This is a genomic window from Herbaspirillum sp. 1130, from assembly GCF_017833835.1.
Lineage (GTDB): Bacteria > Pseudomonadota > Gammaproteobacteria > Burkholderiales > Burkholderiaceae_D > Herbaspirillum > Herbaspirillum huttiense.
On record NZ_JAFICQ010000001.1, the window covers coordinates 286927 to 344597 of the forward strand.

Annotated in this window: 48 protein-coding genes (2 of these 48 only partly in view); 31 read left to right on the forward strand and 17 right to left on the reverse strand. The window is 63.0% G+C overall.

All coding sequences use genetic code 11. The annotated features are described in order from the left end of the window. On the forward strand, positions 1-79 hold the final stretch of the coding sequence (radA, locus tag JOD78_RS01380) for a DNA repair protein RadA (protein WP_034329257.1). 1307 nt of this gene lie to the left of the window's left edge; only the last 79 of its 1386 coding nucleotides appear in the window; the start codon falls outside the window, past its left edge; its stop codon occupies positions 77-79. A 14-nt stretch (positions 80-93) separates the two neighbouring features. Here the strand turns inward: radA and JOD78_RS01385 are convergent, their stop codons facing one another. From JOD78_RS01385 to ompR, 3 genes are read right to left on the reverse strand one after another with little or no spacing between them, the layout of a single operon-like run. Then, positions 94-663: a flagellar protein FlhE gene (locus JOD78_RS01385; RefSeq protein ID WP_209569077.1), complete on the reverse strand. Its 570-nt coding sequence runs from the start codon at positions 661-663 to the stop codon at positions 94-96. Continuing rightward, the gene (locus JOD78_RS01390; protein WP_204725417.1) at positions 656-2017 is read right to left on the reverse strand and encodes a sensor histidine kinase; all 1362 of its coding nucleotides are present in this window, start codon (positions 2015-2017) and stop codon (positions 656-658) included. The genes JOD78_RS01385 and JOD78_RS01390 overlap by 8 nt, the downstream gene beginning before the upstream one ends. Positions 2018-2054: 37 nt before the next feature. Next, the gene (ompR, locus tag JOD78_RS01395; protein ID WP_039788315.1) at positions 2055-2813 is read right to left on the reverse strand and encodes a two-component system response regulator OmpR; all 759 of its coding nucleotides are present in this window, start codon (positions 2811-2813) and stop codon (positions 2055-2057) included. 189 nt (positions 2814-3002) lie between these two features. On the opposite strand from ompR, the gene JOD78_RS01400 reads away from it, so the two are divergent. After that, positions 3003-3284, forward strand: a complete 282-nt coding sequence (locus JOD78_RS01400; RefSeq protein ID WP_039788314.1) for a hypothetical protein — start codon at positions 3003-3005, stop codon at positions 3282-3284. Positions 3285-3399: 115 nt separating this feature from the next. On the opposite strand, the gene JOD78_RS01405 is transcribed toward JOD78_RS01400, so the two are convergent. From JOD78_RS01405 to dapC, 8 genes are all read right to left on the reverse strand, one after another. After that, entirely contained in the window at positions 3400-4059 is a 660-nt protein-coding gene (locus tag JOD78_RS01405; protein ID WP_209569075.1) for an amino acid ABC transporter permease, read from the reverse strand. Between the two features lie 95 nt (positions 4060-4154). Then, positions 4155-4958, reverse strand: coding sequence for a cystine ABC transporter substrate-binding protein (locus tag JOD78_RS01410; RefSeq protein WP_121039936.1), 804 nt, complete (start codon positions 4956-4958; stop codon positions 4155-4157). Between the two features lie 134 nt (positions 4959-5092). Beyond that, positions 5093-7075 (reverse strand): ATP-binding cassette domain-containing protein, encoded by a 1983-nt coding sequence (locus tag JOD78_RS01415; RefSeq protein WP_121039939.1) that lies wholly within the window; start codon positions 7073-7075, stop codon positions 5093-5095. Positions 7076-7126: 51 nt separating this feature from the next. Then, positions 7127-8017 carry a 50S ribosomal protein L3 N(5)-glutamine methyltransferase gene (prmB, locus tag JOD78_RS01420; protein WP_134135288.1) on the reverse strand — a complete coding sequence of 297 codons (891 nt, stop codon included), beginning with the start codon at positions 8015-8017 and terminating at the stop codon, positions 7127-7129. 23 nt (positions 8018-8040) lie between these two features. Further along, complete coding sequence (gene dapE / locus JOD78_RS01425) at positions 8041-9168, reverse strand: succinyl-diaminopimelate desuccinylase (RefSeq protein WP_209569072.1); 1128 nt, start codon at positions 9166-9168, stop codon at positions 8041-8043. A gap of 2 nt (positions 9169-9170) precedes the next feature. After that, the gene (locus tag JOD78_RS01430; RefSeq protein ID WP_121039948.1) at positions 9171-9530 is read right to left on the reverse strand and encodes an ArsC family reductase; all 360 of its coding nucleotides are present in this window, start codon (positions 9528-9530) and stop codon (positions 9171-9173) included. Between the two features lie 118 nt (positions 9531-9648). After that, positions 9649-10482 carry a 2,3,4,5-tetrahydropyridine-2,6-dicarboxylate N-succinyltransferase gene (gene dapD, locus JOD78_RS01435; RefSeq protein WP_039788307.1) on the reverse strand — a complete coding sequence of 278 codons (834 nt, stop codon included), beginning with the start codon at positions 10480-10482 and terminating at the stop codon, positions 9649-9651. A gap of 65 nt (positions 10483-10547) precedes the next feature. Then, positions 10548-11759 (reverse strand): succinyldiaminopimelate transaminase, encoded by a 1212-nt coding sequence (gene dapC, locus JOD78_RS01440; RefSeq protein ID WP_209569070.1) that lies wholly within the window; start codon positions 11757-11759, stop codon positions 10548-10550. Between the two features lie 356 nt (positions 11760-12115). On the opposite strand from dapC, the gene JOD78_RS01445 reads away from it, so the two are divergent. The 6 genes from JOD78_RS01445 (at position 12116) to def (ending at position 23108) form a co-directional block, all read left to right on the forward strand. Further along, positions 12116-13888, forward strand: coding sequence for a methyl-accepting chemotaxis protein (locus JOD78_RS01445; protein ID WP_209569068.1), 1773 nt, complete (start codon positions 12116-12118; stop codon positions 13886-13888). Between the two features lie 207 nt (positions 13889-14095). Continuing rightward, positions 14096-17626: a chromosome segregation protein SMC gene (gene smc / locus JOD78_RS01450; protein ID WP_084320190.1), complete on the forward strand. Its 3531-nt coding sequence runs from the start codon at positions 14096-14098 to the stop codon at positions 17624-17626. Between the two features lie 400 nt (positions 17627-18026). Continuing rightward, entirely contained in the window at positions 18027-19364 is a 1338-nt protein-coding gene (locus tag JOD78_RS01455; protein WP_204725425.1) for a cell division protein ZipA C-terminal FtsZ-binding domain-containing protein, read from the forward strand. 24 nt (positions 19365-19388) lie between these two features. Beyond that, entirely contained in the window at positions 19389-21461 is a 2073-nt protein-coding gene (gene ligA, locus JOD78_RS01460; protein ID WP_209569055.1) for an NAD-dependent DNA ligase LigA, read from the forward strand. A gap of 126 nt (positions 21462-21587) precedes the next feature. Then, the gene (gene galU, locus JOD78_RS01465) at positions 21588-22478 is read left to right on the forward strand and encodes a UTP--glucose-1-phosphate uridylyltransferase GalU (protein ID WP_039789660.1); all 891 of its coding nucleotides are present in this window, start codon (positions 21588-21590) and stop codon (positions 22476-22478) included. Between the two features lie 93 nt (positions 22479-22571). Further along, complete coding sequence (gene def / locus JOD78_RS01470) at positions 22572-23108, forward strand: peptide deformylase (RefSeq protein ID WP_121039964.1); 537 nt, start codon at positions 22572-22574, stop codon at positions 23106-23108. Between the two features lie 95 nt (positions 23109-23203). Here def and cphA (JOD78_RS01475) read toward each other — a convergent pair whose 3' ends face one another. Continuing rightward, positions 23204-25777: a cyanophycin synthetase gene (gene cphA, locus JOD78_RS01475; RefSeq protein ID WP_134135294.1), complete on the reverse strand. Its 2574-nt coding sequence runs from the start codon at positions 25775-25777 to the stop codon at positions 23204-23206. A gap of 61 nt (positions 25778-25838) precedes the next feature. Continuing rightward, positions 25839-28037 carry a cyanophycin synthetase gene (gene cphA / locus JOD78_RS01480; RefSeq protein WP_134135295.1) on the reverse strand — a complete coding sequence of 733 codons (2199 nt, stop codon included), beginning with the start codon at positions 28035-28037 and terminating at the stop codon, positions 25839-25841. A 647-nt stretch (positions 28038-28684) separates the two neighbouring features. On the opposite strand from cphA (JOD78_RS01480), the gene JOD78_RS01485 reads away from it, so the two are divergent. Together JOD78_RS01485 and JOD78_RS01490 are read left to right on the forward strand one after the other, a co-directional pair. Next, positions 28685-30961 carry an ABC transporter ATP-binding protein gene (locus JOD78_RS01485; protein ID WP_121039973.1) on the forward strand — a complete coding sequence of 759 codons (2277 nt, stop codon included), beginning with the start codon at positions 28685-28687 and terminating at the stop codon, positions 30959-30961. 3 nt (positions 30962-30964) lie between these two features. Further along, complete coding sequence (locus JOD78_RS01490; RefSeq protein WP_121039976.1) at positions 30965-31450, forward strand: DUF1854 domain-containing protein; 486 nt, start codon at positions 30965-30967, stop codon at positions 31448-31450. Between the two features lie 74 nt (positions 31451-31524). Here the strand turns inward: JOD78_RS01490 and JOD78_RS01495 are convergent, their stop codons facing one another. The 3 genes from JOD78_RS01495 to map all read right to left on the reverse strand — a co-directional run bounded on the left by JOD78_RS01495 (position 31525) and on the right by map (position 35904). After that, a complete protein-coding gene (locus JOD78_RS01495) occupies positions 31525-32271 on the reverse strand; it encodes a pseudouridine synthase (protein ID WP_034332946.1) in 747 nt (248 codons plus the stop codon). Positions 32272-32381: 110 nt separating this feature from the next. Then, positions 32382-34934 (reverse strand): [protein-PII] uridylyltransferase, encoded by a 2553-nt coding sequence (locus JOD78_RS01500; protein WP_209569053.1) that lies wholly within the window; start codon positions 34932-34934, stop codon positions 32382-32384. Positions 34935-35079: 145 nt separating this feature from the next. Next, complete coding sequence (map, locus tag JOD78_RS01505) at positions 35080-35904, reverse strand: type I methionyl aminopeptidase (RefSeq protein WP_121039982.1); 825 nt, start codon at positions 35902-35904, stop codon at positions 35080-35082. Positions 35905-36245: 341 nt separating this feature from the next. Here map and rpsB point away from each other — a divergent pair, with 341 nt between their 5' ends. The 17 genes from rpsB (at position 36246) to JOD78_RS01590 (ending at position 52959) form a co-directional block, all read left to right on the forward strand. After that, on the forward strand, positions 36246-36986 hold the full coding sequence (gene rpsB, locus JOD78_RS01510) for a 30S ribosomal protein S2 (RefSeq protein ID WP_039788284.1): 741 nt from the start codon (positions 36246-36248) through the stop codon (positions 36984-36986). Positions 36987-37122: 136 nt separating this feature from the next. Next, positions 37123-38010: a translation elongation factor Ts gene (gene tsf, locus JOD78_RS01515; RefSeq protein WP_034332958.1), complete on the forward strand. Its 888-nt coding sequence runs from the start codon at positions 37123-37125 to the stop codon at positions 38008-38010. Positions 38011-38326: 316 nt separating this feature from the next. Then, positions 38327-39043: a UMP kinase gene (gene pyrH / locus JOD78_RS01520; RefSeq protein ID WP_006462540.1), complete on the forward strand. Its 717-nt coding sequence runs from the start codon at positions 38327-38329 to the stop codon at positions 39041-39043. A 116-nt stretch (positions 39044-39159) separates the two neighbouring features. Continuing rightward, entirely contained in the window at positions 39160-39720 is a 561-nt protein-coding gene (gene frr / locus JOD78_RS01525; RefSeq protein ID WP_034332968.1) for a ribosome recycling factor, read from the forward strand. Positions 39721-39913: 193 nt separating this feature from the next. Then, a complete protein-coding gene (uppS, locus tag JOD78_RS01530; protein ID WP_083859609.1) occupies positions 39914-40672 on the forward strand; it encodes a polyprenyl diphosphate synthase in 759 nt (252 codons plus the stop codon). Continuing rightward, complete coding sequence (locus JOD78_RS01535; RefSeq protein ID WP_039788277.1) at positions 40672-41499, forward strand: phosphatidate cytidylyltransferase; 828 nt, start codon at positions 40672-40674, stop codon at positions 41497-41499. The genes uppS and JOD78_RS01535 overlap by 1 nt, the downstream gene beginning before the upstream one ends. A 26-nt stretch (positions 41500-41525) precedes the next feature. Continuing rightward, a complete protein-coding gene (gene ispC / locus JOD78_RS01540; RefSeq protein ID WP_209569051.1) occupies positions 41526-42698 on the forward strand; it encodes a 1-deoxy-D-xylulose-5-phosphate reductoisomerase in 1173 nt (390 codons plus the stop codon). After that, on the forward strand, positions 42695-44068 hold the full coding sequence (rseP, locus tag JOD78_RS01545) for an RIP metalloprotease RseP (RefSeq protein WP_134135297.1): 1374 nt from the start codon (positions 42695-42697) through the stop codon (positions 44066-44068). Before ispC ends, rseP begins: the two co-directional genes overlap by 4 nt. Positions 44069-44261: 193 nt before the next feature. After that, positions 44262-46643 (forward strand): outer membrane protein assembly factor BamA, encoded by a 2382-nt coding sequence (bamA, locus tag JOD78_RS01550; protein WP_134135298.1) that lies wholly within the window; start codon positions 44262-44264, stop codon positions 46641-46643. 45 nt (positions 46644-46688) lie between these two features. Next, on the forward strand, positions 46689-47198 hold the full coding sequence (locus tag JOD78_RS01555) for an OmpH family outer membrane protein (RefSeq protein ID WP_227022628.1): 510 nt from the start codon (positions 46689-46691) through the stop codon (positions 47196-47198). A gap of 128 nt (positions 47199-47326) precedes the next feature. After that, the gene (gene lpxD, locus JOD78_RS01560) at positions 47327-48415 is read left to right on the forward strand and encodes a UDP-3-O-(3-hydroxymyristoyl)glucosamine N-acyltransferase (RefSeq protein WP_209569049.1); all 1089 of its coding nucleotides are present in this window, start codon (positions 47327-47329) and stop codon (positions 48413-48415) included. Next, positions 48408-48872, forward strand: coding sequence for a 3-hydroxyacyl-ACP dehydratase FabZ (gene fabZ / locus JOD78_RS01565; RefSeq protein ID WP_006462531.1), 465 nt, complete (start codon positions 48408-48410; stop codon positions 48870-48872). Before lpxD ends, fabZ begins: the two co-directional genes overlap by 8 nt. Positions 48873-49007: 135 nt before the next feature. Continuing rightward, the gene (gene lpxA / locus JOD78_RS01570) at positions 49008-49796 is read left to right on the forward strand and encodes an acyl-ACP--UDP-N-acetylglucosamine O-acyltransferase (protein ID WP_034332590.1); all 789 of its coding nucleotides are present in this window, start codon (positions 49008-49010) and stop codon (positions 49794-49796) included. After that, positions 49780-50955: a lipid-A-disaccharide synthase gene (gene lpxB, locus JOD78_RS01575; RefSeq protein WP_134135302.1), complete on the forward strand. Its 1176-nt coding sequence runs from the start codon at positions 49780-49782 to the stop codon at positions 50953-50955. The genes lpxA and lpxB overlap by 17 nt, the downstream gene beginning before the upstream one ends. 59 nt (positions 50956-51014) lie before the next feature. Further along, complete coding sequence (rnhB, locus tag JOD78_RS01580; protein ID WP_121040000.1) at positions 51015-51647, forward strand: ribonuclease HII; 633 nt, start codon at positions 51015-51017, stop codon at positions 51645-51647. An 11-nt stretch (positions 51648-51658) separates the two neighbouring features. Beyond that, positions 51659-52450, forward strand: coding sequence for an RNA methyltransferase (locus JOD78_RS01585; protein ID WP_134135304.1), 792 nt, complete (start codon positions 51659-51661; stop codon positions 52448-52450). 14 nt (positions 52451-52464) lie between these two features. After that, positions 52465-52959, forward strand: coding sequence for a DUF6314 family protein (locus JOD78_RS01590; protein ID WP_121040006.1), 495 nt, complete (start codon positions 52465-52467; stop codon positions 52957-52959). Here the strand turns inward: JOD78_RS01590 and JOD78_RS01595 are convergent. Further along, the gene (locus JOD78_RS01595; protein WP_039788257.1) at positions 52940-53794 is read right to left on the reverse strand and encodes a pyruvate, water dikinase regulatory protein; all 855 of its coding nucleotides are present in this window, start codon (positions 53792-53794) and stop codon (positions 52940-52942) included. The two genes, JOD78_RS01590 and JOD78_RS01595, sit on opposite strands and share 20 nt — an antisense overlap. 67 nt (positions 53795-53861) lie before the next feature. Between JOD78_RS01595 and JOD78_RS01600 the strand changes: the two genes are divergently transcribed. The 4 genes from JOD78_RS01600 to JOD78_RS01615 all read left to right on the forward strand — a co-directional run. Further along, positions 53862-54149, forward strand: coding sequence for a hypothetical protein (locus tag JOD78_RS01600; protein ID WP_245201942.1), 288 nt, complete (start codon positions 53862-53864; stop codon positions 54147-54149). A gap of 10 nt (positions 54150-54159) precedes the next feature. Next, complete coding sequence (ppsA, locus tag JOD78_RS01605; protein ID WP_240733890.1) at positions 54160-56514, forward strand: phosphoenolpyruvate synthase; 2355 nt, start codon at positions 54160-54162, stop codon at positions 56512-56514. Between the two features lie 137 nt (positions 56515-56651). Then, the gene (locus JOD78_RS01610) at positions 56652-57086 is read left to right on the forward strand and encodes an NfeD family protein (RefSeq protein WP_121040012.1); all 435 of its coding nucleotides are present in this window, start codon (positions 56652-56654) and stop codon (positions 57084-57086) included. Between the two features lie 45 nt (positions 57087-57131). Further along, on the forward strand, positions 57132-57671 hold the 5' portion of the coding sequence (locus JOD78_RS01615; protein ID WP_034336986.1) for a stomatin-like protein. It continues 372 nt past the right edge of the window; 540 of the gene's 912 nt are visible here — the first part of the coding sequence; its start codon is at positions 57132-57134; the stop codon falls past the right edge of the window.

Below are 57671 nucleotides of genomic sequence, written 5' to 3' on the forward strand. Positions count from 1 at the left end.
GGGATTGAAGGTGATTCCGGTGGAGCGCATCGACGATGCTCTGCAGAAGGCGCGCGAGATCGACGATTACGCTGCCTGAACCGGATCACTGAATCAGCCTGGCGCGTCGAAAGTGACGATGACCTGGTTCATTTCGCCCTTGATGGGCGGTTCACCTGTGCGGGCCGTTCCGCGCACGCTGTAGTGCAGCTGGAAAGGCTGGCCGGCGTCGCGGCCATTGAAGAATTCGGTACTGCCGGCATTGGCCTGGCTTACGTCCCAGCATACCCCGGCATCCTTCCAGCAAAGTTTGGCCTCGAAACCGGGCGGCTTGCTGGCCAGCGTATAGCGCCAGCTGACCTTGCGGATGATTGCGCCGGCCGGTATCTGTCCCACCACCTTGAATTGCGTGATGTAGTCGGCGTTGCGGGCGCGGATGTCCGGGCCTGGCTCGTCGGAAGCATAAGCCCCTGCCGGACCGCCCTGTGGCGGGGCAATGCTGAGCGGTGAGGGACCGTTTGGAATGACCGGCGAAATGATCACGATGGGACGCTTGCTGCCCTCACCGCCGGCAGCGTGCATGCTCAGGTTGCGATCCGCATAGGTCTGGGCCATGGCCAGGACGGGCAGGGCGGCTGCCAGCAGGCAGGGCAGGTGCCGCCAGTGGAGGGACCGCTCAGGCATGGCGGCGATGGCCCTTCAAGGGCAGGGAAATCTGGATCAGCAGGCCGCCGTGGGTGTCTTCATGTCCCTTCAACAGCAGCTTGCCATTGTGCTTGAGCACGATGCGGTTGACGATCGCCAGTCCCAGGCCGGAACCATTGGCCTGGCCGCGTGCGGTATCGAGCCGGGTGAAGGGGCGCAGCAGGCGTTCGCACTCGCTCTCGGGCACGCCCGAGCCATGGTCGAACACTTCCACCACCACCTGATGTCCTTCGATGCGGCTGCGCAGATGAATTTCTGCGCAGTCGGTGCCGGGCGTCTTGCCGTAGCGGCGCGCATTCTCGATCAGGTTGCTGAAGACACGCGCCAGCTCGGTGCCATTGCCGGCGACTTCGGTGGCGGGCGTGATCTCGGTAGTGAGCTTCACGTCCGACAGGCGCGCAGACTTGGCGGCCACGTCTTCCAGCACGCCGGCCAGGTCGATGCTTTCCAGACTGTTGGCATCGAATGGCTTCGCGTAGTCGAGGAACTGGCCGATGATGCTGTCCATCTGTGCCAGGTCCGAATGCATGCCGTCGCGCGATTCATCGGACAGGTTGGCCATCTCCACTTCCAGTTGCATGCGTGCCAGGGGCGTGCGCAGGTCGTGCGAGATGCCGGCCAGGATGAGGGCGCGATCCGATTCGATGCGATTGAGGTCGGCCACCATCTGGTTGAAGCTGCGGTTGGCTTCCTCGATCTCGGTCGGGCCGGATTCCGGCAGCGGCTCGGGCTGGCGGCCCTTGGCAATGGCGCGAGCGGCCGCCGTCAGCCGCGCCAGCGGCTGGTTGATGAGGGTGGAGATGAAGACCGCACCGATCAGCGACAGGAACAGCGCGATCGAGCCCCAGCCCAGCCATTGCAGGCCGGACGTGCGGTCCAGCCTTCCGCGGTCGAGCATCAGCCAATACTGGTCATCGTCGATATTGAAACTGATCCAGAAGCCTTCCACTTCATTCACGCTGGAGGCGAAGATGGTGTTCTCATCCAGCGACTGGCGCACGTAGTACTCCAGTTCCGGGATGATGGGCGAGTCCTCGGGCGGGACGATGCGGTCGCTCTTTTCCAGCGGATAGATGCGGATACCTTCATTGCTGGCCAGGTCGAACAGCAGTTCCCGGCGCATCTCGGGGGCCGAGTGCGTCAGTGCCGCACGGGTGATGGTGACCACCGAGACGATCTGCGCGGCCAGCTGTTCCGCACGCGGTCCGCGTTCGACCATGCGAAAGCTGGCCACCCAGGCCACCATGCTGGCGGTGATCAGGAAGGTCAGGAGGAAGAAGGTGCGCCAGAACAGGCCGTTGCTGAACCATCCGGATTGAGGGCGGGTTTTCATCGGCAAACGGCCTGCAGGTCAGGGGTGAAGCGGGAGATCAGCGCGGTTTCCCTTCCGGGATGAAGACATAGCCCAGGCCCCACACGGTCTGGATGTACAGCGGATTGGCCGGATCGGGTTCGATCAGCTTGCGCAGGCGCGAGATCTGCACGTCCAGGCTGCGGTCAAAAACTTCATATTCGCGGCCGCGCGCCATTTCCATCAGCTTTTCACGCGACAGCGGCTGGCGGGCGTTGCGTGCAAATACTTTCAGTACCGAGAATTCGCCGGTGGTCAGGGAAATGGTTTCGCCGTTCTTCTTCAGGGTACGGGTACCCAGGTCGAGGATGAAGTCGCCGAATTCGAAGGTTTCCGGGGTTTCCGAAGGCGCACCCGGCAGTTCATCCGGACCCTTGCGGCGCAGCACCGCATTGATGCGCGCCACCAGTTCGCGCGGGTTGAAGGGCTTGGGCAGGTAGTCGTCCGCGCCCATTTCCAGACCGATGATGCGGTCCACGTCCTCGCCCTTGGCGGTGAGCATGATGATGGGCGTCTGGTCGCCGGCACCGCGCAGGCGGCGGCAGATGGCCAGGCCATCTTCGCCGGGCAGCATCAGGTCCAGCACCAGCAGGTCGTAGCGTTCGCGGATCCAGAGCTTGTTCATGGCCTGGGCGTTTTCCGCCGTGACCACATTGAAACCCTGCTCGGTCAGATAGCGGCGCAGCAGATCGCGCAAGCGGATGTCGTCATCCACCACCAACACTTTGAATTGATTGGCGGATGTTGTCGTATTAGTATTGCCGTTGGTCGTATTCATGTTGCCTATGGTAGCGTCTTGGCGATTTTGAGCAAGTCGGGGCTGTTGATCCATTACAAACTGTTACATACCTTACCTTAATCATCTTATACCATCGCGGCCTGCGGCCTAAACTGGAATCACGTCGGGAAAGCAACGTCGATACCGCTTTCTCTTCCCTGATTCTCTGTCTCCGGAAAAAATCGCATTATGAAGATTGCAGTCGTCAACAAGCTATGTCTGGCAGCGATGCTGGCGCTCGGTGTGGGAGCGGCCGCGCTGGCTGGCCCTCCGCAGGGCGGCCGGCCGATGCCGGGGCAGCCGGGCGACTTCAGGCAGCATGCCGGTGACTTCAACCCGCAAGATCACCGCAACCAGATCGCCAGCGACCAGGACCAGCGCCGCAACGGCAAGCTCAGTGCCGATGAACGCCGCGAACTGCGCCGCCAGATCAATGAAGTCGGCCAGGATATCTACCGCGTCAAGCGTTGAGTTCCGCGCGGGTGAAAGATTCCCGCCCCGGTCAACAAAAAGCTGACGAAAAAGCCCGAGTGCATCGCATTCGGGCTTTTTGCTTTGGGGCTGGGCGATCAGCGGGTGGCCGCGATCAGTGCTGGTGCCCCTTGCCCAGCCGCTTCTCCAGCCGGTGCTGCAAGGCTTCGAAGCACAGGCTCAGGATCCAGTAAATGGCTGCCGCCGCCAGATACAGCGGGAGCGGGCGGAAGGTCACCGCAATGACTTCCTTGGTTGCCAGCATCAATTCGGTCACCGTGATGACTGATACCAGCGAAGTATCCTTGATCAGGCTGATCAGGGTATTGCTCATCGAGGGCACGGCTATGCGCACTGCCTGCGGCACGATGATGTAGCGCAGCGTCTGGAAATACGTCAGTCCCACGCTGTAAGACGCATTCCACTGACCATGCGTCACCCCTAGGATGGCACCGCGCAGGCTTTCCGAGAGGTAAGCGCCGGCGTTGAGGCTCAGGGTCAGCACCCCCGCCGTCAGCGGCGAGAATTCGATCCCGATCCCCGGCAAGCCGTAATAGACCACGAAGATCTGCACCAGCAGCGGCGTGCCACGCATCATGCTGACGTACACGGCAGCCGGCCAGTGGATGGGCCGCCAGGGAACGATGCGTGCCACCGCCAGCACGAAGCCCAGCACCAGGCCGCCGACCATCGAGGCCAGCGCGAAGAGCAGGGTGTAGCCCACGCCCTTGGCCAGGGTCGGGGCGGCTTGCTGCAGCAGTTCGATGATTTCCATAAGCATTCGAATAAAAAAATTATCCCCGCGATGCGGGGATAAGTCGGTCCGCCCGGAACGTGCCGGGCGGCAGGGAGCGCCAGTTCAGGCGCGCCTTATTGTGCTTTCGGCGGCTGGCTCACGTCAATGCCGAACCACTTCTCGGAAGCGGCCTTGAAGCTGCCGTCCGCCTTGATGTCGGCCAGGGCCTTGTTCAGTGCAGCCTTGAACTCCGGATTGCCCTTGCGGAAGGGAATACCGATCTTGTCGACGGTGCCGATCGGGCTGCCAGCCTTAAGCGGCAGGTTGGTCGACTTCAGGATGTAGCCGACCAGCAGGCTGTCGTTCAGGGCAGCATCGATGCGACCGGCGGCCAGGTCAGCGAGGTACTCGGGCGAACCCGGATAGGTGCGCACGTCGATGCCGGCCACGGCCTTGGCCTTCTGTTCGAAGTTGGTGCCCTGACCCAGGCCCAGCTTCTTGCCCTTCAGGTCGTCCAGGCTCTTGAATTCGCGCTTTTCATCCTTGCGCACGATCAGCTGGGCGCTGGAGAGGGTGTACGGATCGGAGAAGTCGAAAGCCTTCTGGCGCTCGTCGGTGATGCCGACCTGGTTGATGATGACGTCGTACTTGCCTGCGCCCAGACCGGCCAGGATGCCGCTCCATTCGGTGGTCGTGAAGACCGGCTTGACGCCGAGCTTGGCCGCCAGCAGTTTGGCCACGTCGACTTCAAAACCGGTCAGTTCTCCGGTCTTGGCATCCTTGAAGTTGAACGGCGGGTAGTTGCCTTCCAGCGCCACCTTCAGCGTGCCGCTGCTCTTGACCGATTCCAGCAGGTCGGCCGCCGATACGCTCAGGCTGGACGCCAGCAGGGTTGCGCCGACACCGGCCAGCAGCCATTGCTTGATATTCTTCTTCATATGTTCATGTCCTTATAAAAACTTTCGCCACAAAAACTGCGGCCAGGGCGCAATGATGCCCTCGTTTTGCCGAACTGCAAGGGCTGGCTTAATACTTTGATGTAGAAAGCTTATGCCCGACGCGGTTCCGCAGCTCAGGCCTGCAATTGCTCCAGCGCCTCCTGCTGTTCCAGCCATTCATTTTCAAGCTGGTCCAGCTCCTTGCTGCAATAGGCCTGGTCGGTGATGAGCGTCTTGAGTTCTTCCTTGTTGGCGGCGTCGTAGATATCCGGGCTGGCCAGGCGCGCATCGATCTCTCCCTTGCGCGCATTGAGCTTGGCGATCTGTTCGTCGAGGCGCTTGATGCGGGCCTCAATCGGTTTTTTGAGGGCCGACATCTTCTGGCGCTGCTCGGCCTCCAGACGCTTCTGTTCCTTACGGTCCACCAGCGAGGCCGGGGCCTCGGCCACCGGCTGGCTGGCCGTGGGCAGCGGCGCGGCAGCCGCCGCATCGTTGCGGGCGGCCAGCTTGGTCTTGAAGAGCCAGTCCTTGTAGTCGTCGAGGTCGCCATCGAAGGGTTGCAGCTTGCCTTCGGCCACGATCAGGAACTGGTCGGTCGTGGCGCGCAGCAGGTGGCGATCGTGGGAGACCAGCACCAGCGTGCCTTCGAACTGTGCCAGCGCCATGGTGAGCGCTTCGCGGGTTTCCAGATCCAGGTGGTTGGTCGGTTCATCCAGCAGCAGCAGGTTGGGGCGCTGCCAGACAATCAGAGCCAGCGCCAGGCGCGCCTTTTCTCCGCCCGAGAAGGGAGCGATGGAGGAGGTCGCCATGGTGCCGTTGAAATTGAAGCTGCCCAGGAAGTTGCGCAGTTCCTGCTCGCGCACATCCGGTGCCAGACGGGTCAGGTGCCATAGCGGCGATTCGTCATGGCGCAGCATTTCCACCTGATGCTGGGCGAAGTAGCCGATCACCAGTCCCTTGCCCAGGCGGGCCGTACCGGACAGCGGATCGATCTCGCCGGCCACGGTCTTGATGAGCGTGGACTTGCCCGCGCCGTTGACGCCCAGCAGACCAATGCGCTGCCCACTCTGCAGCGAGAAATCGATGCCATGCACGATGATCTTGTCTTCATCGGGCGCGCCATTCTTGCCCTTGATGTGATAACCCGCGTTGACCTTTTCCATCACCAGCAGCGGATTAGGTGCCGACAGGGGCTCACGGAATTCGAAGGAGAATTCGGCGGCCGCCCGCAGCGGTGCCAGCTCTTCCATCTTCGACAGGGCTTTCATGCGGCTCTGCGCCTGTCTGGCCTTGGTGGCCTTGGCCTTGAAGCGGTCGATGAAGGATTGCAGGTGCGCGCGCTGGCGCTGCTGCTTCTCGATCATGCCCGCCATCAGTTCCAGCTGGGCCGAGCGCTGGCGCTCGAAGCTGCTGTAGTTGCCGGAATAGCGCTTCAGTTTTCGATCATCGATATGAACGATCACGTTCACCACGCCATCCAGGAAATCGCGGTCGTGGGAAATGATGAGCAGGGTGCCCGCGTAGCGCTTCAACCAGTCTTCCAGCCAGATGATGGCATCCAGGTCCAGGTGGTTGGTCGGTTCGTCCAGCAGCAGCAGGTCGGACGGGCACATCAGTGCCTGCGCCAGGTTCAGGCGCATGCGCCAGCCGCCGGAGAAGCTGGCCACCGGCCGCGCCATTTGCTCCAGCGAAAAGCCCAGACCCAGCAGCAATTGCTCGGCGCGCGAGCGTACGGTGTAGGCATCGGCATCGGCCAACGCGGTATGCAGCTCGGCGATATGGTTGCCGTCGTGTTTGTCGTCCGGCTGCGCTTCGGCGCGGGCCAGATCGGCTTCCAGCTGACGCAGGTGAGCGTCGCCATCGATGGCGTACTCGATGGCGGGACGATCCAGCGCCGGCGTTTCCTGCGCGACGTAGGCCATGCGCCAGCGCGCCGGGAAATCGACATTGCCCTGGTCGGCATGCAGCTCGCCGCGCAGCATGGCGAACAGGCTGGACTTGCCGGCGCCATTGGCACCGATCAGGCCGATCTTGTCGCCCGGATTGAGCGTCAGGTCGACATTGTCCAGGAGCGGCTTGACGCCGCGCTGGAGGGAAACTTGCTGGAAACGGATCATCGGTGATTCACAATCGTTGGAGCGCGCTAACGCGGATGCTGACGCTCAGGGTCAGGCCAGTTGCAGTTGTTCGGCCGTGACCAGGAACACCATGTCGTCACCGGCACTGGTGGTCAGCCAGGTCAGTTCCAGTTCCGGGAAGGCCGCTTCGGCGAAGGCGCGCTCATTGCCGATCTCGACCACCAGCACGCCTTCGGGCGTGAGGCGCTCGGCGGCGCCGGCGACGATCTTGCGTACCAGGTCCATGCCATCCTCGCCACCGGCCAGGGCCAGTTGCGGTTCGCGCAGGTATTCCTGGGGCAGCTTGCTCATGGAACCGGAATTCACATAGGGCGGATTGCTGATGATCAAGTCATACTTGCGCAGCGGCAGTTGCGTGTACAGGTCGGACTCGACCAGGTTGATGCGCTCCTGCAACTGGTATTCGTCCACATTCTTGCGCGCCACGGCCAGCGCATCGGCAGAGATGTCGACCGCATCGATCTGCGCGTTCGGGAAGGCATCAGCCAGCAGGATCGGCAGGCAACCGGAACCGGTACACAGGTCCAGCGCGTTGACGATGGCTTCCGGATCCTGGATCCAGGGCGAGAAATGCTGCGGAATCAGTTCGGCGATGAAGGAACGCGGCACGATCACGCGTTCATCCACGTAGAAGCGATATGCGCCCAGCCAGGCTTCATTGGTGATGTAGGCCGCCGGGACGCGGTCCTTGCTGCGGCGTTCGATCACGCGCATGACGGACGCGATTTCCTCGGGGAGCAGACGCGCATCGAGGAAGGGATCGAGCTGATCCAGCGGCAATTTGAGCGTATGCAGGATCAGGTAGGCTGCCTCGTCGAGCGCATTGCTGCTGCCGTGGCCGAAGAACAGTTGCTCGGTGTTGAAGCGGGTCACGGCGTAGCGCAGCAGGTCGCGCACGGTGGAGAAATTGTTGGGGGTCATGATGTTCTCTTCAATGCTTGGGCTTACGCCAGCAGGTTTTCCAGCGTCTTGCGGTAGATGTTCTTCAGGGGATCGATATAGCGCACTTCGATGTGCTCATCGATCTTGTGGATGCTGTCATTGGGCGGACCGAACTCGATCACCTGCGGGCAGATCTGGGCGATGAAGCGGCCGTCTGAGGTGCCACCGGTGGTCGACAGTTCGGTGTCCAGTCCGGTCTCTTCCTTGATCGCCTTGGACAGCGCATCCGACAGGTCGCCGCGCGGGGTCAGGAAGGGCAGGCCGCCAACGGTCCACTTCAGGTCGTATTCCAGGCCATGCTTGTCGAGGATGGCATGCACGCGCTGCTGCAAACCTTCCACGGTGCTGGCGGTGGAGAAGCGGAAGTTGAAGTCGATCACCACTTCGCCCGGGATCACGTTGGAAGCGCCGGTGCCGCCGTGGATGTTGGAGATCTGCCAGGAAGTCGGCAGGTAGTATTCATTGCCCGCATCCCACTGCTCGGCCACCAGTTCGGCCAGTGCCGGCGCAGCCTGGTGGATGGGATTGCGCGCCAGTTGCGGATAGGCGATATGGCCCTGGATGCCCTTGACGGTCAGCTTGCCCGACATGGTGCCGCGGCGGCCGTTCTTGATCATGTCGCCCAGGGTCTTGGCCGAGGTCGGCTCGCCGACGATGCAGTAATCCAGCTGTTCGCCGCGCGCCTTGAGGGCATTGCAGACGACGACCGTGCCATCGATGGCCGGGCCTTCTTCGTCGCTGGTGATGAGGAAGCCGATCGAACCCTTGTGATCGGGATGGGCCGCCGTGAACTCTTCGCAAGCCACCACCATGGCGGCAATCGATGTCTTCATGTCGGACGCGCCACGGCCATAAAGGCGGCCATCGCGCAGGGTCGGCTGGAAGGGATGCGACTGCCACTTCTCCAGCGGGCCGGTGGGCACCACGTCGGTGTGGCCGGCAAAGACCACCAGCGGCTGCGCCGTTCCCTTGCGCGCCCACAGATTGGTGACGTCGCCGGACTGGATGGTCTCGCAGACGAAGCCCAGCGGCGCGAGCAATTCCGCCAGCCGCGCCTGGCAGCCTTTGTCTTCGGGGGTGACGGAAGAAAGGGACATCAATTCCTGGGTCAGGGCCAGCGTCTTGCTCATGATCATTTCTCGAAAATGTGTTGATACTGATCGGCCTTGAAGCCGACGTGATACTGCTTGCCATCGAACAGCACCGGGCGCTTCACCACCGACGGGTTTTCCACCATCAGGGCCACCGCAGCGGCGTCATCGGTGATGGCGGCCTTGCGCTCATCCGGCAGGGCGCGCCACGTGGTCCCCTTGCGGTTGACCAGCACGTCGCGCTCCACGTCCTTCAGCCAGGCCCGGGCCTGTTCGGCAGTGAGGCCGGCCTTCTTGAAATCGTGGAAGTGAAAGGCGATGCCTTGCTCGTCCAGCCACACGCGGGCTTTCTTGACGGTGTCGCAGTTGGGAATGCCAAAAAGGGTGATCTTGTCGCTCATGTTCGCTTTCTCAATGGGGCTGGCTATCGGGGGCCAGAACACGACGCCGCGCCGGTGTGCGAGACGACCGGCGCGGCGCGTGGGTACTTCAGGCCTTCAGCAAAGCCGCAGCGCGGAATTACTCGCCGCGCAGCAGTTCGTTGATGGAGGTCTTGGAGCGGGTCTGGGCATCGACCTTCTTGACGATGATCGCGGCGTACAGGCTGTACTTGCCATCCTTGGACGGCAGGTTGCCCGGCACCACCACCGAGCCCGCCGGCACGCGGCCGTAGTGGACTTCGCCGGTTTCGCGGTCGTAGATCTTGGTCGACTGGCCGATGTACACGCCCATGGACAGCACCGAGTTCTCTTCGATGATGACGCCTTCGACCACTTCCGAACGGGCACCGATGAAGCAATTGTCTTCAATGATGACCGGACCCGCCTGCACGGGCTCCAGCACGCCGCCGATGCCGACGCCACCGGAAAGGTGAACGTTCTTGCCGATCTGGGCCGCCGAACCGACGGTGGCCCAGGTGTCGACCATCGTGCCTTCGTCGACGTAAGCGCCAATGTTGACGTAGGAGGGCATCAGCACCACGTTGCGGCCAATGAAGGAGCCATGACGCGCCACCGCCGGCGGCACCACGCGGAAGCCTCCCTTGGCGAAATCTTCCGCAGTGTAATTGGCGAACTTGGTCGGCACCTTGTCGTAGAACTGCGGATAGCCAGGTCCGGCCGACATCGGCACGTTGTCTTCCAGGCGGAAGGACAGCAGGATGGCCTTCTTCACCCATTGGTTGACTTCCCACTGGCCGACGCCCTGACGGTTGGCCACGCGCAGGGTGCCATCATTCAGGCCTGCGATCACTTCGGCCACCGCATTGCGGATGTCGGCCGGGGCGCTCTTGGGAGACAGGCTGGCGCGATCTTCCCACGCCTGATCGATGATGTGCTGAATGGACTGTGTCATGTTGATATCGATGAACTCTAGTGTGAACGGGAGAGAAACTGGCACCGGGGCCGGTGCGGACAAGCTCAAGCCTGGCCGGCCAGTTTCTTCGTGAAGGCGACGATGCGTTGCGCAGCTTCCAGGCATTCGCCCACTTCGGCCACCAGCGCCATGCGGATGCGGCCCGCGCCCGGATTGACGCCATGCGCTTCGCGTGCCAGGTAGCTGCCCGGCAAGACCGTGACATTATATTCGGCGTAAAGACGGCGGGCGAATTCGGTGTCGCTGATGTCGACCAGCTTGTCGACCTTGGCCCACAGGTAGAAGGCGGCATCGGGCAGGGCGACGTCCATCACTTCCTGCAGCAGCGGGGTCACCTGGGAGAACTTGGTGACGTACTTGGCGATGTTGTCCTGCACGTGGGTTTCGTCCTGCCAGGCCAGCACGGAGGCGGCCTGAATCACCGGGCTCATGGCCGCGCCGTGGTAGGTGCGGTAGAGCAGGAATTTCTTGAGGATGGCTGCATCGCCGGCCACGAAGCCCGAGCGCATGCCCGGCACGTTGGAGCGCTTGGACAGGCTGGAGAAGGAAACCAGGTTGCGATAGTCGCGGCCCAGCAGCCGTGCCGCCTGCATGCCCCCCAGCGGCGGATCCTGCTTGAAGTAGATCTCGGAATAGCACTCGTCGGAGGCGATCACGAAACCATAGCGATCCGACAGGGCGAACAGTTCCTTCCAGTCTTCCAGCGTCAGCACGGCGCCGGTCGGGTTGCCCGGCGAGCAGACGAACAGCAGTTGCACGCGTTCCCATACTTCTTGCGGTACCTGGCTGAAATCGGGCGCAAAGTTGCGCGCCGGGTCCGAATTGACGAAGTAGGGCTCGGCGCCGGCCAGGTAGGCCGAACCTTCATAGATCTGGTAGAACGGGTTGGGGCACATCACCAGCGCGCCGGGCATGGTCGGATCGACCACGGTCTGGGTCAGCGAGAACAGGGCCTCGCGCGAACCGATCACCGGCAGGATCTCGGTGGCCGGATCGGGACGCGGGATGTCGTAACGCTTCTGCAGCCAGTCAGCGATCGCACCGCGCAGGGCGTCGCTGCCCAGGGTGGCCGGATACGAGGCCAGGCCAGACAGGTTGTCCGTCAGCGCCTGCTGGATGAAGGCAGGGGTAGGGTGCTTGGGCTCGCCGATGCCCAGGCTGATCGGACGATAAGCCGGGTCGGGCGTGATGCCGGCGAAGAGCTTCTTGAGCTTTTCGAAGGGATAGGGCTGCAGTTTGTCGAGTAGGGGATTCACGTCGCTGGACTGGAGTAAAGCTTTCCGGGCCAGCGTCTCGCGAGGAGCTCGGCCGGCCACGGCAAAGGGCTGGGAAAGTTGGCGATTATACCGTCATTTGAGGGCATTGCCGCGCTCCCGGTCGGCCCGGTGTTGAGTCCTTGGCATGTCTGGCGCACAAGAAAACGGCTGTGGTGATCCTGATCGGGCGCGTGTTTACCTTCCTGCACGCTGGCAAAGAAAAGGTGCAATCCGGAAAATCAGGGACAGTTACGCGGTGTATTCAGGGGATTGTCAGGGAGAGTCAGAGAGTATTGTGGTCGCTCGCCAAAACGGGACCGTTCACAGGGCGGCCCACCCATTCCCGGAGAACAAGAATGAAAAGCCTCAAGGCGCAGCTACTGTCTGCGCTGGTCGTGATGTGGATCGGTTTGCTGGCGCTGGCCGCCTGGTCCGCCTTCAGCGCCCGTGAAACCATGATCGAAGAACGCAAGGATGGCCTGCGCCGCGTGGTGGAAGCCGCCAACGGGGTGGTCAACAGCTATGTGGCCGATGTCGCGGCCGGCAAGATTTCCAAAGAGGAAGCCCAGAAGAACGCGCTGGAACGCATCGCCGCCATGCGCTACGACGGCGACAACTATCTCTTCATCTTCGACTCCCGCCCGGTGGTGCTGATGCTGCCCTCCAACAAGGCGATGATCGGCAAGAACGTGGCCGACCGCAAGGATTCCGAAGGCAAGGCCTATTACGTCGAGATGATGAAGGTCGGCCAGGAAAAACAGCACGGCTTCGTGCAATACATGGGCCGCCTGCCTGGTACCGACGACAGTAACCGCACCCCAAAAATGAGCTATGTGGTGCACAACAAGACCTGGGACTGGTTCATCGTCACGGGCGTGTTCCTCTCCGATGTGCAGGCCCAGTTCCGCTCCGACCTGTTCAAATTGCTCGGTATCCTGGTGGTGGTCGGTGGACTGGTCTCGCTGATGATGCTGGCCATCATCCGCCGCATTACCGGTAGTCTCGGTGGCGAGCCGGCCTATGCGGTGGCCATCGCCACGCGCATTGCCAACGGCGACCTGACGGTACGGGTCGACACCCGTGCCGGTGACAACCGCAGTCTGCTCTTCGAGATGGCCACCATGCGAGAGCGGCTGGGCGGCGTCATCAAGGGCATCCGCCAGGGCACCGATGCCATCGATATCGGCGCGCGCGAGATTGCAGCGGGCAACCTGGACCTGTCTTCGCGCACTGAAGAGCAGGCCGGTTCGCTGGCGACCACAGCCTCCAACATGGATACGCTGACCGCCACCGTCAAGCAGAACGCCGACAACGCCCGCCAGGCCGGCCAGTTGGCAAACAACGCCTCGGAAATCGCCAGGCGCGGCGGCGAGGTGGTGGGGCAGGTGGTGCAGACCATGGAGGGCATCACGGAAAGCTCGCGCAAGATCTCCGACATCATCGGCGTGATCGATGGCATTGCGTTCCAGACCAATATCCTGGCCCTGAATGCGGCGGTGGAAGCCGCCCGCGCCGGCGAGCAGGGGCGTGGCTTTGCGGTGGTGGCCTCGGAAGTGCGTTCGCTGGCCCAGCGCAGTGCCCAGGCGGCCAAGGAGATCAAGGCCCTGATCGAGGATTCGGTGCAGCGCGTGGGCGATGGCTCGGACCAGGTGGCCCGCGCCGGCGAGACCATGGGCGAGGTGGTGTCGGCGGTGCATCGCCTGACCGACATCGTCAGCGAGATTTCGGCGGCCTCCGAAGAACAGCGCCGGGGCATCGAGCAGGTCAACCTGGCCATCGGCGAGATGGATCAGGTGACCCAGCAGAACGCGGCGCTGGTCGAAGAGGCGGCCGCTGCAGCCGGTTCACTGGAAGAGCAGGCGCGACGCCTGAAGGCCGCGGTGGCGACCTTCCGCGTCGAAGGCGAAGAGGGCGCAACCGCGCCTGCGCCGGTGGCAGTCCCCAAGGCTGCGCCTGTCGCAGCCAAAGCAGCGATCCCGGTCAAACCACTGCCCAAGCCTGCGGCCAAGCCCCTGGTCAAGGCAGCCGCGACGCTGGCGCCACCAGGCAAGCCTGCAGCCCCCGCCAAACCGGCCTCTGCGGGCAGGTCATCGCCCGCAAACGATGATGGGGATTGGGAGACCTTCTGATTTTCTCGGATTGAAATGAAGAAATGGACGCCGTACCGGGTGCGCTCGGTACGGCGTTTTTCATGGGGCCAGCGCATCGGACAAGAGGGCGGAAGCAGGCATCCTGGCGCGGTTTTTGGTCTGGCCGGGCCCGTGCGATGTTATGATACCGGCCGTTCCGGAAGCAAAAATCCCGCTTCCTCTTAACTGATTCAATTTGTCGATAACGTGCGTCTAACTTCCATCAAATTATCTGGATTCAAGTCCTTCGTCGAGCCTACGCACTTCCAGGTTCCGGGGCAGCTGGTGGGTGTGGTCGGGCCCAATGGCTGCGGCAAATCCAACATCATCGACGCCGTGCGCTGGGTCCTGGGCGAATCCAAGGCCTCCGAGCTGCGCGGCGAGTCGATGCAGGACGTCATCTTCAACGGCTCCACCCACCGCAAGCCGGCCGGGCGCGCCTCGGTCGAACTGGTGTTCGACAACTCCGCCGGCAAGGCGGCCGGCCAGTGGGGCCAGTACGCCGAAATTGCCGTCAAGCGCACGCTCACGCGCGACGGTACGTCCTCGTACTACATCAACAACCAGTCCGTGCGCCGCCGCGACATCCAGGACATCTTCCTCGGTACCGGCCTGGGCCCGCGCGCTTACGCCATCATCGGCCAGGGCATGATCTCGCGCATCATTGAGGCGCGTCCTGAAGAGCTGCGCATCTTCCTGGAAGAAGCCGCGGGCGTGTCGAAGTACAAAGAGCGCCGCCGCGAGACCGAGAACCGCCTGCACGACACCACCGAAAACCTCACGCGCCTGGAAGACATCCTGCGCGAACTGAACGCCAATCTGGAAAAGCTGGAAGCGCAAGCGGCCGTGGCCAAGAAATTCCACGAGCTGCAAAACGACCAGGAAGAAAAGCAGAAGCTGCTCTGGCTGCTGCGCAAGAACGAAGCCAAGGCCGAGCAGGAGCGCTTCTTCAAGGAAATCGAACGCGCCCAGATCGACCTGGAAGAGCAGACCGCCAAGCTGCGCCACGTCGAAACTGAACTGGAGCACATGCGCCAGGCGCACTACGCCGCCGGCGACCGCCTGCACCAGGCGCAGGGCCATCTGTACCAGACCAATTCCGAGATCGGCAGCCTGGAAGCGCAGATCAAGTTCGTCATCGAATCGCGCAATCGTCTGCAGGCGCAACTGAACTCGCTGGGCGCGCAGCGCGACCAGTGGCAGCGCCAGGGCACGCAGCAGCAGGAAGAACTGGCAGAAGCCGAAATCCAGCTGGAAGAATTCGGCATGCGCGTGGAGCAAGCCCAGCACGCCGTGCAGGACACCAGCGACCGCCTGCCCTCGCTGGAATCGGCCTGGCGCGAGTCGCAGGTCAAGACCACCGAGTCGCGCGGCAAGATCATGCAGGTGCAGCAGCAGATCGAACTGCAGTCCACGCACCAGCGCAATGCCTCCAACATCCTCTCGGGCCTGGCCGTGCGCCGCGAACGCCTGCTGCAGGAAAAGAGCGGCATGGCCCTGCCTGACGAGACCCACCTGTCCAACCTGCGCATGCAGCTGGAAGAAAAGCAGGCCTCGCTGGAAGAGGCGAGCATGTATCTGGAAGAGGCGCAGGAGCAACTGCCGCGCCTGGAAGAAGAGCGCCGCACCGCCCAGGAACTGGTCAGCAAGGAAACCTCGGCCAACGCCCAGCTGGAAGCCCGCCTCACCGCCCTGAAGCAATTGCAGGAAAGCGTGCAGGCCCAGGGCAAGGTCCAGCCCTGGCTGGAAAAGCACGGCCTGGCCGAGCTGCCGCGCCTGTGGCAGAAGCTGCACATCGAATCCGGCTGGGAAACCGCGCTGGAAGCGGTGCTGCGCGAGCGCATGTCGGCCCTGGAAATGTCCAACCTGGACTGGGCCAAGGCCTTCTTCAGCGACGCCCCGCCGGCCAAGCTGGCGCTGTACGCCCCCAATGCCGGCCTGGCCCAGCCCGAAGCCCAGCCGGTAGCGGGCCTGAAGCCCTTCGTGACCCTGCTGCAGCTGAACGATCCGGGCCTGCGCGCCCTGATGAACGACTGGCTCAATCACATCTACATCGCCGACGACACGGCCACCGCCTTTGCCGAGCGCGCCAAGCTGCCGCTGGGCGGCTTGTTCGTGACCCGTCAGGGCCATGTGGTGAGCAATGCCAGCGTGCGTTTCTATGCCTCCGATTCGGAGCAGGACGGCATGCTGGCGCGCCAGCAGGAAATCGAGAACATCACCAAGCAGCAACGTGCCCAGGCTATGCTGGCCGAGGAAGCCAAGGGCCGTGCCGTGCGCGCCGAGGCAGCCCTGTCGGGCGCATCGCAGCGTCTGCAGGAACTGCGCCAGCGCGTCAATTCGCTCACGCAATCGGCACACAGCCTGCAGATCGAGGTGATGAAGCTGGCCGAAGTGCAAGAGCGCTTCAACCAGCGCAGCACCCAGATCGCCACTGATCTGGAAGAAATCGGGATGCAGGAAGCCGAGCAGCAGCAGGTGCAGGCCGAATCCGAGGCCCGCTTCGAAGAGCTGGACATCGAACTGGCCGAGCTGCAGGAACAGCACGAGAACGGCCAGACCGATTACCTGAACAAGGAACAGCAGCTCAACGACGCTCGCACCCGCCTGCGCGAGCTGGAGCGCGCCGCCCAGGAAACCGAGTTCGCCGAGAAGTCGCATCGCAACAAGATCGAGGAGCTCAAGCGCGGCATTGCCACCGCCTTGGAACAGGCGGCGCAACTGTTTGCCAGCATGCAGCAAGGCTCGCTGGAACTGGAAAGCCTGGACGACCAGGCCGCCCAGGCCGGCCTGCAGGAATTGCTGGACCGCCGCAGCGAACAGGAGCGTGCGCTGGCCGATGCCCGCCACGAGCTGGATCAGCTGTCGCAGCAACTTCGTTCACATGAAGAATCGCGCATGCAGGCTGAACGCAGCCTGCAGCCCCAGCGTGACCGCATCACCGAGCTGCAACTGAAGGAACAGGCCGCGCGCCTGAACCAGGAGCAATTCTCCGAGGCGCTGGCACAGACCCAGGCCGACGAGGCCGCGCTGTCGGAAAAACTGACCAGCGACATGCGTCCGTCCTACCTGCAAGGCGAAGTGACGCGCCTCACCAATGCCATCGCCGCGCTGGGGGCGGTCAACCTGGCCGCACTGGATGAACTGGCTACCGCCTCCGAGCGCAAGCACTTCCTCGATGCCCAGCACGCCGACCTGAACGAAGCCATCACCACGCTGCAGGATGCGATCCACAAGATCGACATGGAAACCCGGGATTTGCTGCAGGACACCTTCGACAAGGTCAACCACCACTTCTCGGAACTGTTCCCGGTGCTCTTCGGCGGCGGCCAGGCCAAACTCATCATGACTGGCGACGAAATCCTCGATTCCGGCGTGCAGGTCATGGCGCAGCCGCCGGGCAAGAAGAACGCCACGATTCACCTGCTCTCCGGTGGCGAGAAGGCCCTGACCGCCACGGCCCTGGTCTTCTCCATGTTCCAGTTGAACCCGGCGCCGTTCTGCTTGCTCGACGAAGTGGACGCGCCGCTCGACGATGCCAACACCGAACGCTTCGCCAACATGGTCAAGCGCATGTCGGAGTACACGCAGTTCCTCTTCATTTCCCACAACAAGATCGCCATGGAAATGGCGCAGCAGTTGATCGGGGTGACCATGCAGGAGCAGGGCGTGTCGCGCATCGTGGCGGTGGACATGGAGTCGGCCGCCAACTTCTCCAGCGCCGAGCAGGCCGCCTGATGATTTGTGCGGCAATGGCCTGCGGCTTTGTCGGCTTGACAAGCAGGGGGTGTGACCGTACCCTGAAAACCTTGCCGGCCAGCCCGCAGCGGGCGCAAGCCCCAGCTGGAACCGTTCTGATTCGGCCCCCACGGGCCATGGAAAAATAACAATATCTTGACCGCGCACTTGCCGTACCCGATCCGTCCGATTCCCCTGCATGGCTCCGCTGAGCCGGTGCAGGCGGCTGCCAGCGCTGCGGCAGCATCGACGGAGCGCCGTGTGAGCGGCCCGCGCGGTCCAGGCTTTCTTGGATTGATAGGATTCGGATTTCTTCGATGAGCAGCTTTTCCCAGCCGACCATGCCACGCGGCGCCCATGATGGCGCCCTCCAGCCCGCCAGCCTGAAAGGTCGTGCAGCATGATGATGGATCTCCAGACCAGCCTGATCATCCTGGGCGGCGTCTTCGTCGCCGGGGTCATCACCTACAACAAGTGGCAGGAGCACAAGGCGCGCAAGACCGTGGAGCGCGCCTTTTCTTCGTCCCATGATGATGTCCTGATGTCGCCGGATGAGCCGGCGGCCACGGCCGAGCCGGTCTTCGCCCCGCCTGTGGCAGACCGCACCGCGCCTGCGCCGCGCATGGCCGAGCCGACGCTCGAACCTGATGCCGGACGCGCCGAGCCTTCCTTCTACGATCTGCCCGAACGCAAGCCGGTCCCGGCCCCGGTGAAGGCTTACCAGGAGCAGGCCGAGTTCGAGCCGCGTGAACCCTTCCTGGGTGAGCCGCCGGTGCCCGCAGCCCCTGCCACTGCGGCAGCCGAGGAGGCCGTACTGGGTGAGGCGGTGGCGCAGGCACCGCAATCGACGGTGGCCCAGGTCATCGCCGGTGCGGAAGAGCAGGGCGATGCCGTCCCCGCCTTCACGCCGCCGCCCGAGATGCAGGCCCGCCTGGCGCCCAAGCGCGAACTGCCGGTGGACGAACTGATCGACTGCAACATCCCCATCGCACTGGACAACCCGCTGCGCGGCGAAAAGCTGCTGCCGATGCTGCAAGGCCTGCGCCATGTCGGCAACAAGCCGGTGCATTTCATCGGCCGCACCACCGACGGCGACTGGGAAGCCATCGCCCACGGCAGCATCTACAACGCCTTGCTGGCCGGTGCGCAGCTGGCCAATCGCAGCAATGCCATCAACGAGATCGAGTATTCGGAACTGGTCATGCGCCTGCGCGACCTGACCGATTCGCTCTCGGGCGAACCGGAACTGCCGGACATGCCCGACGTCATCCGCACCGCCCAGGCGCTCCACCAGTTCATCATTGACCATGATGCGCAGCTGTCGGTGAACGTGCGCTCGCAAGGCGCGCCCTGGAGCCTGGCGACCTTGCTGGCCGCACTGACCCGCCAGGGCTTTGATCGCCGTACAGAAGGCTATCTGGTGATGCAGGATGGCGAAGGTGAAGTGCTCTTCGCCCTCTCCACCAATGCCACGCCGACCGATGAAACCACCGATCGCCTGACCCTGTTGCTGGACGTGCCCCGTGTGGCGCCGTCCCGCGATGGCTACGGTGCTCTGGTGGCCTGCGCCAAGTCGTTGTCGGCCCGCCTGGGTGGCGTCATCGTGGATGACAGCGACCAGCCCCTGACCGATGAAGCCCTCTCCGATATCGCCGAACAGGTGGCCGCGTTCTACAGCGCCATGGAATCGGCCGAGATCCCTGCCGGTTCCACCCGTGCCTTGCGCCTGTTCAGCTAAGGTCGCGTTTTTACTCCCCCTACGATGCAAGACGACTTGTTTTCCGCCGGACGGCCCCCGCAAGGGGAGCCGGACTGGCTGTCGCGCGCGCGCGTGCTGCGCGACGAACTGAATCGCCACAACCACAGTTATTACGTACTCGACCAGCCCAGCATTCCGGACGCCGAATACGATCGCCTGTTCCAGGAACTGCAGGCACTGGAAACCGCCCATCCCGAACTGTTGACGCCCGATTCGCCGACGCAACGCGTGGGTGCCGGGCCGCTGCCGCAGTTCGAGCCGGTGCGCCATGACATCCCCATGCTCTCGCTGGGTAACGGTTTCGCCGACGAAGACATCGAAGCCTTCGGCAAGCGCGTGCGTGATGGCCTGGAAACCTTGCAGGAAGTGCGCTACGCCACCGAGCTGAAGTTCGACGGCCTGGCCATCAGCCTGCGCTACGAGAATGGCGTGCTGGTGCAGGCCGCCACGCGCGGCGATGGCACCACGGGCGAGAACGTGACCGCCAACATCCGCACCGTGCGTGCCATTCCCCTGCGCCTGCACGGCGAGAGCCTGCCGCAAGTGATCGACGTGCGCGGCGAAGTGCTGATGTACAAGGACGACTTCGCGCGCCTGAATCAGCGCCAGCGCGATGCCGGGCAGAAGGAATTCGCCAACCCCCGCAATGCCGCCGCCGGCAGTCTGCGCCAGCTGGATTCGCGCATCACCGCGCAACGCACGCTGCGCTTCTTCGCCTATGGCATTGGGGTGCTGGAGGGGGCCGAGATGCCGGCTTCGCACTCGGCCCTGCTGGACTGGTACCAGCAACTCGGCCTGCCGGTGTGCAAGGAGCGCGCCGTGGTGACGGGGGCTGCCGGTCTGCTGGACTTCTTCCGCAGTATCGGTGCCAAGCGCGAGAGCCTGCCTTACGAAATCGATGGCGTGGTCTACAAGGTGGATCGGCTGGACCAGCAGAAGCATCTGGGCTTCGTCTCGCGCGCTCCGCGCTTTGCGCTGGCCCACAAATTCCCGGCGCAGGAAGCGCTGACCGTGGTGCAGGATATCGAAGTGCAAGTCGGCCGCACCGGTGCCATCACTCCGGTGGCGCGTTTGAATCCCGTTTTCGTCGGCGGAGTCACGGTGACCAACGCCACCCTGCACAACGAAGATGAAGTCCGCCGCAAGGACATCCAGATCGGCGACACCGTCATCGTGCGCCGCGCCGGTGACGTGATTCCGGAAGTGGTGGCCTTCGTGCCCGAGAAGCGTCCGGCCGATGCGCGCCCCTTCGTCATGCCGGCCAACTGCCCGGTGTGCGGCTCGCCCATCGTGCGGGCGGAAGATGAGGCAGTGGCGCGCTGCTCGGGCGGTTGGCTGAAATGTTCAGCGCAGCGCAAGGGCGGACTGCAGCATTTTGCTTCACGCCGCGCCATGGACATCGAAGGCCTGGGCGAACAGCTGGTGGAACAACTGGTGGATCGCCAGGTGGTCAACACGCCGGCGGATCTGTATCGCCTCGGCTTGTCGGCGCTGGCCGAACTGGACCGCATGGCCGAGAAATCGGCGCAGAACGTACTGGACGCCCTGCAGAAGTCCAAGACCACCTCGCTGGCACGGTTCATCTATGCGCTGGGCATCCGCCACGTGGGCGAGGCCACGGCCAAGGAACTGGCGCGCCATTTCGGCGGCATCGACAAGCTGCTCGCCGCCAGTGAAGAACAACTGCTGGAAGTGGCCGATATCGGTCCGGTGGTTGCCGCCTCGATCCGTGCCTTCTTCAATGATCCGATCAATGTCGAGCTGGTCGAGCAGTTGCGCGCGGTCGGCGTGCACTGGCCCGAGAGCGAGGGTGTCGATGCCGGTGCCAAACATCTGGCCGGCAAGACCTTCGTGTTGACCGGCACCTTGCCCAACCTGTCGCGCGATGAGGCCTCGCAGTTGATCGAAGCGGCCGGCGGCAAGGTTTCCGGTTCCGTGTCGAAGAAAACCAGTTACGTGGTTGCCGGGGCCGAAGCCGGCAGCAAGCTGGCCAAGGCCGAGGAACTGGGCATCGCCATCCTCGATGAGGACGCTCTGAAGGCGCTTTGCGCCGGTCAGGATGCGTCAGAAACGTAATCACCTTGTCTTTTTATTCATATAGAATGCCGCCCGTAAGCAGTCCCGTTCCCGGGACTGCGGTGCAGGATTCACCGCATAACGCCATAACAACATAGCAAGACCCATTCTTACCTCGGAGTCATGATGATCAAGAAGATCAAGAAAGCCGTTTTTCCTGTCGCCGGTCTCGGTAGCCGCTTCCTGCCCGCCACCAAGGCCCAGCCCAAGGAAATGCTGCCCATCGTCGACAAACCGCTGATTCACTATGCCGTGGAAGAGGCGGTCGCCGCCGGCATCACGGAAATGGTGTTCATCACCGGCCGCAACAAGCGCGCCATCGAGGATCACTTCGACAAGGCCTACGAGCTGGAATCCGAGCTGGAAGCCGCCGGCAAGAAGAAGCTGCTGGAGATCGTGCAGAACGTGGTGCCCAAGAACGTCAACTGCATCTTCATCCGTCAGTCCGAGCCGCTGGGCCTGGGCCACGCCGTGCTGTGCGCGCGTCCGGTGGTGGGTGAAGAACCCTTCGCCATCCTGCTGGCCGATGACTTCATGGATACCGATGAGGGCGTCAAGCCGGTGCTGGCACAGATGACCGACATCTATGCACGTGAAGGCATGAGCATGCTGGCCGTGCAGGAAGTGCCCAAGAACGATACCCGCCAATACGGCATCGTCAGCGCCACCCCTTACCAGCCGGACCTGGAGCGCATCAACGCCATCGTCGAAAAGCCGGCCCCGGAAGAAGCCCCGTCCACGCTGGCCGTGGTGGGCCGCTATGTGTTGAACAGCCGCATCTTCCACTACCTGGAAAACATCCCGCGCGGTGCTGGTGGCGAGATCCAGCTCACCGACGGCATCGCCAAGCTGATGCAGGCCGAATCCGTGCTGGCTTACCGTTACCAGGGCCAGCGTTATGATTGCGGTTCCAAGCTGGGTTACCTCAAGGCCATGGTGGCCATGGGTCTGAAGCACCCGGAAACCGGTCCGGCCTTCTCGGAATACCTGCAGGAAGTGGCCAGCAAGGCACGCTGATCGCAGCTGCGGTCCAGCGCCAGCCTCTGGCGCGGCGCACTGCTTGCACAATGACGCCCGGTTCCTGCCGGGCGTCTTTCATGGAGAGCTTCAATGGCAATACGCGAGATCCTCAAAATGGGCGACCCGCGTCTGCTGCGCCAGGCGCAGCCGGTCACGCAATTCGGTACGCCTGAACTGGCGCAACTGGTGGACGACATGTTCGAGACCATGCGTGCCGTCAACGGTGCCGGGCTGGCCGCGCCCCAGATCGGGGTCGACCTGCAGCTGGTGATCTTCGGCTTCGGCCATAACCAGCGCTATCCGGAGGCACCGGCGGTGCCCGAGACCGTGCTCATCAATCCGGTGCTGACGCCCTTGTCGGATGAGGAGGAAGAGGGCTGGGAAGGCTGCCTGTCGGTGCCCGGCATGCGCGGCGTGGTGCCGCGCTGGAGCCGTTTGCGCTATCAGGGCCTGGACTTGCACGGCAACGAGATTGACCGCACCGTCGACGGCTTCCATGCCCGCGTGGTGCAGCATGAGTGCGATCACCTGCAGGGCATCCTGTATCCGATGCGCATCCGCGACTTCCGCCAGTTCGGTTTCACCGAAGTGCTGTTCCCGGACCTGGATCCCAATCAGGACGACTGAACGAGGACGCTGCAAAAAAAACATCCCGGCACCAGGCCGGGATGTTCGTTTCAGGGTCGAAGGGTTTCAGGACCGATGAAACCGCGAATCGTCCATCAGGCGTTTTCCTTCACCCGCTGGTCGATATGGGCCAGCGCCTCTTCCACCTGGTCGATCAGGATCAGGCACAGGTCGCCGGGCTGCAGGGTAGCGAGGGCAGTATCGATGGCGACGAATTCGCCGTTGATTTCCTTCACATCCTTGGTACGCTTGGCCCCTTCGAGGCCCTGGCGCAGCAGCGCAATCACTTCGCCGTCTTCACGGCCGCGCTGGCACTGATCCTGGTACAGCACCACTTCATCGAAGGCATCGCCCAGCAGTTCGGTCTGGCGGGTGATGTCGACGTCGCGGCGGTCACCGGCACCGCTGATGACCACCGAGCGGCGCTTGGCAGGCAGGCTGTCGACGGCCTTGATGAGGGCCTGGATGGCATCCGGATTGTGGCCGTAGTCGGCGATCAGAGTGGCACCCTTGTAGTCGAACAGGTTGAAGCGTCCCGGTGCGGTACCGCTGTCGCTGATGAAGCTGGCCAGGGCGCCGGTGATCTGTTCCCAGTCCAGGTTCAGCGCCCAGGCGGCACCCACGGAAGCCATCACGTTCTCGACCTGGAAGCCGATGGCACCGCTGCGGGTGAGCGGAATGCCGGACAGCTTCAGGCGTTTTTCGAACGTACCTTGCGCGGCCACGATGGCGTCGCCGTCTTGATAGACGATGCGGTGGCCCTGCGCGCGGTGGGTGGCCATGATGGGGTGGGTCGGGTCCAGCGCGAAGAAGGTCACCGAGCCGGGGCAGGAGGCGGCCATCTTGGACACCATCGGGTCCGCCGCATTCAACACGGCAGTGCCGGTCGGCGCCACGTTCTCGACGATGACGCGCTTGACCACGGCCAGGTCTTCCACGGTGCTGATGTAGGACAGGCCCAGGTGGTCGCCCATGCCGATGTTGGTGACCACGGCCACGGCGCAGCGGTCAAAGCCCAGGCCTTCGCGCAGCACGCCGCCACGGGCGGTTTCCAGCACGGCAGCATCGACATCGGGGTGGAACAGCACATTGCGGGCGCTGCGTGGGCCGCTGCAGTCGCCGGTATCGGTGCGCTGGCCATCGATGTAGACGCCATCGGTATTGGTCATGCCCACGCGCAGGCCGGTCTTGGCCAGCAGGTGCGTGATCAGGCGCACGGTAGTGGTCTTGCCGTTGGTGCCGGCCACGGCCACCACCGGGATGCGGCCATCGTCGCCATCGTCGTACATGGTTGAGATGATCGCTTCGCCCACATCGCGAGCCTTGCCGTAAGAGGGCGAGAGGTGCATGCGCAGGCCGGGCGCGGCGTTGACTTCGACGATGCCGCCGCCTTGTTCTTCCAGCGACATGTGCACCGAATTGCAGACCACGTCCACGCCGCAGATATCGAGCCCGACCATTTGCGCGGCGGCGATGGCGCGTGCGGCCACATCCGGATGCACGTCGTCGGTGACATCGGTGGCGGTGCCGCCGGTGGAGAGGTTGGCGTTGTTGCGCAGGACCACGCGCACGCCCTGGGCGGGGATGGCTTCCGGGTCCAGGTTTTGGCCGGACAGCACCGACAGGGCGATGTCGTCCAGGCGGATCTTGGTCAGCGACGTGGCGTGGCCATCGCCGCGCAGCGGGTCGGCGTTGACCTGGTCGATCAGCTGGCGGATGGTGTGCACGCCGTCGCCGATGACTTGCGGCGGATCGCGGCGGGCGGCCGCCACCAGGGTCTTGCCGATGACCAGCAGGCGGAAGTCGTGGCCGGGCAGGTAGCGCTCGACGATGACTTCATCGCTGATCAGGGCGGCGTTGTTGAAGGCGCGGGTGATCTGTTCCGGGGTGCTGATGTTGACGGCCACCCCCTTGCCCTGGTTGCCGTCCAGCGGCTTGATGACCACCGCCGAACCGATTTCCTCGGCGGCCTTCAAAGCATCTTCCACGGTCTCGACCACGCGGCCGTTGGGGACCGGCACGCCAGCGGCGTGCAGCAGCATCTTGGTCAGGTCCTTGTCTTGCGCAATCGATTCGGCGATGGCGCTGGTATTGCTGGTCTCGGCGGCCTGGATGCGCTTCTGGCGGCTGCCCCAGCCGAACTGCACCATGCTGCCCTGGGTCAGGCGGCGATACGGGATGCCGCGCTTGATGGCGGCGTTGACGATGGAGCCGGTCGAGGGACCCAGGCGCACATCTTCATCCAGTTCGCGGATGCGGGCCAGCGCAGCGGTGAGGTCGAAGGGGGTGTCGGCCTGGGCGGCGCGCACCAGTTCCAGCGCGAGGTCGAAGGCCAGGCGGCCGACTTCTTCTTCGCTGTATTCCACCACCACCTGGTAGATGCCGGTCTCGACGGTGGAGACCGTGCGGGTGAAGGTCACCGGGCAGCCGGCCTGGTTTTGCAGCGCCAGGGCGGCAGCGGCCAGGGCGTGCGCCATGGAGACGACCTGCTTGCCGCCATCGGGTTCGAGGAAGCCGATCTGCGGGAAGCGGGCGCGCAGGCGCAGTTCGAAGCCGGGCATGTCATCGATGACGCGCTCGTTTTCCGGGCAGGAAACGATGGCCTCGATGGCAGTGTGTCTGCTCCAGAGATTGGGGCCGCGCAGGGCGCGAATGCGGGATACGTCCATGGACTCGTTTTCCTAGATGTCTCTTGATCTTGATTCAGTCGGTCTTGCAGGTCACGCCGGCTCAGGCGGCCTGGCTCTTGAACTTCAGGCCTTGCTCCTCGGCGCGCTCGGTGCCGAACAGCTCGATGCCGGCACGGATCACCTCCGGGCCGATGCCCAGGGCCCAGGCGGCGCCGACGGCGGCCAGCACGTTCTCGACCTGGTAGGCCACCGCGCCGTTTTCGGTCAGCGGGATGGCATCCACCGAGCTGACCTTGCACTGGCGCTCGCCTTCGGCCTGGATCAGGTCGCCATCGCGCAGGAACACGGCGCGACCGCCTTCCTTCAGGTGGCTGGCCAGCAGTTCGGAAGCCGGGTCGGTGCTGAAGAAGATGACTTCGCCATCGCACAGCTGGGCCATGTCGGCCACCAGTGGGTCGTCGGCATTGAGCACGGCAGCCCCTTCCGGCAGCACCAGGTCGACCTGGGTGCGCTTGACCTTGGTGGCGATCTGCTCGGCGTTCTCGATGTAGAACTCGGGCAGGCTGTCGGTGGGATCAATGTTGGCCACCACGCCGACCAGGCAGCGGTCATAGGCCAGGCCTTCGGCGAGGATGGCAGCGCTGCCGTTCTCGAACACGGCAGCTTCCACGGCGCGGTTGAGCAGGACGCGATGGGCGGCATCCCAGGTGGCGCGGTTGCCGCGCTCGATCTGGCGTTCGCCGAAGTACAGGCCTTCACCGCAGGCCAGGCCCACGTGCTTGCCCGAGAGGTGCACGATGCGGGCGATCAGGCGCGAAATGGTGGTCTTGCCATGGGTGCCGGTGACGCCGACGACGGGAATGCGGCCGTTTTCTTCCGGGCCGAACAGGTTGTCGACGATGGCTTCGCCGACCGGACGCGGCTTGCCGTCGGAGGGCTTCAGGTGCATCAGCAGGCCGGGGCCGGCATTGACCTCGACGATGGCGCCGCCCTGGTCCTGCAGCGGGCGCGAGATGTCTTCGGCGACGATGTCGACACCGGCGATGTCCAGGCCGACGATGCGCGCGGCCAGGGAAGCGGCAGCTGCCACGCTGGGGTGGACCAGGTCGGTGATGTCGGAGGAGACATTGCCATTGCGCAGCAGCAGGATGCGGCGGCCGGCGGCGGGGACCGATTCGGTGGTCAGGTTCTGGCGCTGCAGTTCCAGCACGGCGGCCGGTTCGCGGTCCAGCAGCACCGGGTCCAGCAGGTGTTCTTCCAGCAGGCCGCGGCGCGGGTCGCGATTGAGTTCGTCCAGCAGGTCCTGCACGGTGGACTTGCCGTCGCCGACGATGAAGATCGGTTCACCACGGGCGGCAGCGGCCAGCTTGCCGCCGACGATCAGGAGGCGGTGTTCCAGGCCCGGCACGAAACGTTCGACCAGCACGCCGCTGCCTTCTTCCAGCGCGACCTTGTAAGCGGTTTCGATTTCTTCCTGGGTGTTCAGGTCGATGAAAACGCCCCGGCCGTGGTTGGCATCGCAGGGCTTGACCACCACCGGCAGGCCGATGTCCTGGGCGGCATCCCAGGCGTCTGCGGGGCTGTCCACCAGACGGCCTTCGGGCACCGGCACGCCACAGGTTTCCAGCAGCGACTTGGTGAGATCCTTGTCACGCGAGATGCCCTCGGCAATCGCGCCGGTCTGGTCGGATTCGGCGGTCCAGATGCGGCGCGACTTGCAGCCGTGACCCAGTTGCACAAGGTTGCCTTCGGACAGGCGGATGGTCGGGATGCGGCGCTCGTCGGCGGCGTCCACGATGCAGGCGGTGCTGGGGCCCAGGCACAGGCGGTCGACCATGCGGCGCAGCTTGCGCAGGGTGCCGTCGAGGTCGTACGGACGGTCTTCGATGGCGGCCATCACCAGGTCGCGGGCGGCAAAGAGCGCTGCGCGGGTGACCGTTTCATGGCGGGCACGCACCACGACCTTGTAGACGCCGCGCACGTTGGTCTCGCGCGCCTTGCCGAAGCCGCCAGGCAGGCCGGCCAGGTTCTGCAGTTCCAGGGTCACGTGTTCCAGGATGTGGCCGGGCCAGGTGCCTTCGTGCAGGCGGCGCACGAAGCCGCCGCGCTCTTCGTAGCTGCAGCGGTGTTCGATCAGGGTGGGCAACCAGGTGGTGAGGCGGTCGACGAAGCCGGGAATGGTATTGGAGGGAAAATCTTCCAGTTCGCCGATATCGATCCACACTTCGAGGGCGGAGCGGTAGGTCCAGATGTTGGGACCCTTGAGATTCAGAAAACGGAGGAATTCGATGTTTTTCATGTGTGGTGGATAGTCCGCTGTAATTGCCCAAGCCAGGATGCCGATGCTGGCTGCATCGCACGTGCCGCCCTGCGCACGCCGGTCAGCGCTCTGTCAGAATAACGCATGGTTCACTAACGCGCAGGGCGAGTTTTGGTTTACTGCATTTGCCAACTGGAATAACTGAATGAAATGGAGTGTTGCCTCTCGGCAATCAAGAGCTGGCTCCGCAGGTGAGAAGGCAGGCCGGGCGGTGCAGGCGAAATGCGAGAATCATGCGGGCAGGCTGGGGGTGGATATGAACGATATTGTCGCAGACTGTCCCGTTGCCGTGGCAATGCGGCCTGAAAAAACGCGTACGCCGTCGTGACCTGAAGCTTTGGGCAGATCAGCCGTTCGCATCATGCGGGAAAGATCACCCCCGCGTAGTCGGAAGTGAAATTGCCGGTACACCGTTTGCGGCGCTCTTGCGTTATCGGAGGGCCGCTGCCCGATCGATACCCACGAGGCGGCGCAGTTCGTGGATTTGCAGCAGGGGACGCTGCGCTATAATCGCGCGCTGCCCGCTGGCACATCCTTGCAGGCATCAAGACAACAGGTCCGGCGAGACCTGCACCTCCTAAAACAATAGCCAAACTGCTCACTTCGGGCCTCAACGCTGCCGTTACATGACTACTGACTCAATACCTTCCGCGACCGCCAGCCTGCCCGAGCGCTGGCAAACGGAAACCGCTGCCCGCCTGGTCCAGGGTGAATCCGTGCTGGCCTGGCTGGAACTGGACCTGGACGCCCAGCTGCAATTCAACGCTTCGCTGGTGCTGGCCACCGACCGCCGCCTGCTGGCGCTGGCCCCGGACCGCCAGCAATGGCAGGAGTGGGCCTATCGGCCCGACCTGCAACTGAAGCATGTCGACCACGCTGGTGTGGGTACGTTGGAGCTGTGCGACGCTGCCAGCCGACTGGCCGCCTGGCGCTACACTCTGGCGCAGAATCCGCAGGCGCTGCGCCTGATCAAGCTGTTCGAGCAGCAGCGCGACCTGCTGGCCTCGGGCGTGCAGGCCGAAGAGGAGGGCGACGTCTGCCCGACCTGCAAGGCCGTGCTGCCGGAAGGGCAGGAAACCTGTGCCATCTGCCCGGAAACGAAGGAAGCGCCGCCTTCCACCTGGGCGCTGTTCCGCCTGTCGCGCTTTGCCAAGCCCTACAAGGGCTCGCTGCTGCTGGGCTTCCTGCTGACGCTGGCCTCCACCGCCGCCACGCTGGTGCCGCCCTACATGACCATGCCGCTGATGGACAACGTGCTGATCCCGTTCCAGAACGGCACCCCCATTGACACCCACCTGGCCACGCTTTACCTGTCGGGCCTGCTGGGCGCGGCGGTGCTGGCCTGGGGACTGGGCTGGGCGCGCACCTACATCCTGGCGCTGGTGTCCGAGCGCATCGGCGCAGACCTGCGCACCACCACCTACGCGCACCTGCTGCGGCTGTCGCAAGAGTATTTCGGCGGCAAGCGCACCGGCGACCTGATGGCGCGCATCGGCTCGGAAACCGACCGCATCTGCGTGTTCCTGTCGCTGCACCTGCTGGATTTCGCCATCGACGTGCTGATGATCATCATGACGGCGGCCATCCTCATTTCGATCAACCCTTGGCTGGCGCTGGTGACCTTGTTGCCGCTGCCGTTCATCGCCTGGATGATTCACGTGGTGCGCGATCGCCTGCGCCACGGTTTCGAGAAGATCGACCGCATCTGGTCGGAAGTGACCAATGTGCTGGCCGATACCATCCCCGGCATCCGCGTGGTGAAGGCTTTTGCGCAGGAGAAGCGCGAAGTGGCACGTTTCCGCGAAGCCAACCGTCACAACCTGATGGTCAATGACCGGGTCAACAAGATCTGGTCGCTCTTTACGCCCACGGTCACCTTCCTGACCGAAGTGGGCTTGCTGGTGGTGTGGGTGTTCGGGATCTGGCAGGTCTCCAGCAACCAGATCACGGTCGGTGTGCTGACTGCCTTCCTGGCCTACATCAGCCGCTTCTATACGCGCCTGGATTCGATGAGCCGCATCGTCTCGGTGACTCAAAAGGCCGCCGCCGGCGCCAAGCGCATCTTCGACATCCTGGACCACGTCTCCAGCGTGCCGGAACCGGCCAACCCGGTGCACCTGGAAAACGTCAAGGGGGCCATCGAAGTGCGCAACATCGGCTTCCGCTACGGCAACCGCGCGGTGATCCGCAACATGAGCCTGTCCATTGCGCCGGGCGAGATGATCGGCCTGGTCGGCCACAGCGGTTCGGGCAAGTCCACCATGGTGAACCTGATCTGCCGCTTCTACGATGTGTCCGAAGGGGCGATCCGCATCGATGGCGTGGACATCCGTTCGCTGCCCATTTCCGAATACCGCCGCAACATCGGCCTGGTGCTGCAGGAGCCCTTCCTGTTCTTCGGCACCATTGCCGAGAACATCGCCTACGGCAAGCCGGAAGCCACCCGCGAGGAAATCATCGCGGCGGCCCGTGCGGCCCACGCGCATGAGTTCATCCTGCGCCTGCCGCAAGGCTATGACTCGCTGGTCGGTGAGCGCGGCCAGGCCCTGTCGGGCGGTGAGCGCCAGCGCATCTCGATTGCGCGCGCGCTGCTGATCGACCCGCGCATCCTGATCCTGGACGAGGCGACTTCCTCGGTCGATACCACCACCGAAAAGGAAATCCAGAAGGCGCTGGACAACCTGGTCCAGGGACGTACCACGATTGCCATCGCGCACCGCCTGTCGACTCTGCGCAAGGCTGATCGCCTGGTGGTACTGGATCGCGGCCAGGTGGTCGAAGTCGGCAACCACGAAGAACTGATGGCCCGGGAAGGGCATTACTACAAGCTCTACCAGGCCCAGGCGCGCAATCCTGAGGGCGATGCCGAGGTCTCGGTGAGCGAAGAAGAGAAGGGCGAATAAGCCATGAGCACCACCAACAATTCTGCCCAAAGCTTCACCCTGGAACGCAATGCTTTCGGACGTCTGGTCTTGACCGACGCCCAGGGCGGCCTGCACGAGCACGTGATTCCGGTACGTGCATTTCCGGTCACATCGCCCGATCGCGGCCTGTCTCTGGTCAGCAGCGACGGCCACGAGCTGGCCTGGATCGATACCCTGGAGGAAGTGGATGCGCCGACGCGCCGCCTGATTGAGGAAGAACTGGCCAGCCGCGAGTTCATGCCGGAGATCCAGCGTATCGTCAGCGTGTCGACCTTCGCCACGCCCAGCGACTGGACCGTGCAGACCACGCGCGGTACCACCACCTTCACGCTCAAGGGCGAGGAAGACATCCGCCGCCTGGCCGCGCCGGCGCTGCTGATCGCCGATAGCCACGGCATCCAGTTCCTGATCCGCGACCAGAAAGCACTGGACAAGCACAGCCGCAAGATCCTGGATCGTTTCCTCTGATCCGTTTCAGTGCTGCAAAAAAGAACGGCCCTGATGATGAATCAGGGCCGTTCTTGTATGGAGCGGGCTGAGGCTCAGAACTTCTCATCCGGCCGCAGGTAGCGCCACTGGCCGGTCGGCAGTTCGCCCAGCTTGACGCCGCCGATACGCACGCGCTTCAAGCCGATCACCTTCAGGCCGACCATGTCGCACATGCGGCGAATCTGGCGCTTCTTGCCTTCGCGCAGGGTGAAGCGCAGCTGATCCTCGTTCTGCCAGACCACCTTGGCCGGGCGCAGCGGCTTGCCATCCATGATGAGGCCGTGGTTCAGGCGCTTGAGATCGGATTCGGGCAGCTTGCCGGGACGGGTGTATTGCACGCGCACCAGGTATTCCTTGTCGACCGCCGAATCCTCGCCGATCAACTGCTTGGCGATGCGGCCATCCTGGGTCAGCACCAGCAGGCCCACCGAATCGATGTCCAGCCGTCCGGCCGGCACCAGGCTCTTCAGCTGGCGCGGGTGGAAGCGCATCTCGGTCTGGTCTTCAGCCCAGCGCGATTGTTCATTGACCAGCACCATGGCCGGCTTGTAGCCATCCTCGGCCTGGCCGCTGACGTAGCCCATGGGCTTGTTGATCAGGATGGTCACGCGCTGGGCCTGCTCGGCGCTGGCTTGGCGTTCCACGGTGACCTTCTGGTGCGGCAGCACCTTGCTGCCCAGCACCGACACCACCTGGCCATCCACGCGCACCCAGCCTTTTTCTATCCATTCGTCGGCTTCGCGGCGCGAGCACAGGCCGAGTTCGGACATGCGTTTGGAAAGTCGTACAGGTTCAGTCATGAGGATTGCCTTGCGAAAAACGGAGGCCGGCCAGCGGCGAGGGTGAGATTGTACGGCCAGCCGCGCCGCCGCGCCAGACTGGGGCGGCAGCGCGGACAGGGTGATGCGGGTCAGATGCGCAGGGTCTGCAGCAGTTCGGTTTCCAGCATGATCTGGTTGCGCGGCTGGGACAGGCCGGGGCCGTCGATCAGGAAGACGTCTTCCACGCGCTCGCCCAGGGTCATGACCTTGGCGGTATGCAGGTTGATGCGGTACTTGGCCAGCACGTTGGAGATCGAATACAGCAGCCCGGCGCGGTCATTGGCCGAGACCGACAGCAGGTAGTACTGGCCGCGCTCATCCGGGCGCAAATCCACCGACGGATTGACCGGGAAGGTGCGCGACAGGCGCGACAGGCGAGCCTTGGAAGGAGCCGGCAGCGGGGCGTCGGACTGCAGCAGGGCCCCCAGTTCGTGCTCGATCAGGTTGATGATGTCGCGGTAGTTCTTGGCGAACACCGGGGCATTGATCAGGAAGGCGTCCAGCGCGTAATCGTTGCGGGTCGTGTGGATCTTGGCGTCGAAGATGCTGAAGCTTTTTTCGTCGAAATAGCTGCAGATGCGCGCAAACAGGTCAGGGCGGTCGGGCGTGTAGACCGCCACCTGAACGCCTTCGCCAATGGGCGCCAGGCGGCAGCGCACCAGCGGTACGCCGGTATCGACCTTGTCGTAGAAGCAGCGCGTCTGCCAGGCGATGTCGGAGGCGTCGTGGCGCAGGAAGTAGGCCACGTCCAGTTGCTTCCACAGCGCTTCGTGGGCGTCGGCCGGCAGGCCGTACAGGCGCAGGGTCTTGATGGCTTCCTGCTGGGTATTCTTCAGTTCGCGGTCGGCCGAGGGTGCTTCGCCGCCCAGCACGCGCAGGGTCATGCGGTACAGGTCTTCCAGCAGCTTGCCCTTCCAGGCGTTCCAGACCTTGGGGCTGGTGCCGCGGATGTCGGCCACCGTCAGCAGGTAGAGCGCGGTCAGGTGGCGTTCGTCCTTGACCAGCTGGGCGAAGGCGGTGATGACGTCGGGGTCCGACATGTCCTGCTTCTGGGCCACGTGCGACATGGCCAGATGCTGCTCCACCAGGAACACGATCAGCTCGGTATTGTCCGGCGAGATGCCGTGCTGCTCGCAGAAGGCGCGCGCATCGTCCATGCCCAGCTTGGAGTGGTCGCCGCCCCGGCCCTTGGCGATGTCGTGGAACAGCGCCGCGATGTACAGCACCCAGGGCTGGCCGAAGTTGGCCATGAGCTGGCTGCAGAAGGGATATTCATGCGCATGTTCGCTCATCGTGAAGCGGCGCACGTTGCGCACCACCATCAGGATGTGCTGGTCCACCGTGTAGACATGGAACAGGTCATGCTGCATCTGGCCGACGATCTGGCGGAAGTTCGGCAGGTAGCGTCCCAGCACGCTGGTGCTGTTCATCCCGCGCAGGGCGTGGGTGATGCCGCGCTTGCTCTGGATGATCTGCATGAACAGGCGATGATTCTCCGGATTGGCGCGGAAGGCATTGTCGATCTTGAAGCGCGCATGCCATAGCGCACGCAGGGTGCGCGCCGACATGTCCTTCAGTTCCGGATGCTCGGAAAGCACCAGGAAGACTTCCAGCATGGCCGAAGGCGTCTCTTCGAAGACCCTGTCATGGGCGATGTCGACGAAGCCGTTGACCTCGTTGAAGCGCTCGTTGAGCGGGCGCGGAACCGCCTGCTGCGGGAACAGATGGGCTTCGATGTTCTGCAGCAGGATGGTGTTGAGCTGCGTGACCGCCTTGGCTGCCCAGTAATAGCGCTGCATCAGGTATTCGCTGGCGCGGCGGGTATCGGTGGTCTTGAAGCCGAAGGTCTCGGCGAGCTGGGTCTGGATGTCGAAGACCAGCCGGTCTTCGCGGCGGTCGGTCAGGATGTGCAGGCGGATGCGAATGTCCTTGAAGGCGCGTTCCTTCTGGCGCAGCTGGCGCGCCTCGGTGGAGGTCAGCATGCCGTGTTCGGCCAGCTCGCCCCAGGAGTTGCCCAGGCCCGCCGCCTTGGCCACCCACAGGATCACCTGCAGGTCGCGCAGGCCGCCGGGGCTTTCCTTGCAGTTGGGTTCGAGGCTGTAGGGCGTATCTTCATATTTGATGTGGCGCTGGCGCATTTCCAGGGTCTTGGCCTGGAAGAAGGCCAGCGGCTCCAGCGCCGCATGGTAGCGCTCCTGCAATTTCTTGAAGAGGGCGCGGTTGCCGGTCACCAGGCGGGCTTCCAGGAGGCTGGTCTGCACCGTGATGTCGGCAGCCGATTCATCCAGGCATTCGTCGATGGTGCGGATGCTGTGGCCGATTTCCAGGCCGATGTCCCAGAACAGCTGCACCAGGGATTCCAGCTTTTCCTTCTTGGCGGCATCCGGGGCCTGGTCCAGCAGGATCAGCACATCCACATCCGAATGCGGGAACAGCTCGCCCCGGCCATAGCCGCCCACGGCCACCAGGGCGGCATTGCCGGACATGCCCAGTTCTTCCCAGGCAGTGGTGAGGGCTTCGTCCACGTTGCGGCGCAACTGGGCCAGCAACTGCTCGGTCTTGTGGTTGGACTGGAACACCTCGATGGCTTGCTGGCGCGCGGCCTTGAGCTGTTTCTTGAGCGTCATGGCGAGTGTGGGCATCGTGGTCGGCAATTAAGGCAAGCAGGGCGGCGGGGCGGCGCCTATATGAACAAAGCCGCATCCCCATGCGGCTTTGCGCTCGAAGCAGGTTTCGTGCCGGAAACTGTGTGCAGGGTGGAGGGGCACATGGTTCCGGCCGCCAGGGTCACGCCGGGGTGGCGACCTGGTTCTGGATGAAGGCCGGCGGTGCCGGCATGCCGGGCGACACCGTCAGCACTTCGAAGCCGGTCTCGGTGACCAGCACGGTGTGTTCCCATTGGGCTGACAGGCTGCGGTCCTTGGTCTTGATGGTCCAGCCGTCGCCCATTTCGCGGATCTCGCGGCGGCCGGCGTTGATCATCGGTTCCACGGTGAAGATCATGCCGGCTTCCAGCTTCTCCAGCGTACCGGGGCGGCCGTAGTGCAGGACTTGCGGTTCTTCATGGAAGACCTTGCCGATGCCGTGGCCGCAGAACTCGCGCACCACGCTGTAGCCGGCCTTTTCGGCGTGCTGCTGGATGACGTGGCCGATATCGCCCAAATGTGCGCCCGGCTTGATCTTGGAGATGCCCAGCCACATGCATTCATAGGTGATCTCGGTCAGGCGGCGTGCCAGGATGGACGGCTCGCCCAGGAAGAACATGCGGCTGGTGTCGCCGTGGTAGCCATTCTTGATGATGGTGACGTCGATGTTGAGCACGTCGCCGTTCTTCATCACCTTGTCGCCCGGGATGCCGTGGCAGATCACGTCATTCAGGGAGGTGCAGATGGCCTTGGGGTAGGGCGTGTAGCCCGGCGGGCAGTAGTTCAGCGGGGCCGGGATGCTGCCTTGCACGTTGGTCATGTACTCGTGGCAGAGGCGGTCGATCTCGCCGGTGGTCACGCCCGGCTTCACGAAGGGGGTGATGTAGTCCAGCACCTCGGCGGCCAGGCGGCCGGCCACGCGCATGCCTTCGATGTCTTCGGCGGTCTTGATGGTGATGTTGCCCATGATGAATCGCAATTCGCTAGAAAATCGTCAAGACGGGATTATAGACGACGGGGGTACTTTCTGTTTTGCCGGCTCCGGTCGACAAGCCGGGGCCGGCGTTTGGCTGCGTTCCTTATCTTCATGTGCTACTTGAACAAAAGTGATGGGTCGAGTAGAATGCCGGGCTGATCTGAAAACCACAGGTCAGTTGTCGAATGCGGTGTGCGGAATGATTCTTCATGTCTGTTTGGCAATAAGTGTCGTAAATTATCTTTTGAAACGCGAATCCGTTCGCTAAAAGGGTGTCCGGCTGCATGAGCCGGATGACCGAGCGGATTCCAGACCTAACCCTGGAGAAATTCATGTCCGTTACCATGCGCGAAATGCTGGAAGCCGGTGTCCACTTCGGTCACCAAACCCGCTTCTGGAACCCCAAGATGGCCCCCTTCATTTTCGGCCATCGCAACAAGATTCACATCGTCAACCTGGAAAAGACCCTGGGCATGTACCAGGAAGCCGTCAAGTACGTGCGCCAGCTGTCGGCCAACCGTGGCACCATCCTGTTCGTTGGTACCAAGCGTCAAGCCCGCGACATCCTGTCCGCTGAAGCGCAACGCGCTGGCGTGCCCTACGTTGACCAGCGCTGGCTGGGCGGCATGCTGACCAACTTCAAGACCATCAAGACCTCGATCAAGCGCCTGAAGGACATGGAAGCTGCCATCGAAGACGGTTCGGTCGAGAAGCTGTCGAAGAAGGAAGCCCTGCTGTTCACCCGTGAACAGGAAAAGCTGCAAAAGGCCATCGGCGGCATCAAGGACATGGGCGGCATTCCTGACGCCATCTTCGTCATCGACGTCGGCTACCACAAGGGCGCCATCACCGAAGCCGCCAAGCTGGGCATTCCGGTCATCGGCGTGGTCGATACCAACCACTCGCCCGAAGGCGTCACCTACGTGATCCCGGGTAACGACGACTCCGCCAAGGCGATCGCTCTGTACGCTCGCGGCATGGCTGACGCCGTGCTGGAAGGCCGCGCCAACGCCGTCAACGACGTCGTCGAAGCAGTCAAGGGCGATGAATTCGTCGAGGTCGAGCAGGCTTGATTCTGCTCTTCCGGTAGTACGGTAGTCCAAAAAGGGGTGACAGCGGGTAGTGACGCAGTGGCCCCTTTTTTTTGATTCAATTTTCGAGTTTCAGGCATGCCGCAAGCGCGGGATGCCTCCAAGTCAGGAGAAAAGTATGGCGGCAATTACCGCAGCAATGGTGGGCGATCTGCGTGCGAAGACCGACGCGCCGATGATGGAATGCAAGAAGGCGCTGACCGAAGCCGATGGCGACATGGCCAAGGCCGAAGAGATTCTGCGCGTCAAGCTGGGCAGCAAGGCTTCCAAGGCCTCTTCCCGCATCACCGCAGAAGGCGTGATCTCGGCCTACATCGCTGGCAACGTCGGCGCGCTGGTCGAAGTGAACTGTGAAACCGACTTCGTGACCAAGAACGACGAGTTCATCGGTCTGGTCGAGGCTGCTGCCAAGCTGGTGGTCGAACAGAATCCGGCTGACGTGGCTGCCCTGGGCGCCTGCAAGCTGGCCGACGGCAAGACCCTGGAAGAACTGCGCACCGAACTGATCGGCCGCATCGGCGAGAACATGTCGTTCCGTCGCTTCCAGCGCTTCGAAACCACCGGCAAGCTGGCTGCCTACCTGCACGGCACCCGCATCGGCGTGATCGTCGAGTTCGACGGCGCTGAAGAGCAAGTCGGCAAGGACGTGGCCATGCACATCGCTGCCATGAAGCCGGTCGCCCTGTCGGCCGAGCAAGTGCCGGCCGACCTGATCGAGAAGGAACGCTCGGTCGCCGCCCTGAAGGCTGCCGAATCCGGCAAGCCGGCTGACATCGTCGCCAAGATGGTGGACGGTTCGGTGCAGAAGTACCTGAAGGAAGTGTCGCTGTTCAACCAGGCTTTCGTGAAGAACGACAAGCAAAGCGTCGAACAGATGCTGAAGGCGGCCAATACCACCGTCAAGTCGTTCGCCATGTACGTGGTCGGCGAAGGCATCGAGAAGAAGCAAGACGACTTCGCTGCCGAAGTGGCAGCGCAAGTGGCTGCAGCGAAACAAGCTCAGTAAGCGTCGCAGGAAAAACGGGCCGAGAGGCCCGTTTTTTTAAGCCGGATTCCGGGAACTTTCGGAGTCGCCCGCGTCTACAGTCAGGGTCGTCCGTCGGATGAATGATGACGCGCAGGGCAGGCCGCCTGGCAACGGCAATATGGGTAGCTAAAGCAATACTGGCAGCACACGGCAAGACAGAATAGGGCGCAGCAGTACATCCCCTCATGCGTTCGGACCTGCCCCTGATGACGAAAAAGCGCCATTTCGTCGGGTGACAGCGAGTGCCGGCGCGTCAATACGTAATTCAACCTCGGACAGAACACGGAGCCCTGCAATGACAACACCAGCCTACAAGCGCGTACTCCTCAAACTCTCCGGCGAAGCACTGATGGGCGACGACGCCTACGGTATCAATCGCGCGACCATCGAACGCATGGTCGCGGATGTAGCAGAAATCAGCAAACTGGGCGTGGAACTGGCCATCGTGATCGGTGGCGGCAACATCTTCCGCGGCGTCGCGCCGGGCGCCCAGGGCATGGATCGTGCAACCGCCGACTACATGGGCATGCTGGCCACCGTCATGAACTCGCTGGCCCTGGCTGACGCCATGCGCCAGGCCGGCCTGACGGCCCGCGTGATGTCGGCCATCGGCATCGAGCAGGTGGTCGAGCCCTATGTGCGCCCCAAGGCGCTGCAATACCTGGAAGAAGGCAAGATCGTGGTGTTCGCCGCCGGTACCGGCAACCCCTTCTTCACCACCGATACCGCCGCCGCCCTGCGTGGCTCGGAAATCGGTGCCCAGATCGTGCTGAAGGCCACCAAGGTCGACGGTGTCTACACCGCCGACCCCAAGAAGGACCCGGCCGCCACTCGCTACCAGTCGATCTCCTTCGACGAAGCCATCGCCAAGCACCTGCAGGTGATGGATGCCACCGCCTTTGCGCTGTGCCGCGACCAGAAGCTGCCGATCAAGGTGTTTTCCATCGTCAAGCCGGGCGCGCTCAAGAGCGTGGTCATGGGTGACGATGAAGGCACCCTGGTCCACGTCTGATCGATATTGCAGTGCAGAAACCGGCCGCAGGCCGGGATTCCCGTTTACAATGCCCGTCTTTCAGGCATTTGCCATCAAGACAAGCCAAGTTATTGCACCAAAGTTAGGAGAGCAGCATGAGTGTCGCTGACGTCAAGAAAAATACCGAGCAGAAGATGGCCAAGTCCATCGAAACCCTGAAGGCCAACCTGGCCAAGGTCCGTACCGGCCGCGCCCACACCGGCCTGCTGGACCAGGTCATGGTTGAATACTATGGTTCGCCGACAGGCCTGTCGCAAGTCGCCAACCTGACCCTGATCGATGCGCGCACCATCGGTGTGCAGCCGTTCGAGAAGAAGATGGCCGCCGTCATCGAGAAGGCCATCCGTGAAGCCGACCTGGGCCTGAACCCGGCCACCCACGGCGACCTGATCCGTGTGCCGATGCCTGCGCTGACCGAAGAGCGCCGCAAGGAAATGGTCAAGCTGGTCAAGAGTGAAGCCGAAGATGCCAAGATCGCCGTGCGCAACATCCGCCGCGAAGGCAATGAAGGCCTGAAGAAGCTGGTCAAGGACAAGATCGCCTCGGAAGATGAAGAGCGCCGCGGCCAGGACGAGATCCAGAAGCTGACCGACAAGTTCGTGGCTGACATCGACAAGATGGTCACCGACAAGGAAAAGGAAGTGATGACGGTGTAAGCCGTCCTGCAGGTCTCACGCGCGGCTGCCATGGCGGCCGCGCTGCACGAACAAGTCCAAGACAGCAAAAGTGCAGGCGGGAAGTGAGAGCGGCAATGGGGGGAGGAGGCTGGCCGGTTTGTCAAAGCGGCGCGTGCCCGTTACCATGTTGCGCTTCACCATCCGGCGCACGGAAAAGTAATAAATCATTTACATGAAGCATCAAAGCTCAACTCTGGCGGTTCCGGAGACTTCCGCGGTTCCGCGCCATGTTGCCATCATCATGGACGGCAACGGTCGTTGGGCGACCAAACGTTTCCTGCCGCGTGTGGCGGGGCATGCCAAGGGCGTGGATGCAGTGCGCTCCATTGTCGAGGCCTGCGCCGAGCGCGGTATTGAATTCCTTACCCTGTTTGCCTTCAGTTCCGAAAACTGGCGTCGCCCTGCCGACGAAGTGTCGGTGCTGATGCGTCTGTTCATGACGGTGCTGGAGCGTGAAGTCGGCAAGATGGCCAACAATGGCATCCGCCTGCGCATCGTCGGCGACATGAGCCGCTTCGATCCGAAATTGCAGGAGATGGCGGCCAAGGCCGAGGCACAGACCGCCGGCAACAGTCGCCTGACGCTGACCGTCTGCGCCAACTATGGCGGGCGCTGGGATGTCATGCAGGCCGTTTCCAAAATGGTCAAGGACAAGCCGGGCGCGACCGACTACACCGAAGAAGAACTGGCCCCGTATCTGGCCATGGCGTATGCCCCCGAGCCCGATTTGTTCATCCGTACCGGCGGTGAACAGCGCATCTCCAATTTCCTGTTGTGGCAGCTGGCGTACAGCGAGCTGTACTTCACCGAAACCTTCTGGCCCGATTTCGACGACAAGGCGCTGGATCAGGCGATCGGCTCCTACCAACAACGCGAGCGCCGCTTCGGGCGCACCAGTGCCCAGGTACTGGACCAGAAAAAGGCTTCCTGATGCTCAAGACGCGTGTCATCACGGCGTTGATCCTGCTGGCAATCCTGTTGCCCATCCTGTATTTCGGTTATTTCCCGGCCTTTGCCATGGCGGTGCTGGTGTTCTTCGCCGCCGGTTCGTGGGAATGCTTCCGTCTCTTCAAGAGCCCGCGTCCCACCTTGTGGGCTGCCGTGTGGACGCTGGTCTTCAGCGTCATCCTGTTCTTCTCCGGCTTGCCCAGCGTGCGCGCCCTGTATGTGCTCTGCGTGCTGTTGTGGGCCTTGCGCTTCGTGCCCGCGCTTGGCCTCGGCCTGCCTCGGATCGAAGCTTTCGGCAATCGGCTGCTCAACGGCACTTACATGCTGTCCATCCTCGGCTGCTTCGTTGCCATCGTGGACCTGTTCCAGCATTCGCCGCTGTATCTGCTGTCGGTGATGGCCGTGGTGTGGGTGGCTGACATTGGTGCCTATTTCTCTGGCAAGGGCTTCGGACGCCACAAGCTGGCTCCCACCATTTCCCCGGGCAAGTCCTGGGAGGGGGCCATCGGCGGCTGGCTGGCGGTGCTGGTGATTTCGGCGGCAGTGGCCATGTCCATGAGTGGTGGCGAGACCTTCCAGTATCACCTGTTCAATCGCTGGGGCTGGGGCGGCTTTGTCGGCGTGCTCAGCCTCATGGTGGTGGCCAGCGTGGTCGGTGACCTGTTCGAGTCGCAACTGAAGCGCCGCGCCGGCATGAAGGACAGCAGCAACCTGCTGCCCGGCCACGGCGGCGTGCTCGACCGCATCGATGCGCTCATCCCGGTGCTGCCGCTGGCAGCGCTGGTCGATCTCTGGCTGGCGGCTGCCTGAGCCGCCGCTTTCCTTCTGGAAATTCCATGCAGTCCATCAGCATTCTCGGTGCCACCGGTTCCATCGGCGTGTCCACGCTGGACGTGGTGGCCCGCCATCCCGACCGCTATCGCGTCTTTGCGCTGAGCGCCCATTCCCGTGTTGCTGAACTGGCCGAGCAATGCCAGCGCTTCCGTCCGCAAGTGGCCGTGGTCGGTTCCGCCGAAGCGGCCGCGCAGTTGCAAACCTTGTTGCGCGCAGCCGGGCTGTCCACCGAAGTGGCCTACGGTCCGCAAGCCTTGTGCGACATCGCGTCCGCCGACGGCTGCGACATGGTCATGGCGGCCATCGTCGGTGCCGCAGGACTGGCCTCCACGCTGGCCGCCGCACGTGCCGGCAAGAAGATCCTGCTGGCCAACAAGGAAGCCTTGGTGATCTCCGGCCAGCTGCTGATGGATGCGGTGCAGGCACATGGTGCCAGCCTGCTGCCCATCGATAGCGAACACAATGCCATCTTCCAGTGCCTGCCCGCCGGTTACACCCGTTCGATGACGGCGCATGGTGTCGAGAAAATCGTCCTGACGGCCTCTGGCGGTCCCTTCCTCCATCGGGATGTGAATACGCTTGATCAAGTCACCGTGGAAGAAGCCGTGGCCCATCCCAAGTGGGTGATGGGGCGCAAGATCTCGGTGGATTCCGCCACCATGATGAACAAGGGTCTGGAAGTGATCGAAGCGCACTGGCTCTTCGGCGCGCCGGCGGACAAGATCGAGGTGGTGATCCACCCGCAGAGCGTGATTCATTCCATGGTCTCGTATGCCGATGGCTCTGTGCTGGCGCAGTTGGGCAACCCCGACATGCGCACGCCCATTGCCAATGCGCTGGCCTATCCGGAGCGTATCGCCTCGGGCGTGGCAGCGCTGGATCTGGCGCAGATCGCGCAATTGTCCTTCTTGCCGCCTGACTATCAGCGCTTCCCCTGCCTGAAACTGGCGTATGATGCGCTGCGGGCCGGCGGTACGCTGGCGGCGATCCTCAACGCCGCCAACGAAGTCGCCGTGCAAGCCTTCCTCGATGGCCGCATCGGCTTCGGGAAGATCGCCCCCCTGATCCAAGAGGTCATGTCCGCCATCCCCAACCGGCAAGCCGATGACATCACGGCGCTGCTGGAGCAGGACCGGCAGGCGCGTGACCACGCCGAGGCCCTGATTTCACGATGAACCTGCTGCATACCCTGATCGCTTTCTTCGTTGCCCTGGGCACCCTGGTGGTAGTCCACGAGCTGGGGCATTACCTGGTGGCGCGCTGGTGCGGTGTGAAGGTATTGCGCTTCTCGGTCGGCATGGGTCGGGTGATCTGGTCGCGCCGCTTCGGCCGCGACCAGACCGAATGGGCGTTGTCGGTGCTGCCCTTGGGCGGCTATGTGAAGATGCTGGACGCGCGCGAACAGCCGCTGGAAGACATTCCGGAAGCCGATCTCAAGCGCGAATTCACGCGCCAATCCGTCTGGCGTCGCATCGCCATCGTGGCGGCCGGGCCGATCGCCAATTTCCTGCTGGCCATTCTCCTCTTTGCTGGTCTCTACATGCACGGCGTGCCGGAGCCGGTGCCCGTGCTGCGTGCAGCGACCGCGCAGTCGGCCGCCTACCAGGCCGGCTTGCGCGCCGGTGACCGCATCACGGCCATCAATGGCGCGCCGGTGCAGGTCTGGTCCGAAGTACGCTGGAAACTGATGCAACTGGTGCTGGAAAAGGCCGATGCCCGCATCGACGTCGAACGTCCCAATCCCAATGGCAGCGGCAAGCTGCTCAACTCGGTCACGCTGCGTCTGGGTGGCATCGACAGCAATGAGCTGGAAGGCGACTTCCTCGGCAAGCTCGGCCTGTCGCTGGCACGTCCACCTGCCGTGCTGGGCAAGATCATGGAGGGTCCGGCCAAGATGGCAGGCCTGGAGAGCGGCGACCGCATCACCGCCATCGATGGCGTGCCGGTCCAGGATGGCCTGGCCTTCGTGGAAAAAGTGCGCGAATCCGCCGGCAAGCCTCTGCTGCTGCAGGGCATGCGCGGCACTGCGCCGATCGAGATGCGCGTCACGCCGGAGTCGGTGGAAGAGGGTGAAAGCGGCAAGCGCATCGGCCGCATCAAGGTCGAAGTGCCGCTGGCACCGGAGATGGCCACCGTCAGCGATGGCCCGTTGACGGCCGTGGCCAAGGGCGCGCAGCGCACCTGGGATACCAGCGTGATGACCATCAAGATGATCGGCAAGATGATCATCGGGCAGGTCTCGCTGAAGAACATTACCGGCCCCATCACCATCGCCGACTATGCCGGACAGACCGCCCGCGTGGGCCTGGTGAGCTACCTCAGCTTCCTGGCCTTCATCAGTATCAGCCTGGGAGTGATGAATCTGTTGCCAATCCCGGTTTTAGACGGCGGTCATTTGCTGTATTATGCGCTGGAGATTTTGACAGGGCGGCCCGTTTCCGAGCGGTTTGGGGAAATCGCGCAGCGCGCCGGCCTGGGATTACTGATGGCGCTGATGCTCGTTGCCGCTTTCAACGATATCGTGCGACTGATGTTCCAAGGATGAATCCGGCCTGATGCCGGCCCCGTCGAGCGAGCAAGATCGGCGGAGCGGCCAGAAAGACCGGATTTTTTACATTTGCCGGCCAACCCCGATGGCAGTTGTTAAGCAATTGGCAATGGATCAGGAATCCGTTTTCAATTGCTTACCAGCATCATGTCAGGCAGTGCCGCAGCGAAAAACTGTTGATGAACGATAGATGAAATTACACCCTGCGCAACATCCCATTCCGACTCTCTCCCGTCGCCTGATTGCCGCTGCCGCCTTTGCCCTGTGCTCCAGCCAGGCCATGGCCATCACGCCGTTCGTGGTCAAGGACATCCGCGTCGAAGGCATCCAGCGTACCGAAGCCGGCACCGTCTTCAGCTACCTGCCGGTGCGCGTGGGCGATACCTTCAACGATGAAAAGGCCACCGCCGCCATCAAGGCGTTGTACGCCACCGGATTCTTCCGTGACGTGCGCATCGAAGCCGAAGGCGACGTGCTGGTGGTGCAGGTGGTCGAACGCCCGGCCATTGCCAGCGTCGACTTCTCCGGCATCAAGGAATTCGACAAGGAGCAACTGACCAAGGCCCTGAAGGAAATCGGTGTCGCCGAGTCGCGCATCTTCGACCGCTCGCAGGTCGATCGCGCCGAGCAGGAACTGAAGCGTCAGTACCTGTCGCGCGGCCTGTATGGTGCCAAGGTGTCGACCACCGTCACGCCGGTCGAACGCAATCGCGTCGCCATTACCTTCGCCGTGGATGAAGGTGAAGTTTCGCGCATCAAGCAGATCAACTTCGTCGGCAACAAGGTGTTCTCCGACAGCACCCTGCGCGACCAGATCAAGCTGACCACCCCGGGCTGGTTCACTTGGTACACCAAGGCTGACCAGTATTCCAAGGAAAAACTGCAGGGTGACATCGAGACCCTGCGTTCCTATTACCTGGACCGCGGCTATCTGGAGATGCAGGTCGAATCGACTCAGGTGTCGATCACGCCCGACAAGAAAGACATCTACATCACCGTCAACATCAAGGAAGGCGAGAAGTACACCGTCTCCGACATCAAGCTGGAAGGCGAGATGTTCGGCATGGAGCCGGAACTGGCCAAGCTGGTGCAGCTGAAGAAGGGCGACGTCTATTCCGGCGCCAAGCTGACCGACAGCACCAAGAAGATCGGTGAACGCCTGGGCAACTTCGGTTACGCCTTCGCCAACGTCAACGCCAACCCCAATGTGGACCGCGAGAAGAAGGAAGTTGCCTTCACCATCATGGTCGACCCGGGCAAGCGCGTCTACGTGCGTCACGTCAACATCGCCGGCAACACCAAGACCCGCGATGAAGTGATCCGCCGCGAATTCCGCCAGTTCGAGGATTCCTGGTACGACGGCGAGAAGATCAAGCTTTCGCGCGATCGCGTCGACCGTCTGGGCTACTTCAAGGAAGTGACCGTGGATACGCCTGAAGTGCCGGGCACCAGCGACCAGGTCGATGTGAACATGAAGGTCGAGGAAAAGCCGACCGGCAACATCATGGTCGGTGCCGGCTTCTCGCAGTCCGACAAGCTGAGCCTGACCGGCTCGATCTCGCAGGAAAACGCCTTCGGCAGCGGCAACACCGTCGGTATCGACATCAACACCAGCTCGCGCTATCGCACGATCTCGCTGTCGACCACCAATCCGTATTTCACGGATGACGGCATCAGCCGCACCTATGAAATCTATCTGCGCACGATTCGTCCGTCGGTCTATACGACCGGTGACTACCGCGTCAAGACGCTGGGCGGCAGCATCAAGTTCGGTGTGCCGTTCTCGGAACTGGACCGCGTGTTCTTCGGTATTGGCGTGGAAAACACCAACGTCAGCACCGACAACACCAGCCCGACGCTGTATCGCCAGTACGTGCGTGACTTCGGCGGCGTGGGCGGTTCCGGTTGTAACGTAACTGACGTGTCGTCGACCGCGACTTGCGGTATCGGCAGCGCCCGTACCACCAGCATCCCGCTGACCGTGGCATGGCAGCGTGACGGCCGTGACTCGGCCCTGGTGCCGACCACCGGCCGCTATCAGCGCGCCAACTTCGAGGTCTCCTATGTGGGCACCCTGAAGTACTACCGTGCCAGCTACCAGCAGCAGTATTTCCAGCCGTTCTTCAGCAAGGCCGTGACCCTGGCGCTGAATGGCGAAGTCGACTACGGCCGCGGCCTGGGCAGCAAGCCGTACCCGGTGTTCAAGAACTACTATGCCGGCGGTATCGGCACCGTGCGCGGCTATGAAGCCTCCTCGCTGGGTAGCCTGAAGGACCAGTACGGTGACTCCATGGGCGGCGCTTCGCGTCTGTACGGCAATGCCGAATTGCAGTTCCCGTTCCCGGGTTCGGGCCAGGACCGCACGCTGCGCTGGTTCACCTTCTTTGACGGCGGCAACGTCTTCGCCGACGGCGAAAACATCAAGCTCAACGACCTGCGCTATTCGGCCGGTGTCGGTATCAGCTGGGTGTCGCCGATCGGTCCGCTGAAGCTGAGCTTCGGCAAGCCATTGAACCTGAAGGCGGGTGACAAGTCTCAAACCTTCCAGTTCCAACTGGGTACCGGCTTCTAAAGCGGTCATCATTGATTCGTAATACGGAGAGTAATCTTGAAGTTCATGACCAAATCGTTCCTGTCCCTGCAGACCATCGTGATGGCTGCCTGCCTGTTGAGCTTTGCCCCCGCCCACGCGCAGGAAAGCTCGAAAATCGCCTTCGTGAGCACCGAGCGCATCTTCCGCGAAGCGGCGCCTGCCAAGGCCGCACAAACCAAGCTGGAAGCCGAGTTCGCCAAGCGTGACCGTGACCTGCAAGACATGGCTGCGCGTCTGAAGGCCCAGTCCGACAAGCTGGACAAGGATGCTGCCGTGCTGTCGGATTCCGACCGCGCCAAGCGCCAGCGTGACCTGTCCGACCTGGACAAGGAATTCCAGCGCAAGCAGCGTGAATTCCGCGAAGACCTGAACCAGCGCCGCAACGAGGAACTGGCCGTGGTCCTGGAACGCACCAACAAGGTGATCCGCCAGATCGCCGAAGCCGAGAAGTACGACATCGTCTTCCAGGAAGCCGTCTACGCTTCCAAGCGCATCGACATTACCGACAAGGTCCTGAAGGAACTGGCCAAGTAATTGCCGCCTTCACCATGCGGGCGCCGGGCGGCAACGTCCTGCGCCCGCATGTCGCTTCAGGGGCTGCCTTCAGGGCGGCCTTTGTTCTACCGTAAGCCAAGCAACGCCTACCATTCGGAAAAGCCAAGATGAGTATTCGACTGCAGCAACTGGTCGAGCGCTTGGGCGGTCAGCTGAAGGGTGATGCGACCATCGCGGTCGATGGCATCGCGCCGCTGGATGCCGCCGGTGCCAGCCACATCACTTTCCTTTCCAATCCCAAGTTCCGTGCGCAAGCCGACCAGACCCAGGCGGCGGCGCTGATCCTGTCCGAGACGGACGACGCCCAGGTGCAGGGCTATGCCGGTGCCCGCATCGTCACCCGCAATCCTTACGCCTATTTCGCCCGCGCGGCCCAGCTGTTTCAGGCTGAGGCCGAAGTGCGCGCGCCTGCCGGCATCCATGCCAGCGCCGTGGTCGATCCATCGGCCCAGGTCGCGGCGGATGCGGTGATCGGCCCGCTGGTGGTGATCGAAGCCGGTGCCGTCATCGGTGCCCGCGCCCGTATCGACGCCGGCAGCTTCATCGGCCACCACGCCAAGGTCGGTGACGACACCCATTTCCACGCCCGTGCCACCCTGCATCACGCCTGCGAGATCGGGGCGCGCGGCATCGTCCATTCGGGTGCGGTGATCGGGGCCGATGGCTTCGGTTTCGCCAACGAAGCCGGGCAATGGATCAAAATTCCGCAAGTTGGCCGTGTCATGATCGGCGATGACGTCGAAATCGGCGCCAATACCACCATCGACCGCGGTGCCTTGGCCGATACCGTGATCGAGGAGGGCGTCAAGCTCGACAACCAGATCCAGATCGCCCACAACTGCCATATCGGCGCCCATACTGCCATTGCCGCCTGTGCCGGCATCGCCGGCAGCGCGAAAATCGGCAAATACTGCTCCATCGGCGGCGCGGCCATGATCCATGGCCACATCACCATCGAGGACAAGGTGCACGTCTCGGCCGGTACGCTGGCCCTGCGTTCCATCCTTGAGCCAGGGCAATACACCGGCTTCTATCCCATCACCGAACACCGCGACTGGGAAAAATCAGCTGCATTGGTGCGCAATCTGGGCACGATGCGTGAGAAAATCCGGGCGTTGGAAAAATCGCTTAAAACGTTGACACAAGAACAAGCAGGCCAAGCCCCGCTTTCAGAGAATCAAGAAGAGAATGAATAGCCTCGACATCAATCAAATCAAACAGTACCTGCCGCACCGTTATCCGCTGCTGCTGGTTGATCGCGTGCTGAACTGGGAGAGCGGCAAGACCATCACCGCGATCAAGAACGTGACCGTGAATGAAGAATTCTTCAACGGCCACTTCCCGCACAAGCCGGTGATGCCGGGCGTGCTGATGATCGAGGCGCTGGCCCAGACCGCTGCGCTGCTGTCCTTCCTGACCGAAGGCCGCAAGCCCGACGAGAACACCGTGGTCTACTTCGTCGGCATCGACAATGCCCGCTTCAAGCGTCCGGTGGAACCGGGCGATCAGCTCAAGATGGAAGTGGAAATCACCCGCCGTGCCCGTGGCATCTGGAAATACCGTGCCGTGGCCACCGTGGACGGCCAGGTGGCTGTGGAAGGCGACCTGATGTGCACCATGCGCAGCGCCGCCGACGCCAGCCAGAGCGCCTGACCCCAGGCCTGCCTGCAGGCTTGACGCATCAAGCCAGGCCCGGCGGTGATCGGCAAGATCGCGCCGGGCCTGATTCATTGTGCAGATTGCTTCATTGCAAGATGTGCAACAAGTGAACCCATCGAAGCACAGGACATGTCCAAGATCCATCCCAGCGCAGTGATTGCCCCCGGAGCGCAGATCGACGAATCGGTCGAGATCGGCGCCTATGCCGTCATCGGTCCTGACGTGCGCATCGGCGCGGGCACGCGCATCGGTCCCCACGTGGTGATCGAAGGCCACACCACCATTGGCCGTGACAACGAGATTTTCCAGTTCGCCTCCATTGGCGCCGCACCGCAGGACAAGAAGTACGCCGGCGAACCCACCACCATGGAGATCGGCGACCGCAACACCATCCGCGAATTCGTCACCTTCAACCGGGGTACCGTGCAGGATGGCGGCGCAACCCGCATCGGCAATGACAACTGGATCATGGCCTACGTCCACCTGGCGCACGACTGCCAGCTGGGCAGCCACATCATCCTGGCCAACAATGCCACGCTGGCCGGCCACGTGCACCTGGGCGACCACGTGTTCCTGGGCGGTTTCACCACCGTGCACCAGTTCTGCCATATCGGCGCCCATGCCATGACGGCCTTTACGGCGGCCGTGAGCCAGGACGTGCCGCCCTTCGTGACGGCGGCCGGCAACCGTGCCGTTCCGGCCGGCATCAACAGCGAGGGCTTGAAGCGCCGTGGCTTCACCAGCGAGCAGATCATGGAGATCAAGCGCGCCTACAAGCTGATCTACCGCGCCGGCCTGCCGCTGGAAGAAGCCAAGCAGCAACTGGCGGACATGGAAGCCAAGTCGGCCCACAGCGCCGAGCACATCCGCCTGCTGCGCGAGTTCATCGAGGCTTCGGCCCGTGGCATCATCCGCTGACATCACGCGCCGCCAGTCGATCGCACTGGTGGCCGGCGAAAGCTCGGGCGACCTGCTGGGCAGCCGCCTGTTGGCCGGCGTGCGCGAGCGTCTGCCGGAAGTGCGCCTGCACGGTATTGGTGGCGAGCACATGATGGCGCACGGCTTTACCAGCGACTGGCCGATGGACAAGCTGACGGTGCGTGGCCTGTTCGAGGTGATTCCGCGCTACCGCGAGATCAAGGGCATCCAGGAGTCGCTGCGTGACAAGCTGCTGGCGGACCGGCCGGATGTTTTCGTGGGTGTGGACTATCCCGGCTTCAACCTGGGTCTGGAAGAACAGCTCAAGAAGGCCGGCATCCCGACCATCCACTTCATCGGCCCGCAGATCTGGGCCTGGCGCGGCTGGCGCATCAAGAAGATCCAGCGTGCGGTGTCGCACATGCTGGTGATCTTTCCCTTCGAGGAAAACCTGTACCGGCAGGCGGGCGTTCCGGTGACTTACGTAGGACATCCGCTGGCCGAGGTGATCCCGCTGCAACCGGATACCGCCGGCGCACGCCAGCGCCTCGGACTGACCGGGCCGGGCAGGGTGGTGGCCATTCTGCCGGGCAGCCGCATGAGCGAACTGAAGCAGAATGGCGAAGGTTTTCTTGCTGCGGCACGGCTGTTGCGGCAGCGCGACCCCCAATTGCAGTTCATCACGCCCATGGCGGGTGACCGGCAGATGGCCTTTTTTGAAGAGCAGATTCGCCAGGGCGGATATGACGATCTTGGCATCAGCGTCATCCGTGGCCAGTCGCACAGTGCGATGGAAGCCTCCGATGCGGTGCTGGTGGCCTCGGGCACGGCCTCGCTGGAAGTGGCCTTGTACAAGAAGCCGATGGTGATCTCCTACAAGGTCAACTGGGCCTCGTACCAGATCATGCGGCACATGGCTTACCAGCCCTGGGTGGGCCTGCCCAATATCCTGGCGCGCGACTTCCTGGTGCCGGAACTGCTGCAGCACCAGGCCACGCCCCAGGCCCTGGCCGATGCCATGTGGCACCAGCTGGAAGACCATGCGCACCAGCAGCGGCTGGTGCGGCGCTTTGCCGACATGCACCACTCCCTGCTGCGCGATACCAGCCGGGAGAGCGCCAATGCGGTCTGTGAAGTCATTGGCGCGCGTCGTCGTTGACGGGCCGAAAGAAGGATCGCTGCGGCGATCCGTGTGAGAGTTTGATGAAGGAAATTGCTATGCCCAAGGCGGCCCCCCAGACCCTGGCTTTGTTTGACGACTATACCGGCGAGATCATCTGCGGCGTCGATGAGGCCGGCCGTGGTCCGCTGGCGGGTCCGGTGTTCGCAGCCGCCGTGATCCTCGATCCGGCGCGTCCGGTCAAGGGCCTGCGCGACTCCAAGAAGCTTTCCGAAGCCGCGCGCGACAGCCTGGCGCTGGAGATCAAGGAATCGGCGCTGGCCTGGGCCATTGCCTCCTGCAACGAGCAGGAGATCGACGAGCTCAACATCCTGCACGCCAGCATGCTGGCCATGCGCCGCGCGGTGGAGGCACTCTCCACGCTGCCCACGCTGGCCCTGATCGATGGCAACCGCTGCCCGGTCATGAGCATCCGCTCCGAAGCCATCGTCAAGGGCGACGACAAGGTGCCGGCCATCTCGGCCGCCTCCATCCTCGCCAAGACCGCGCGCGATGCGGCGCTGCTGGTCTTGCATGACACCTATCCACACTACGGTTTCGACCGCCACAAGGGCTATCCGACCCCGCTGCACCTGGAGATGCTGCGCCTGCATGGCGTCTCGCCGGTGCATCGGCGCTCCTATGCGCCGGTCAGGGCCTTGCTGTCCGGCCAGACGGTGGTGATGGCGTGAGCGAGACAGGCATGAAACTGATCACTTCCAAGGACAACCCGGTCTTCAAGGATTTGAAGCAACTGGCCACCAGCAGCCAGGCCCGCCGCCGCGCCGGCCAGAGCCTGCTGGATGGCGTGCATCTGGCGCAGGCGTGGCTGCAGCATCGCGGCGCGCCGCAGGTGTGCGTGGTGGCCGAGAGCGCCCAGTATCACCCGGAAGTAGCGCCCATCCTGGCGCAATGTGAAGCTTTGCACGCGCAATGCCTAGTGCTGGCTGACAAGCTGTATGACGCCATCAGTACCGTGGAGAACGGCGTGGGCTTGCTGTTGCTGGTGAGCACGCCCGAGCCGGTGGCCCCGGCGCAATTGAAGGAATCGGCGGTGCTCCTCGATGGTCTGCAGGATCCGGGCAATCTCGGCTCCATTCTGCGCAGCGCCGCTGCGGCAGGCGTGAAGCAGGTGTTCTGTTCACCCGGCACCGCAGCGGCCTGGTCGCCCAAGGTGCTGCGGGCCGGCATGGGCGCGCATTTCGTGCTGGACATCTTCGAGAATGCCGACCTGGTCGCCCTGTGCGCCGCCAGCCGCATCCCCTTGCTGGCTACCAGCTCGCACGCGGCCCAGACCATTTACGATTGCGACCTCTCCGGTCCGCTGGCCTGGCTGCTGGGGCATGAAGGGCAGGGCGTGTCGCCGGCCTTGCAGGATGCGGCCACCCATGAAGTGGTGATCCCGCACTTGGGCGAGATGGAATCGCTCAACGTGGCGGCGGCAGCGGCGGTCTGCCTGTTCGAACAACTGCGCCAGCGTACCGTCGGGCGCTGAGGGTGGAGCGCATCATGGCTGCCTTTGTCCCCGCCGATCTGGCCGCCATGGCCGATTACTTCCTCGGGGAATGGATCTTCAGCCGCACTATCTGGGAAGGCAGCGAAAGCCCTCAAGCTACGGCGTCAGGTGAACTAAGTTTCACTAGAGGCGAGACGCCGGGCCAGTTGGTCTACCGCGAGCAGGGCCAGTTGCGCATGACCAGCGCGCCCGGCAGGTTGATTCCGTTTTCCCGCGTCTTTGACTATCGCTTCGGCCCGGACCGCCTCTGCGTGCTGTTCGCTGACGGCGAGCGTGTCGGCCAGCCTTATCAGGACTATCTGTTGCGTGGACAGGAACTGATACCGGCCGCCGATCACCTGTGCGGCCCGGACTGCTATACCGCGGTTTATACAGCCCATGGTGAAGACTCCTTCACCATGGAAACCACCATCAACGGCCCGAAGAAGCGCACCCGCGTGCGCACTGAATTTTCACGCCGACAGTCGGTCAGCGCGTCTCCAGCTTGATCTCCTGCAGGATGGTGGCGGCGATTTCCTCGATGGACTTGGTGGTCGACGACATCCAGCGTATCCCTTCGCGGCGCATCATCTTCTCGGCCTCATTGATTTCATAGCGGCAATTTTCCAGCGCGGCGTACTTGCTGCCGGGACGGCGTTCATTGCGCACTTCCGAGAGGCGTTCGGCGGCGATGGTCAGGCCGAAGATCTTCTTCTTGTGCAGCACCAGCCCGCTGGGCAGCTTTTCGCGTTCGAAGTCTTCCGGGATCAGCGGATAGTTGGCGCACTTGATCCCGAACTGCATGGCCAGGTACAGGCTGGTCGGGGTCTTGCCCGAGCGCGACACGCCCACCAGGATCACGTCGGCTTCCGACAGGTTCTTGTTGGACTGGCCGTCATCGTGTGCCAGTGAGAAATTGATGGCCTCGATGCGGTTGCGATATTCCTCGGAATCGGTGGTGTTGTGGCTGCGGCCGATGGTGTGGGTGGACTTCATCTCCAGTTCCTGCTCCAGCGGCTCCACGAAGGTCTGGAACAGGTCCATGTGCATGGCCTTGGCGCGCCGGATCACCGAGGACAGTTCCGATTTCACCAGAGTGGAGAAGACGATGGGCAGCTTGCCATCCACCGCATAGGCTTCATTGATCTTGCGGGTGGCGTCGTGGGCCTTTTCCAGGGTATCGATGAAGGGCAGGCGGATCTGCTTGAAACGCAGCTCGAACTGGCTCAGCACCGAATGCCCGAAGGTCTCCGCAGTGATCCCGGTACCGTCGGAGACGAAGAACACGGTGCGGTTGGCGGCCACGACGGGGGAAGGGTGCGGGATCGGCATGGGGTCGAGCATTTAGTTGTCTTTTGGAAAATAGAAAAAGTATTGGGTGCTACGAACAAAAATGATTTCACGCGGTACAATGCTTGGCAACAATTTCGAGAAGCCCATCTTGATGACCGTCATGTCGCTGCGCAATTTGCCTGAATTCCTGATGATGTTTGCAATGGCAAACGTCGTCGGTGTGGCTGCGCGCCTGATGCTGTCCTTGGGCTGGTCCTCGAAGCCGCACCTGCTGCCGCAACCGTCGCAGAATAACAAAAATAAACCGACCCATGCCGCGCCCGCGAAGATTTCTTATCATCAAGCTAGGGGTTGTCATGTCCAACGCAGTAAACACCCAGGGGGCGGTATACGTAGCCTCCTTTGAAACTCTTCGCATGACGGACGTCGAGTCCGTCGGTGGCAAAAACGCATCGCTGGGAGAAATGATTTCCCAGCTGGCCGGCGCGGGTGTACGCGTGCCGGGCGGTTTCGCCACGACTGCGCAAGCTTTCCGTGATTTCCTGGAGCACAGCGCCGATGGCGGCCCGACCCTGGCCGCCCGCATTGCCCAGCGCCTCGAAGGCCTGGACATCGACGACGTGCGTTCGCTGGCGCAAGCCGGTGCCGAGATCCGTCAATGGATCATCGAGACCCCGTTCCAGCCCCGCCTGGACCAGGAAATCCGTGCCTTCTACGACAAGCTGGTGGCCGATTCGACCGCCGAGATGTCCTTCGCCGTGCGTTCCTCCGCCACCGCAGAAGACCTGCCTGACGCGTCCTTCGCCGGCCAGCAGGAAACCTTCCTGAACGTGGTCGGCATCGACAACGTGCTCGAAGCGATGAAGCACGTCTTCGCCTCGCTCTACAACGACCGCGCGATCTCCTATCGCGTCCACAAGGGCTTTACCCACGCGGAGGTGGCCCTGTCGGCCGGCGTGCAGCGCATGGTCCGTTCGGACGTGGGCGCGGCGGGCGTGATGTTCACCATCGATACCGAATCCGGCTTCAAGGATGTGGTCTTCATCACCTCCAGCTATGGCCTGGGTGAGACCGTGGTGCAGGGTGCCGTGAACCCCGACGAATACTACGTCCACAAGCCCATGCTGGAACTGGGCAAGCAGCCGGTGATCCGCCGCAACCTGGGTTCCAAGCTGATCAAGATGGAATTCACCGGCGAAGCCAAGGCCGGCCGTTCGGTCAAGACCGTGGATGTGCCGGTGGAACTGCGCAACCGCTATTCCCTGACCGACGCCGAAGTGGTGGAACTGGCCAAGTACGCCACCATCATCGAGAAGCACTACCAGCGTCCGATGGACATCGAATGGGGCAAGGACGGCCGCGACGGCAAGCTCTACATCCTGCAGGCCCGTCCGGAAACGGTGAAGTCGCAGCAGAAGGCGACCGATGCGCAACAGCGCTTCAAGCTCAAGAGCTCGGGCACCGTGCTGGCTACCGGCCGTGCCATCGGCCAGAAGATTGGTGCCGGTCCGGTGCGCGTCATCAGCGATCCGGCTGAAATGGAACGCGTGCAACCCGGCGACGTGCTGGTGGCTGACATGACCGACCCCAACTGGGAACCGGTCATGAAGCGTGCCTCGGCCATCGTCACCAACCGTGGTGGCCGTACCTGTCACGCCGCCATCATCGCCCGTGAGTTGGGCGTGCCGGCCGTGGTCGGCTGCGGCGACGCCACCGAAGTGCTCAAGGATGGCACCCTGGTGACGGTCTCCTGCGCCGAAGGCGACGAAGGCAAGATCTATGATGGCCTGCTGGAAACCGAAGTGACCGAAGTGGCCCGTGGCGAACTGCCGCCGATCCCGCTGAAGGTGATGATGAACGTGGGCAACCCGCAGCTGGCTTTCGACTTCCAGTCGATCCCCAACGGCGGTGTCGGCCTGGCGCGTCTGGAATTCATCATCAACAACAACATCGGCGTGCACCCCAAGGCCATTCTGGAATATCCGAACATCGACGCCGACCTGAAGAAGGCCGTCGAATCGGTCGCCCGTGGCCATGCCTCGCCCAAGGCCTTCTACGTCGACAAGCTGGCTGAAGGCATCGCCACCATCGCTGCGGCCTTCTGGCCCAAGCCGGTGATCGTGCGCCTGTCGGACTTCAAGTCCAACGAGTACAAGAAGCTGATCGGCGGTTCGCGCTACGAGCCGGACGAAGAAAACCCGATGCTGGGCTTCCGTGGTGCCGCGCGTTACCTGGCCCACGACTTCGCCGAAGCCTTCCAGATGGAATGCCAGGCCATGAAGCGCGTGCGTGAAGACATGGGCCTGACCAACGTCGAGGTAATGGTGCCCTTCGTGCGTACCCTGGGCCAGGCCGAGAAGGTCATTGGTCTGCTGGGCAAGTATGGCCTGAAGCGTGGCGAGAACGGCCTGCGCGTCATCATGATGTGCGAAGTCCCGTCCAATGCCATCCTGGCTGAGCAGTTCCTGGAACACTTCGACGGCTTCTCCATCGGTTCCAACGACCTGACCCAGCTGACCCTGGGCCTGGACCGCGATTCCGGCATGGAACTGCTGGCCGCCGACTTCGACGAGCGCGATCCGGCCGTGCAGGCCTTGCTGACCAAGGTCATCGCTACCTGCCGCGAAAAGGGCAAGTACGTCGGTATCTGCGGCCAGGGTCCTTCGGACCATCCGGACTTCGCCGAATGGCTGATGGAGCAGGGCATCGAGTCCATCTCGCTGAATCCCGATACCGTCATCGACACCTGGCAGCAGCTGGCCAAGAAGTGATGAAGCTTTAAGCGTCACTCACGACCAACTTCGAAAGAAGTGAAAGGCGCGGGCAGAAATGTCCGCGCCTTTATTTTTAGGTTCTCAAGCTGCGGTAGACTTGCGCTGTTTGCAGTTTCATTCACGGGGAATCAACAATGACCGACTGGGCTATCTGGCTGGTGCTGGCCGGCGCGCTGCTGGGTGCAGAACTCTTCACAGGCACCTTTTACCTGCTCATGATCGCGCTGGGACTGGTGGCCGGTGCGGTCGCCGCCTGGTGCGGCTTGATGCTGGAATGGCAGTTGCTGGTGGCCGCCGTGGTCGGCGTGGCGGCGGTGCTCGGTCTGCGCCGCAGCCCGTATGGCCGGCTGCGGCGCAGCAGCGCCAACGACGATCCCAATCTCTTGCTCGATATCGGCCAGAGCGTCGAGGTCCCGGCCTGGCAGGTGCACGGCAACCAGTTCATGGCGCGCGTACCTTATCGCGGTGCGCAGTGGGATGTCGAGCTGCTGCCCGGCCATCATGCCAGTCCCGGCAGCTTCGTCATCCGTGAAATCCGTGGCAGCCGCTTGCTGGTTGCGCCGCGTTGATCGGCGTCTTCACTTCTTCCCCCCTCTCGTTTTCAGGAGAATTTCATGCTGGGTAGCGTCACTCTGGTCATCTTCTTCCTTGCCATTGTCTTCGTCGTGCAGACGGTCAAGGTGGTCCCGCAGCAGCATGCCTGGGTGGTCGAGCGCCTGGGCAAATACCACGCCACGCTGGCCCCTGGCCTGAACATCGTGGTGCCCTTCATCGACCGCGTGGCCTACAAGCACATCCTCAAGGAAATCCCGCTGGACGTGCCGCCCCAGGTCTGCATTACCAAGGACAACACGCAATTGCAGGTCGACGGCATCCTGTATTTCCAGATCACCGACCCGATGCGCGCGTCCTACGGCTCCTCCAACTACATCGCGGCGATCACCCAGCTGGCGCAGACCACGCTGCGCTCGGTGATCGGCAAGATGGAACTGGACAAGACCTTCGAGGAACGCGACCACATCAACACCGCCATCGTCAGCGCCATCGATGAATCGGCCGAGAACTGGGGCGTGAAGGTGCTGCGCTATGAAATCAAGGACCTGACCCCGCCCAAGGAAATCCTGCACGCCATGCAGGCCCAGATCACCGCCGAA

Excerpts from the sequence above, each read along its gene's own strand:
- JOD78_RS01385 (WP_209569077.1), bottom strand. The coding sequence starts at position 663 with ATGCCTGAGCGGTCCCTCCACTGGCGGCACCTGCCCTGCCTGCTGGCA.
- JOD78_RS01390 (WP_204725417.1), bottom strand. The coding sequence starts at position 2,017 with ATGAAAACCCGCCCTCAATCCGGATGGTTCAGCAACGGCCTGTTCTGG.
- ompR (WP_039788315.1), bottom strand. The coding sequence starts at position 2,813 with ATGAATACGACCAACGGCAATACTAATACGACAACATCCGCCAATCAA.
- JOD78_RS01400 (WP_039788314.1), top strand. The coding sequence starts at position 3,003 with ATGAAGATTGCAGTCGTCAACAAGCTATGTCTGGCAGCGATGCTGGCG.
- JOD78_RS01405 (WP_209569075.1), bottom strand. The coding sequence starts at position 4,059 with ATGGAAATCATCGAACTGCTGCAGCAAGCCGCCCCGACCCTGGCCAAG.
- JOD78_RS01410 (WP_121039936.1), bottom strand. The coding sequence starts at position 4,958 with ATGAAGAAGAATATCAAGCAATGGCTGCTGGCCGGTGTCGGCGCAACC.
- JOD78_RS01415 (WP_121039939.1), bottom strand. The coding sequence starts at position 7,075 with ATGATCCGTTTCCAGCAAGTTTCCCTCCAGCGCGGCGTCAAGCCGCTC.
- prmB (WP_134135288.1), bottom strand. The coding sequence starts at position 8,017 with ATGACCCCCAACAATTTCTCCACCGTGCGCGACCTGCTGCGCTACGCC.
- dapE (WP_209569072.1), bottom strand. The coding sequence starts at position 9,168 with ATGAGCAAGACGCTGGCCCTGACCCAGGAATTGATGTCCCTTTCTTCC.
- JOD78_RS01430 (WP_121039948.1), bottom strand. The coding sequence starts at position 9,530 with ATGAGCGACAAGATCACCCTTTTTGGCATTCCCAACTGCGACACCGTC.
- dapD (WP_039788307.1), bottom strand. The coding sequence starts at position 10,482 with ATGACACAGTCCATTCAGCACATCATCGATCAGGCGTGGGAAGATCGC.
- JOD78_RS01445 (WP_209569068.1), top strand. The coding sequence starts at position 12,116 with ATGAAAAGCCTCAAGGCGCAGCTACTGTCTGCGCTGGTCGTGATGTGG.
- JOD78_RS01455 (WP_204725425.1), top strand. The coding sequence starts at position 18,027 with ATGATGATGGATCTCCAGACCAGCCTGATCATCCTGGGCGGCGTCTTC.
- ligA (WP_209569055.1), top strand. The coding sequence starts at position 19,389 with ATGCAAGACGACTTGTTTTCCGCCGGACGGCCCCCGCAAGGGGAGCCG.
- galU (WP_039789660.1), top strand. The coding sequence starts at position 21,588 with ATGATCAAGAAGATCAAGAAAGCCGTTTTTCCTGTCGCCGGTCTCGGT.
- def (WP_121039964.1), top strand. The coding sequence starts at position 22,572 with ATGGCAATACGCGAGATCCTCAAAATGGGCGACCCGCGTCTGCTGCGC.
- cphA (WP_134135294.1), bottom strand. The coding sequence starts at position 25,777 with ATGGACGTATCCCGCATTCGCGCCCTGCGCGGCCCCAATCTCTGGAGC.
- cphA (WP_134135295.1), bottom strand. The coding sequence starts at position 28,037 with ATGAAAAACATCGAATTCCTCCGTTTTCTGAATCTCAAGGGTCCCAAC.
- JOD78_RS01485 (WP_121039973.1), top strand. The coding sequence starts at position 28,685 with ATGACTACTGACTCAATACCTTCCGCGACCGCCAGCCTGCCCGAGCGC.
- JOD78_RS01490 (WP_121039976.1), top strand. The coding sequence starts at position 30,965 with ATGAGCACCACCAACAATTCTGCCCAAAGCTTCACCCTGGAACGCAAT.
- JOD78_RS01495 (WP_034332946.1), bottom strand. The coding sequence starts at position 32,271 with ATGACTGAACCTGTACGACTTTCCAAACGCATGTCCGAACTCGGCCTG.
- JOD78_RS01500 (WP_209569053.1), bottom strand. The coding sequence starts at position 34,934 with ATGCCCACACTCGCCATGACGCTCAAGAAACAGCTCAAGGCCGCGCGC.
- map (WP_121039982.1), bottom strand. The coding sequence starts at position 35,904 with ATGGGCAACATCACCATCAAGACCGCCGAAGACATCGAAGGCATGCGC.
- rpsB (WP_039788284.1), top strand. The coding sequence starts at position 36,246 with ATGTCCGTTACCATGCGCGAAATGCTGGAAGCCGGTGTCCACTTCGGT.
- tsf (WP_034332958.1), top strand. The coding sequence starts at position 37,123 with ATGGCGGCAATTACCGCAGCAATGGTGGGCGATCTGCGTGCGAAGACC.
- pyrH (WP_006462540.1), top strand. The coding sequence starts at position 38,327 with ATGACAACACCAGCCTACAAGCGCGTACTCCTCAAACTCTCCGGCGAA.
- frr (WP_034332968.1), top strand. The coding sequence starts at position 39,160 with ATGAGTGTCGCTGACGTCAAGAAAAATACCGAGCAGAAGATGGCCAAG.
- uppS (WP_083859609.1), top strand. The coding sequence starts at position 39,914 with ATGAAGCATCAAAGCTCAACTCTGGCGGTTCCGGAGACTTCCGCGGTT.
- JOD78_RS01535 (WP_039788277.1), top strand. The coding sequence starts at position 40,672 with ATGCTCAAGACGCGTGTCATCACGGCGTTGATCCTGCTGGCAATCCTG.
- ispC (WP_209569051.1), top strand. The coding sequence starts at position 41,526 with ATGCAGTCCATCAGCATTCTCGGTGCCACCGGTTCCATCGGCGTGTCC.
- rseP (WP_134135297.1), top strand. The coding sequence starts at position 42,695 with ATGAACCTGCTGCATACCCTGATCGCTTTCTTCGTTGCCCTGGGCACC.
- bamA (WP_134135298.1), top strand. The coding sequence starts at position 44,262 with ATGAAATTACACCCTGCGCAACATCCCATTCCGACTCTCTCCCGTCGC.
- JOD78_RS01555 (WP_227022628.1), top strand. The coding sequence starts at position 46,689 with ATGACCAAATCGTTCCTGTCCCTGCAGACCATCGTGATGGCTGCCTGC.
- lpxD (WP_209569049.1), top strand. The coding sequence starts at position 47,327 with ATGAGTATTCGACTGCAGCAACTGGTCGAGCGCTTGGGCGGTCAGCTG.
- fabZ (WP_006462531.1), top strand. The coding sequence starts at position 48,408 with ATGAATAGCCTCGACATCAATCAAATCAAACAGTACCTGCCGCACCGT.
- lpxA (WP_034332590.1), top strand. The coding sequence starts at position 49,008 with ATGTCCAAGATCCATCCCAGCGCAGTGATTGCCCCCGGAGCGCAGATC.
- rnhB (WP_121040000.1), top strand. The coding sequence starts at position 51,015 with ATGCCCAAGGCGGCCCCCCAGACCCTGGCTTTGTTTGACGACTATACC.
- JOD78_RS01585 (WP_134135304.1), top strand. The coding sequence starts at position 51,659 with ATGAAACTGATCACTTCCAAGGACAACCCGGTCTTCAAGGATTTGAAG.
- JOD78_RS01590 (WP_121040006.1), top strand. The coding sequence starts at position 52,465 with ATGGCTGCCTTTGTCCCCGCCGATCTGGCCGCCATGGCCGATTACTTC.
- JOD78_RS01595 (WP_039788257.1), bottom strand. The coding sequence starts at position 53,794 with ATGCTCGACCCCATGCCGATCCCGCACCCTTCCCCCGTCGTGGCCGCC.
- JOD78_RS01600 (WP_245201942.1), top strand. The coding sequence starts at position 53,862 with ATGCTTGGCAACAATTTCGAGAAGCCCATCTTGATGACCGTCATGTCG.
- ppsA (WP_240733890.1), top strand. The coding sequence starts at position 54,160 with ATGACGGACGTCGAGTCCGTCGGTGGCAAAAACGCATCGCTGGGAGAA.
- JOD78_RS01610 (WP_121040012.1), top strand. The coding sequence starts at position 56,652 with ATGACCGACTGGGCTATCTGGCTGGTGCTGGCCGGCGCGCTGCTGGGT.